At 43.4% G+C, this 57,671-nt stretch carries 39 protein-coding genes and 2 pseudogenes (1 of these 41 running past the window's edge); 30 read left to right on the plus strand and 11 right to left on the minus strand.

All coding sequences use genetic code 11. The features are described 5' to 3' along the window. The first annotated feature begins 23 nt into the window (after window positions 1-23). The 4 genes from MHI32_RS14605 to MHI32_RS14620 all read left to right on the plus strand — a co-directional run bounded on the left by MHI32_RS14605 (window position 24) and on the right by MHI32_RS14620 (window position 6,477). A complete protein-coding gene (locus MHI32_RS14605; protein WP_076125721.1) occupies window positions 24-536 on the plus strand; it encodes a DinB family protein in 513 nt (170 codons plus the stop codon). A 279-nt stretch (window positions 537-815) separates the two neighbouring features. Then, window positions 816-1,724 (plus strand): NAD(P)/FAD-dependent oxidoreductase, encoded by a 909-nt coding sequence (locus MHI32_RS14610; protein ID WP_076280663.1) that lies wholly within the window; start codon window positions 816-818, stop codon window positions 1,722-1,724. Window positions 1,725-2,025: 301 nt separating this feature from the next. Further along, window positions 2,026-3,507: an Lsa family ABC-F type ribosomal protection protein gene (locus MHI32_RS14615; RefSeq protein ID WP_076125716.1), complete on the plus strand. Its 1,482-nt coding sequence runs from the start codon at window positions 2,026-2,028 to the stop codon at window positions 3,505-3,507. A 180-nt stretch (window positions 3,508-3,687) separates the two neighbouring features. Next, window positions 3,688-6,477 (plus strand): glycoside hydrolase family 3 C-terminal domain-containing protein, encoded by a 2,790-nt coding sequence (locus MHI32_RS14620; RefSeq protein ID WP_340012603.1) that lies wholly within the window; start codon window positions 3,688-3,690, stop codon window positions 6,475-6,477. Between the two features lie 229 nt (window positions 6,478-6,706). On the opposite strand, the gene MHI32_RS14625 is transcribed toward MHI32_RS14620, so the two are convergent. From MHI32_RS14625 to MHI32_RS14645, 5 genes are all read right to left on the minus strand, one after another. Next, window positions 6,707-9,295, minus strand: a complete 2,589-nt coding sequence (locus tag MHI32_RS14625) for an FtsX-like permease family protein (protein ID WP_340012604.1) — start codon at window positions 9,293-9,295, stop codon at window positions 6,707-6,709. Further along, a complete protein-coding gene (locus MHI32_RS14630) occupies window positions 9,292-9,978 on the minus strand; it encodes an ABC transporter ATP-binding protein (RefSeq protein ID WP_076125710.1) in 687 nt (228 codons plus the stop codon). The genes MHI32_RS14625 and MHI32_RS14630 overlap by 4 nt, the downstream gene beginning before the upstream one ends. An 82-nt stretch (window positions 9,979-10,060) precedes the next feature. Continuing rightward, window positions 10,061-11,050: a HAMP domain-containing sensor histidine kinase gene (locus tag MHI32_RS14635; protein ID WP_340012606.1), complete on the minus strand. Its 990-nt coding sequence runs from the start codon at window positions 11,048-11,050 to the stop codon at window positions 10,061-10,063. Further along, on the minus strand, window positions 11,037-11,723 hold the full coding sequence (locus MHI32_RS14640; RefSeq protein WP_340012608.1) for a response regulator transcription factor: 687 nt from the start codon (window positions 11,721-11,723) through the stop codon (window positions 11,037-11,039). The genes MHI32_RS14635 and MHI32_RS14640 overlap by 14 nt, the downstream gene beginning before the upstream one ends. A gap of 493 nt (window positions 11,724-12,216) precedes the next feature. Next, window positions 12,217-15,696 carry a sugar-binding domain-containing protein gene (locus MHI32_RS14645; protein ID WP_340012610.1) on the minus strand — a complete coding sequence of 1,160 codons (3,480 nt, stop codon included), beginning with the start codon at window positions 15,694-15,696 and terminating at the stop codon, window positions 12,217-12,219. A 476-nt stretch (window positions 15,697-16,172) separates the two neighbouring features. Between MHI32_RS14645 and spoVB the strand changes: the two genes are divergently transcribed. After that, entirely contained in the window at window positions 16,173-17,729 is a 1,557-nt protein-coding gene (spoVB, locus tag MHI32_RS14650) for a stage V sporulation protein B (RefSeq protein ID WP_340012612.1), read from the plus strand. Window positions 17,730-19,026: 1,297 nt separating this feature from the next. Here spoVB and shc read toward each other — a convergent pair. Then, the gene (gene shc, locus MHI32_RS14655) at window positions 19,027-20,919 is read right to left on the minus strand and encodes a squalene--hopene cyclase (protein WP_340012613.1); all 1,893 of its coding nucleotides are present in this window, start codon (window positions 20,917-20,919) and stop codon (window positions 19,027-19,029) included. Between the two features lie 121 nt (window positions 20,920-21,040). Continuing rightward, window positions 21,041-21,487 (minus strand): OsmC family protein, encoded by a 447-nt coding sequence (locus tag MHI32_RS14660; RefSeq protein WP_340012615.1) that lies wholly within the window; start codon window positions 21,485-21,487, stop codon window positions 21,041-21,043. Window positions 21,488-21,678: 191 nt separating this feature from the next. Between MHI32_RS14660 and MHI32_RS14665 the strand changes: the two are divergent. The 11 genes and pseudogenes from MHI32_RS14665 to MHI32_RS14715 form a co-directional block, all read left to right on the plus strand. After that, window positions 21,679-21,846 (plus strand): annotated as a pseudogene (locus tag MHI32_RS14665) (formylglycine-generating enzyme family protein); the annotation flags it as partial. A 115-nt stretch (window positions 21,847-21,961) separates the two neighbouring features. After that, window positions 21,962-22,291 carry a hypothetical protein gene (locus MHI32_RS14670; protein WP_340012616.1) on the plus strand — a complete coding sequence of 110 codons (330 nt, stop codon included), beginning with the start codon at window positions 21,962-21,964 and terminating at the stop codon, window positions 22,289-22,291. Between the two features lie 226 nt (window positions 22,292-22,517). Continuing rightward, window positions 22,518-23,873: an extracellular solute-binding protein gene (locus MHI32_RS14675; RefSeq protein WP_340012617.1), complete on the plus strand. Its 1,356-nt coding sequence runs from the start codon at window positions 22,518-22,520 to the stop codon at window positions 23,871-23,873. A 57-nt stretch (window positions 23,874-23,930) separates the two neighbouring features. Then, window positions 23,931-24,830, plus strand: a complete 900-nt coding sequence (locus tag MHI32_RS14680) for a sugar ABC transporter permease (RefSeq protein ID WP_340012618.1) — start codon at window positions 23,931-23,933, stop codon at window positions 24,828-24,830. Beyond that, a complete protein-coding gene (locus MHI32_RS14685; protein ID WP_076125690.1) occupies window positions 24,830-25,669 on the plus strand; it encodes a carbohydrate ABC transporter permease in 840 nt (279 codons plus the stop codon). The genes MHI32_RS14680 and MHI32_RS14685 overlap by 1 nt, the downstream gene beginning before the upstream one ends. A gap of 103 nt (window positions 25,670-25,772) precedes the next feature. Beyond that, on the plus strand, window positions 25,773-27,539 hold the full coding sequence (locus MHI32_RS14690; protein WP_076125688.1) for a sensor histidine kinase: 1,767 nt from the start codon (window positions 25,773-25,775) through the stop codon (window positions 27,537-27,539). Further along, complete coding sequence (locus tag MHI32_RS14695; protein ID WP_340012620.1) at window positions 27,529-29,133, plus strand: response regulator; 1,605 nt, start codon at window positions 27,529-27,531, stop codon at window positions 29,131-29,133. The genes MHI32_RS14690 and MHI32_RS14695 overlap by 11 nt, the downstream gene beginning before the upstream one ends. Window positions 29,134-29,334: 201 nt before the next feature. Further along, complete coding sequence (locus MHI32_RS14700) at window positions 29,335-29,727, plus strand: hypothetical protein (protein ID WP_340012621.1); 393 nt, start codon at window positions 29,335-29,337, stop codon at window positions 29,725-29,727. Then, entirely contained in the window at window positions 29,714-30,199 is a 486-nt protein-coding gene (locus MHI32_RS14705; protein ID WP_076184571.1) for a nitroreductase, read from the plus strand. The genes MHI32_RS14700 and MHI32_RS14705 overlap by 14 nt, the downstream gene beginning before the upstream one ends. Window positions 30,200-30,217: 18 nt before the next feature. Beyond that, a complete protein-coding gene (locus tag MHI32_RS14710; protein WP_340012622.1) occupies window positions 30,218-31,957 on the plus strand; it encodes an ABC transporter ATP-binding protein in 1,740 nt (579 codons plus the stop codon). Then, entirely contained in the window at window positions 31,944-33,791 is a 1,848-nt protein-coding gene (locus MHI32_RS14715; RefSeq protein ID WP_340012623.1) for an ABC transporter ATP-binding protein, read from the plus strand. Before MHI32_RS14710 ends, MHI32_RS14715 begins: the two co-directional genes overlap by 14 nt. 316 nt (window positions 33,792-34,107) lie before the next feature. Here the strand turns inward: MHI32_RS14715 and MHI32_RS14720 are convergent. After that, window positions 34,108-34,329, minus strand: a pseudogene (locus MHI32_RS14720) (TetR-like C-terminal domain-containing protein); the annotation flags it as partial. A gap of 424 nt (window positions 34,330-34,753) precedes the next feature. Beyond that, a complete protein-coding gene (locus MHI32_RS14725; RefSeq protein WP_081383280.1) occupies window positions 34,754-35,884 on the minus strand; it encodes a glycosyltransferase family 61 protein in 1,131 nt (376 codons plus the stop codon). 352 nt (window positions 35,885-36,236) lie between these two features. Here MHI32_RS14725 and MHI32_RS14730 point away from each other — a divergent pair, with 352 nt between their 5' ends. Next, a complete protein-coding gene (locus MHI32_RS14730; protein WP_076125870.1) occupies window positions 36,237-37,217 on the plus strand; it encodes an aldo/keto reductase in 981 nt (326 codons plus the stop codon). 460 nt (window positions 37,218-37,677) lie between these two features. Here MHI32_RS14730 and MHI32_RS14735 read toward each other — a convergent pair whose 3' ends face one another. Next, window positions 37,678-38,541, minus strand: a complete 864-nt coding sequence (locus tag MHI32_RS14735; RefSeq protein WP_340012625.1) for an AraC family transcriptional regulator — start codon at window positions 38,539-38,541, stop codon at window positions 37,678-37,680. A 143-nt stretch (window positions 38,542-38,684) separates the two neighbouring features. Here MHI32_RS14735 and MHI32_RS14740 point away from each other — a divergent pair, with 143 nt between their 5' ends. Next, window positions 38,685-40,181 (plus strand): glycoside hydrolase family 43 protein, encoded by a 1,497-nt coding sequence (locus tag MHI32_RS14740; protein ID WP_340012627.1) that lies wholly within the window; start codon window positions 38,685-38,687, stop codon window positions 40,179-40,181. Window positions 40,182-40,729: 548 nt separating this feature from the next. On the opposite strand, the gene MHI32_RS14745 is transcribed toward MHI32_RS14740, so the two are convergent. Further along, window positions 40,730-41,638, minus strand: a complete 909-nt coding sequence (locus MHI32_RS14745) for an AraC family transcriptional regulator (RefSeq protein ID WP_076278454.1) — start codon at window positions 41,636-41,638, stop codon at window positions 40,730-40,732. A gap of 156 nt (window positions 41,639-41,794) precedes the next feature. Here MHI32_RS14745 and MHI32_RS14750 point away from each other — a divergent pair, with 156 nt between their 5' ends. From MHI32_RS14750 to MHI32_RS14805, 12 genes are all read left to right on the plus strand, one after another. Then, window positions 41,795-42,385, plus strand: a complete 591-nt coding sequence (locus MHI32_RS14750) for an SDR family oxidoreductase (RefSeq protein WP_076278455.1) — start codon at window positions 41,795-41,797, stop codon at window positions 42,383-42,385. Between the two features lie 15 nt (window positions 42,386-42,400). After that, window positions 42,401-43,384, plus strand: coding sequence for an aldo/keto reductase (locus MHI32_RS14755; protein WP_076184577.1), 984 nt, complete (start codon window positions 42,401-42,403; stop codon window positions 43,382-43,384). A gap of 289 nt (window positions 43,385-43,673) precedes the next feature. Next, on the plus strand, window positions 43,674-45,488 hold the full coding sequence (locus tag MHI32_RS14760) for a hypothetical protein (RefSeq protein WP_340012629.1): 1,815 nt from the start codon (window positions 43,674-43,676) through the stop codon (window positions 45,486-45,488). 170 nt (window positions 45,489-45,658) lie between these two features. Continuing rightward, window positions 45,659-48,019 (plus strand): glycoside hydrolase family 95 protein, encoded by a 2,361-nt coding sequence (locus MHI32_RS14765; RefSeq protein WP_340012631.1) that lies wholly within the window; start codon window positions 45,659-45,661, stop codon window positions 48,017-48,019. Between the two features lie 179 nt (window positions 48,020-48,198). Beyond that, window positions 48,199-49,092 (plus strand): ABC transporter permease subunit, encoded by an 894-nt coding sequence (locus tag MHI32_RS14770; RefSeq protein ID WP_076190487.1) that lies wholly within the window; start codon window positions 48,199-48,201, stop codon window positions 49,090-49,092. A gap of 18 nt (window positions 49,093-49,110) precedes the next feature. Next, window positions 49,111-49,974 carry a carbohydrate ABC transporter permease gene (locus MHI32_RS14775; protein ID WP_076184580.1) on the plus strand — a complete coding sequence of 288 codons (864 nt, stop codon included), beginning with the start codon at window positions 49,111-49,113 and terminating at the stop codon, window positions 49,972-49,974. 171 nt (window positions 49,975-50,145) lie between these two features. Continuing rightward, window positions 50,146-51,171: a response regulator gene (locus MHI32_RS14780; RefSeq protein ID WP_076276512.1), complete on the plus strand. Its 1,026-nt coding sequence runs from the start codon at window positions 50,146-50,148 to the stop codon at window positions 51,169-51,171. Beyond that, entirely contained in the window at window positions 51,171-52,997 is a 1,827-nt protein-coding gene (locus MHI32_RS14785) for a sensor histidine kinase (RefSeq protein WP_076125645.1), read from the plus strand. Before MHI32_RS14780 ends, MHI32_RS14785 begins: the two co-directional genes overlap by 1 nt. Before the next feature lie 209 nt (window positions 52,998-53,206). Next, on the plus strand, window positions 53,207-54,769 hold the full coding sequence (locus MHI32_RS14790; RefSeq protein ID WP_076278459.1) for an extracellular solute-binding protein: 1,563 nt from the start codon (window positions 53,207-53,209) through the stop codon (window positions 54,767-54,769). Between the two features lie 59 nt (window positions 54,770-54,828). Further along, window positions 54,829-56,028, plus strand: coding sequence for a glucuronate isomerase (locus MHI32_RS14795; protein WP_340012632.1), 1,200 nt, complete (start codon window positions 54,829-54,831; stop codon window positions 56,026-56,028). 16 nt (window positions 56,029-56,044) lie between these two features. Continuing rightward, window positions 56,045-57,076, plus strand: coding sequence for a glycoside hydrolase family protein (locus MHI32_RS14800; protein WP_312148503.1), 1,032 nt, complete (start codon window positions 56,045-56,047; stop codon window positions 57,074-57,076). 47 nt (window positions 57,077-57,123) lie between these two features. Further along, on the plus strand, window positions 57,124-57,671 hold the 5' portion of the coding sequence (locus tag MHI32_RS14805) for a glycoside hydrolase family 88 protein (RefSeq protein ID WP_076190378.1). It continues 619 nt past the right edge of the window; 548 of the gene's 1,167 nt are visible here — the first part of the coding sequence; the start codon lies at window positions 57,124-57,126; the stop codon falls past the right edge of the window.

Raw genomic sequence — 57,671 nt, forward strand, 5'->3', positions numbered from 1 at the left:
TACAGAAGAGAGGAGAGAGCTGAATGGTTAAAGAGCTGATCATTGGGGATGTTTTGCAAGAGCTGGCTGGTACACGTCGGATACTGGAGAAGCTGCCTCAAGAGAATATGACATGGAAACCACACTCTAAGTCAATGAGCCTGGGTGGGCTGGCCACACACCTCGTTAACCTTCTGAGCTGGCAATCTGCAATTCTACTTTACTCGGAGTTTGATTTGGCATCTGTGGCATATCGACGAGAAGCACTGGAGAGTCCCGACGCGGTTCTACAAGAGTTCGACCTGAAAGCTCGTGAGATTGAGGAATTAATTACTGCAAGCAATGTGGAGATGCTCGGCGCGGAGTGGACCTTGCGGAACGGGGAGCAGATCATCCGTCGTCAGACACGGGCAGCTGCGCTTCGTACCATCGGATTGAATCATATGGTTCACCACCGGGCGCAGCTTGGAGTTTATCTGCGGCTGCTTGACGTGCCGGTACCTGGTCTTTACGGACCCTCGGCTGATGATTTAGAATTAGCAAACGGTGAAGGTTGATAAGTGAGGAAGCCCTGCACTGCCAAGTAAGTTCAACATATAGCTCTTACCTGATATATTGGAGTATTAAGTTACCTCCAAACATACGGTAATGGGCTTATTTACTTTTTTCTAGTATTACACTAAATAAAACTCACGGAGGATCGGAAAGTTTGGGTTGACACTTTAGCTAATTTGGAGATATTATAGATTCATTAAGTCTATGATGGAACGAATATTTTTTTGGTTTAATAATAGATAAAAAGAGTCTTTAATATCTGCATATAGGAGATGATTCATATGATTTACGATTGCATTATTGTTGGTGGTGGACCCGCAGGCTTGAACGCAGCCCTTGTTCTTGGTAGGGCAAGAAGAAAAGTAGCTTTAATTGATAATAATCAGCCAAGGAATGCTGTTACCCATGCATCACATGGTTTTATTACAAGAGACGGGGTTACACCAGCCGAGTTTCGTCGCATTGCGTATGAAGAGGTACTACGTTATCCGTCTGTTAAGCATATCCAGACTGAGATTATTTTGATTAACAAAATTGATTCTGGATTTGCGGTACATGATTCGTTTGGTCGTCACATTGAAGCTCGCAGATTGATTTTGGCGACTGGGTTAAAAGAGGTCCTTCCTGAGATAGAGGGCTTACGACCATTATACGGAAAAAGTCTGTTTAATTGCCCGTATTGTGACGGCTGGGAACTACGAGATCAACCCCTTGTCGTTGTTTGCGAAAATCCACATGTTTTTCATATGGCTAAAATGCTGCTCAATTGGAGTAAAGATTTGGTTATCTGCACGAACGGCAAGACATTCCTTTCAGATGAACAGAAAAAAAGTCTTGAGGCTAAGGGAGTTGTAGTCAATGAACAAACAGTTTCCTCTTTTATGGGTCATGACGGGCAACTTCAGGCGGTTCGTTTTGCAGATGGTACTGAGATCTTAAGAACGGGAGGGTTTATTTCTCCGAATTTGATCCAAACGGCATCAATGGTAGATCATTTGACTGTAGAGCGGAATGATTCTGGTGGGTTTAGCACGGATGGGTCGGGGAGAACCTCGATTCCAGGATTATATTCGGCTGGAGATGTTTCTTATTTTATGCCTTCTCAGTTAGTGTTTGCCGCGGCTGACGGGAGTCGGACAGCTATGAGTGTAAATATGGATCTTACAGAAGAAGAATTTGAACTTTTTTAACGAATTATGGGTAGGAAGTTGAAAATAATAAGTATGCATGATAACATAATTACAAATTAATGATCGGAGTTGAAAAGTATAGTGTAGTAATTATTCTTGCGTCCCATGATGAATAAAACAACAACAATGGTTTATTTCGTTTGTTTTATTCTTTATATGCAAGAAAGTTACTACTTCTTTTCACTCGAAAATATATCCATATCTAACTCCATTTGGGGCTGGATTTGCTGTATTTATTTGAGTCACAAGAAAGTAACTTTCTTGTGGCTTTTATTTTGTTAAAATACAGGAGGATTATTTTATGTCATTAATAAATGTCACAAATCTAACCTTTGCCTATGAAGGCAGCTACGATAACATATTTGAGAACGTAAACTTTCAAATCGATACCGATTGGAAATTAGGTTTCACAGGGAGAAATGGTCGAGGAAAGACTACATTTCTTAGCTTATTGCTTGGAAAGCATGAATACAGCGGTAATATTTCTGCTCATGTCAGCTTTGAATATTTCCCCTTTCAGGTGAATAACAAGGAGCTTAACACCATAGATGTGATCAGCGAGATTTTTCCGGATTATATTCATTGGAAATTAATGCGAGAGCTTTCTTTGCTAAAGGTTTCTGAGGATGTGTTATATCGTCCCTTTGATTCATTGTCTAACGGAGAGCAAACGAAAGTGCTGTTAGCCACATTATTCATTAAGGAAAATAGCTTCCTGTTGATTGATGAACCTACAAATCATTTGGATATGACGGCAAGAAAGCTTGTCAGTGATTACCTCAATACGAAAAGTGGATATATTCTGGTCTCTCACGACAGATCCTTTCTTGATAATTGTGTGGACCACATCTTGTCAATTAACAAAACCAATATAGAGATTCAAAAGGGCAATTTTTCTAGCTGGTGGGAGAATAAAGTCAGACAAGATAACTTTGAGATAGCGGAAGACGAAAAACTTAGAAGAGATATCAAACGCTTGTCAGCCTCATCTAAACGAACAGGTAACTGGTCACATGAGGTGGAAAAAACTAAAAATGGAACTAGAAATTCTGGATCTAAGTTAGATAAAGGTTATGTTGGACACAAGGCCGCTAAAATGATGAAACGCTCTAAAGCCATCGAGCAGAGACAGCAATCTGCCATCAACGAAAAGTCTAAGCTTCTTAAAAACATCGAAAATTCTGAGAACTTAGAGATTACGCAGCTTGCTTATCATAAACGTCATCTTGCGGAGCTGGATAATGTTTCGGTTTTTTACGGAGAGAAAAGGGTATGTTCAGAAGTAAGCTTTACCATTGAGCAGGGGGAGAGAATTGCACTCTCGGGTAAAAATGGTTCCGGCAAATCAAGTATCATCAAATTGATCTGCGGTGAGGAGATAGATTATACCGGAACCTTTACTAAGGATAGCCAGCTTATCATTTCCTACGTATCACAAGACACTTCAGATCTACGGGGCGATTTAACAGATTATGCTAGAGAGAATGGGATAGATGAAAGTCTTTTTAAATCTATTCTGCGAAAGCTTGATTTCTCTAGAATTCAATTTGATAAGGATATATCCACTTACAGTGGCGGCCAAAAGAAAAAAGTCCTGATCGCCAAAAGTCTTAGTGAAAAAGCTCATTTGTATATTTGGGATGAACCGCTTAATTTTATTGATGTTATTTCACGTATGCAAATTGAGGAGCTATTGCTTGAATATACACCAACACTCGTTTTTGTGGAGCATGATCGCGAATTTTGCCATAATGTTGCCACGAAGATCATTGAACTTAGCTGATATTTTTAATATCGATTGAAAATTTCCAACTCTAACAGACCAATATTATTATATTAATAAAGATAATTATTATATATATTACAGTTATCCAATGTACTATAATGGTATAGTTAAACTTTATGATATGTAATTGATGCCTAAAGAAACAACCTATAGAATTGAACAACAGGAGGAAACAAGTTGAGTACACAGAGTGTGGGAATTCCATTAGAAGGTTTTGCAGAATTTAGCCGAACGGTAGCAGCAGAAGGTGCGGTACTGTTGAAGAATGATTATCAGGTGCTTCCGCTTGCTGAAAGTGATAATATTGCTGTTTTTGGCAGAACTCAAGTGAATTATTATCGCAGTGGTACTGGTTCGGGCGGTAGTGTTCATGTTACTTATACGACCAACCTGCTGGGCGGTCTTCGCAGTAAAAAGAACCTTACGGTCAACGAAGATTTGGCAGCAGTATATGAGAAGTGGATTGAGCAAAATCCGTTTGATAATGGTGGCGGCGTTTGGGCTGCAGAGCCATGGAACCAGAAGGAAATGCTTTTATCCGACGAATTGGTAGCTGAGGCTAGAAGTAAATCGAACAAAGCAATCATTGTAATCGGACGTACAGCAGGAGAAGATCAGGATAATGTCGATGGTTCAGGAAGCTACCAACTAACAGCTGATGAAAAGGCGATGCTGAAGCAGGTAACTACATATTTTGAGCAAACGATTGTTGTACTGAACGTCTCTAATATTATTGATATGAGCTGGCTGAACGATGAAAGCTATAAAAATCCGATTTCGTCTGTCATCTACTCTTGGCAGGGGGGAATGGAAGGTGGTAATGCAATTGCGGACGTGCTGGCTGGAGAAGTAACTCCAAGCGGAAAATTAACAGACACGATCGCATATTCCATCAACGATTACCCGTCAACACACAACTACGGTAATGAATTTACAAACCTTTATCAGGAAGATATCTATGTTGGTTATCGTTATTTCGAGACATTTTGCCCAGAAAAGGTTCAATATGAATTTGGTTATGGAATATCGTATACCACGTTTAAGCTCGAGCCAGAAGAAGCTAAACTTATTTACAAAGCTGGCGAACTTAATGTTGAAGTCGGCGTAACCGTAACTAATACAGGAACTACCTTTGCTGGAAAAGAGGTTGTTCAGGTCTATTATGAAGCTCCACAAGGAAAATTGGGACAGCCTGCTAAAGCTTTGGCAGCCTTCGTAAAAACAGAAGTCCTTCAGCCAGGCGAAGCTCAACGTCTTACCGTGAGTTTCCCAGTTCATTCAATGGCTTCCTATGATGATGCTGGTGTGTCAGGGCATGCTTCCGCTTATGTGCTAGAAGAAGGCACGTACCGCATATTTGTGGGAACGAGTGTTAAAAAAGTGGAGGAAGTCAAGGTTGAAGGGAATAGCGGCTATGTCGTGGAAACTCTTCAAGTTGTGGAACAGTTACAAGAAGCTCTTGCACCCACGCAAAGCTTTACAAGAATGCAACCTGGTGTTCAAAAAGCAGACGGTTCATATGAACTTGTTTATGCAGAGGTTCCAACACGCAAGATTTCGTTAGCAGAACGGATCGAGAGCAATCTACCAACAACGATCTCCCAGACAGGCAATCAAGGGCATAAATTAAGAGATGTATTTGAACAAAAAGTTAGTATGGAAGCTTTTATTGCCCAGCTTAGTGACGATGATTTGGCTGCCATTGTACGGGGTGAAGGCATGAGCAGCCCTTTAGTTACACCGGGTACAGCTTCTGCATTTGGAGGAGTAAGTGATAGTCTATATAACTTAGGAATCCCTGTTGCATGTACGGCAGATGGTCCTTCAGGAATTCGTATGGATAGTGGAGCGAAAGCGACTCAGGTTGCGATCGGAACGCTTCTTGCAGCTACTTGGAATGCCGCATTAGTCGAAGAGCTGTATGTGTTAGAAGGACAAGAGTTGGTAAGAAACAACATAGACACCTTGCTTGGACCAGGTCTAAATATTCGTCGCAGCCCGCTTAATGGCCGCAACTTTGAGTATTTTTCTGAAGATCCTTTGATCTCTGGGGTGTTTGCCGCTGCATGTACACGTGGGATTATGAAAGGTGGCTCTAATGCCACGCTGAAGCATTTTGCCTGCAATAATCAGGAGAAACATCGCAGTAAAGTGGACGCTGTTGTGTCGGAACGTGCGCTTCGCGAGATTTATTTGAAAGGTTTTGAAATTGCAGTGAAGCAGGGTGGAGCGAATTCAATTATGACCTCCTATAACCCTGTTAATGGACATTGGGCCGCTTCAAATTACGATTTGAACACTACAATTCTCCGCGGAGAATGGGGCTTCAAAGGTATTGTCATGACAGACTGGTGGGCCATCATGAATGATGTCGTTAATGGTGGAGCTGCAGACCGGAAATTTACAAATTGGATGGTCCGTGCACAAAATGACCTGTACATGGTTGTAGCTAACTATGGCGCCGAAATTAATGGATGGAATGACAACACCATTGAATCCTTGGAAAATGGATCTTTGACTAGAGGAGAGCTGCAACGTTCTGCAATGAATATTTGTGAGTTCATCATACATGCTCCAGTATTCTCGAGAAAACAGCAAATTGTTGAAACGGTTGAGTCCTTTAAGGCTAATCCTTCACTTACTGCAGAACAAGTACAATCCTTATCTCAAAATCCACAGGTTAAGCCAGCCGTTGAAGGATCGACTTTCTTTGAAGTTGGCCAAGCTGGACAATATCGGATCCTCGTGCATATCATGTCAACAGAGCCTGAGCTGGCTCAAAGTGCATGCAATGTTAATTTGAATGATCAATTGATGACAACCATTCAAACCAACGGGACAGAAGGTCAATGGATTAGACAAAAGCTTGTGAAAGTAGAACTCGAAGCAGGTCTTTATGAAATGAAACTGGAATTCATTAAACCAGGTTTACAGATCGACTGGATCGAATTTAATAAAGTTGACTAAGTAGCTCTAAATATAAGTTGAAGGAAAAACCCTGCGCTAATGCAAATCCTCCAATAAGGATGTTTACGATAAACATAATTGTTTAGGCACACAGCCGAACGATTACTGTTGAATTGTAAATAATCTATATTGGAGGATTTACTTTTTGGTGAAGTTTAAATTTGAATACATAGAAAGCCGTATGTCCACAATTTTGCAGTAAAACCTGATCTTAATATCGGTATTAAAATCAAGCCAAATTATCCCGAAGCGCGTCAATGATATTTTCTTTTTTTATCTTGCTGATGGCATACAACATTGTAATAAACACGATAAAGATTACGCCAAACACGCTAATTGCTATACTGCCCCACGGGAATACAAAATTAAAGTTATCTATCCTTTCTACGGCCACTAACCCTTCATAAATCAGCCATGAGATGATTCCCGCTATTGGAATTCCGAACAGCAACGTCCTCATCCCATAAAAGAAACACTCAAAACTCATCATCTTATTGAAATCGCGGTCGGACATCCCCAACGAGCGGAGCATGGCAAGTTCCCGCCTGCGCAGTCTGATATTTGTGGAAATAGTATTGAATACATTTGCAACCGCAATCAGGGAAATCATAATAACAAAAACATAGGTGAACACATCAATAACAAATATTAAACTGCGGTATTGTTCAACTATTGTATGGACATTGTAAAGGGTATAAGCAGACATCATTCCCGTGTCCTGAATGATCGCTTCCATTTCAGCCACCGATTGCGAGGGATTATTTGAAAGAAAGGCCAGGCCCATTTCCGCATGGGTATCCGGGCTTTTAAAGTTCTCTTTGAGTGAATAGGGAGCTACCACCATAAAAACGTATGGCCGCTGCTCTAAAGATTGCCTTGGAGGCGGATCCACCGGGTACGTATCGACAAACGTAATGTTTATGCTTTGCCCCTGTTCCATCATTTGCTTGTCATTTGTTTGGGGGGCGACACTAAATGTCATGGAATGATTTGCAAACATATTAAACACTTCGCTTAACCTTTCATTATTATCAATCCGCTTTTTGGCAACGGCAATCATCTTCGCGTCCTGCCCGGTATATTCATCTGCAGACAAACCCAATTCTTTGATAAAACTCAGATATTTGCTGTCCTCAATAAACTGGATGTCCATGGGTAGTTGAACCGTTTCGTCCGGCGTAGTATACCCCGCGTATTCCCGGTAACGGTCTGAAAAATCGCTTGCCTTAATTACGGATGTATACATATAAACGATTTGGTACGAGCTTTCATAAACCCCGTCAGAGGTTTTAAGTTTGTTGTAAAGCGGGATCATTTCGCTGTCGTCCGTCACCTGAGTGGTAAAAAGAATGTCATAGTCCATGTCCATTATCAACTGTTCTGAAAGTCGTTTTAGAGTTGTTCCAAAAGCACTTCCCGATACAAACAGCACGACGCTTAAAGTGAGCGATAACACAATGCTGCGATAACGTTTTTTGTTTCTTTTAAAGTTTTTTAACGCAAGTGTACCCTCCAAACCGTAAATACGCTGTGCAAATTTTGATGTTTTTACCGCTTTCGATTCGGTTTTGACCTCGTTGGTCTGACGAATATTCTCCATCACGGGAGTATTTGCAGCTTTTCTGGCCGGGATATAGGCTGAAATCAAAATGGTAACTAAACTGACTGCTGTAGCTGCGACAATTGCGGGGACAGACAACGATAGGGTTAAAGGCACGGTGCTGTGGAAAGTTTTCCCGAAATTCTCGGCAACCATAGGAATTACAAGTCCGATACTGCCTATGCCGACCATAATGCCAATAGGTATGCCGACTGCACCAATGCAAAGTCCCTCAAATAGCACAGAATTTCGCAGTTGCCTTGCCGTTGCACCCACCGATGCTAGAATCCCGAACTGGCGTGTGCGTTCGTTCAGCGAGATGTTGAACGAGTTATAAATCAGAAAAATCGAGCCTATCATTATTATAGCAACCAAAATGCCGCCAACTGAGTACAGAAGCGTGTTGAACAGTTTATTGTCCGAAGCGCCCATGAAGCGCAGTACATCATCGTTAAAGACATAAGCTCCTGCTCCGACTGTACTGCTTGCGTAAGCCGTTACACCGTGCGGATTTTTCAGTGTGACAAATATACTGAAGTTGTCCGCTTGGTCTTTAGGATCTGCTTTCGTTATCAAGGTGTATCCCGGTGCGGAATGTTCCTCAAAACTGGGTCTTTCGCAGATACCTACAACCTTGTAGGTTCTCTCTGATTTTGGAACAAGGGTTTCTTTGTCCTCTCCCGATTCACCCCCGTTCTGATAAGGGTCGTGTTGGCCGAGATTCTTGTTTCCATTCAATCGGCTTCCAACAGAAAGTGAAAGTGTGTCGCCCAACTTAAATCTAACACCGCCCTTTGCAGTAACGTGAGACGGGACGAGAATCTCCTTGCTATTTTCAGGAAGCCTGCCGGAAATCAGGCTTGTGGGTAAGGTATCAAAGGCTTCCTCACTGAATCCGGCGATGAAAAGATAGGGCTTTTCAGGGCTTTTCCCGCCTTCAAGCGTTGCATAACCGATATTTTCAAATGCTGCGCTGTTTGCAACTTTACTGTCATGGGTTCTCTCTTGCACGAAAGAGGAATCAACATCCAAAAACTCAACGTGCCAACCGCCGTATTTCGCAATAGAACCGTTTACCAGATAATTTAACAGGGAAGTGCCAAAGGTAGCGACAGCCGTAATCATGGCGGCGGACAGAACAACTCCGATCACCGTGACAATCGTTCGGGAACGGCTTTTTTTCATACTTTGCAGTGTGACTTTGTTAAAAATATTCATGGCCGAACCACCTGTTCATCCCGCGTTACTTTGCCGTCTGTTATACCGATAATACGGTCTGCTTGCAGGGCAATATTTTCGTCATGGGTGACGAGGATCAGGGTCTGCCCATATTTTTTATTGCTTTCTTTGAGCAGCTTGATGATTTCATGTCCATTTCGGCTATCTAAGCTGCCCGTGGGTTCGTCGGCAAGCATGACCGCCGGGGCATTCATCAAAGCGCGTCCTATGGAAACACGCTGTTGCTGACCACCTGAAAGCTGATTGGGTAAATGCGTTTTTCGATCTTGCAACCCAAGCATTTCGAGCAGGTCATTTAGCCTTTCCTCGTTGACCTTGCGCTTGTCCATAAGGATAGGCAAGGTGATGTTTTCCACTACATTCAGAGTGGGAATGAGGTTGTGAAATTGGTAAATCAGTCCAACTTGCCGTCTGCGGAAGATGGCGAGTTTTTCATTGCTTTGACTATATACATCTTGCCCGTTCAAATATACCTTTCCGCTTGTCGGTACGTCTACGCCCCCGACGCTGTGAAGCAATGTAGATTTGCCCGAGCCGGACGAACCGATGATTGCGGTGAATCCTCCCTTTTCAATTGTAAGTGAAACATGGTCAAGCGCAGTAACTTGATTATTTCCCTTACCGTAGACTTTGCATAAATTTTCAATTTTTAAAAACTCCATTATGTGAGTCTCCTTTCTGATGGGTTACCCATATAATAGAACCTTCAACTTACATCTCTGTGACTTTCAGGTGAGAGATCTGTCACTTTGAGAAACGAATGGTAAAGATTGCGCCGCCTTGCGGGTGGTTTTTTGCGGTAATCGTTCCTCCTTGCCGCGTTATAATCATCTTGCAGAGAGCCAATCCAATCCCGTATCCTGTAGCGTTTGGGTTTTTCCCGCGATAAAACCTGTCAAACAAGCAGTGCAAATCTTCTTGCTGAAAACCCGCACCGCTGTCGTGGATGGCAATCTCGGTAAATAACCGGTTATCCGTACAATCAATCTCAATCCTCCCGTGCTCGCCTGCACTTTCTATACAATTTTTGAGGATGTTTTGAATTGCTTGCGAAATCCAATCTGGATCGCCTTGAATAAGTACTACTTTCGGCACGTCTATTTGCAAATCAATATAGCGCAGTTCTATTGGGATTAGGAACGGGCGAAGGGCGGAGCGTATCAAGCTATTTACATCTATCTGCTCGTTTTGGAACACCACAATGCCTGCGTCCAAGCGAGATAATTTTAGTAGAGAAGTAATCAGCCAATCCATCCGCATAAGCAATTCTTCTGTTTCTCGTATAAATGCTTTCCGTTCGTTTTCATTAGGGCTATTCTCTAACAAAGACAGAATGAGGTTGGCTGATGTGAGTGGGGTTCGGAGTTGGTGGGCTATGTCGGCCAGCGAATCGGCAAGATGTTCTTTTTCTTTTTTCAGCGCATCGTTTTGCTCCCGAATGCGCAGTAGCATTTTTGTTATCTCGCTGTGCAGAATAGAAAGCTCGCCCTCGTCCGACTCTTCAATGTACAGAAGGTCAGCATTATGAAGCACAAGGTCGATTTGATGTGAAATCCGTGCAATGCTTATGTATCGGGCTTTGGTAAACACGAAAAACGCTATGCCAAAAGCGGCGGTAGAGGTAGTGGTAAGGATTCCCGCCGCCATATTGATTGCAAATCCCAGCGTCACAGCGGAGGTGGCAATTAAGGAGAACAAAATGACAAAATGTCGAAACTCTCTATTCCGAAGCATACTCGTTCCCCAATCTATATCCCGTCCCACGAACAGTCAGAATAATTTGCGGACTTGCTGGATCGTTCTCTATCTTCTCCCGCAAACGTTTGATGTACACGGTCAGTGTATTGTCATTGACAAACTCGCCTGCAGCGTCCCACAATTCGTCAAGCAGCCTGCCTCTCGTGATAATACTTTTCGAATTGCTAATAAACATCAGCAACAAGCGGTATTCTAATGCTGAAAGAAAGACCTCGCTACCGTTTTTCTCCACAATGCCACTTGCCATATCGACATGAAGCCCGTGAATTTTAAAATCAGATATGGAACGCCCACTTTTTCGCAAGGCGGCTCCAATTCGTGCAATCAATTCACGCGGACGAAAAGGCTTAGTGATATAGTCGTCCGCGCCCATGCTCAGCCCGGTAACAACACTTGACTCATCGCCAGAAGCCGTCAGAAAGATTATGGGAATATCTTGCGTTTTTTTGATTTCCGTGCAAACCGCAAAGCCATTTCCATCAGGCAAAGAAATATCAATCAACGCCAAGTCAAATTTATTTCCGGCAAGCGCGGTAAGGGCTTCACTCCGCGTAGGGACATGAGAGACTGTAAATCCCTCTGAGCGGAGCAGAAGCACAAGGTTTTTAGCGATTGTCTTATCGTCCTCAACCAAAAATATCTGGTTCATTTATTTGCACCGTCCTTTACTTTACTGCAACTATATCGTCCGTCAGCCGGGTTTTTAGCGTCAATTGGAACAAGGCAAGTATTTCCCATTTTTTCGCTGATTCCTTTGTCGTTATATAATCTATGCATAACACCTCCTTAGATCTATTATATTTCTTTTGACAGAAACATACAGTCCGAGGTATAAACAAAAAATATAGGGTGTGTAAACTTATATTAAAGGCAGAAATATGAACGCTAAAATGTAATAGGGTTAAATAGTATGAAGCTAAATGTAACAGGAAGAAATCTCTCGAAAGAAAAGAGTCTGCAAATTAAGGATGAATTTCAAAAGCAATGTCTGATAAAAGGTTTAAAACAAGAAAAAAGCCGTAGGACTTGATAATCCTACGGCAAATCTCAAAAGCCGAAAACATCCTTATTGAACCGTGACAAATGCGCAGGGGATTTGTTCTGTAATAAAGCTATCCATCTATTTTAAAGTTGAAAATACCTTACTCTGCTTGGAACTGGAACCACTTAAAATCAAACTGGCTCCCCGGTAGAAATATAAAGGTGACGGTTTGCGGACCGGTTATGCGCTCCAATACAAATTCTCTTTCGCAATAATCACTTGACTTTGTAAACTCCACAAGCTGTCTCTTTTCACCCTCTGGTCCGCTAAATAGAATATGCAGAGTATTTTTATCGATAGGCGAATGCCCGCATAAGGTTAGTTTAGTGCTTCCAGTATCACCGAAGTCCATATCTTTAAAGATGAGAGAGACGTTGTTACCAATATTTTTGATTTGTCCATCTGCCAGCCTAAAGGAATCCCCATAAATCTGATTGTATTCCAGAACGTTAAGTTGTTCGTACGCTTTTAAAGGCTTGTTGAACTGAAAGCCCTTGAGATGAATCTTTTTATGAAGAACAAAACAAAGGGTGGTGACACCTTTTATTCGCTCAGGTAATGAGTAGGTTTCCTCTTGATATACATTCCATCTGGATGATTTTTGATAGGTTACCTGTGTCAGCAGAGCTGCGTTTGGAGCATCCGGTGTACCTTTCCATATATCAATCGTATATTTATCGTTATCTAGCGCGAAGATAGGAAGGGTAAGTTCAGTAGCTCCATAATCACCGAAATCGATGTTGTCAAAACAGATCCAGCTTTCTCCTTCTCTTGCAGTAGCCACTCCGCGTTCATTCCCATTTGTTAAGTTCCGGCTCGTATTGCTATGATAACCAGCGGAAACAAACTCATAAGGATTCAAAAAGGCAGCTCCCATATCTCGAATATGGAATTCCATAAGCGAATACAGGCGCACTTGATCTGCACCGTTTTTCGTTGCACACCGTACATAGACGTCTCCGTCTCCCAAAGCCGAAATTACTGCTTCATGCCCATTTGCCTCAAGAACGGCTATATTAGCGTCAATACCGGCAGCATTCGTAACTCGCCATTCAATTTCCTGATAGGTTGCGTTCTCTGGATGAATTTGCACACGAACCGGAAGTGAACGGGTGTCCTTCGTTAGTTGATTTCCTTGCGGGCATATGATTTCCAGCTTGCGAACGGGAATTTCATCTGATAAATAGTTTTGGGATAACTCGCTCACATCCGATAGTGATTGTGACGAATGCTGATAAAGTATAAGCTCTTCGTCCTTAGAATGATCTAGCTCTCGTGCTTCGGAAGTCAGTGTAAGCTCAGCAGACTGTAAGCCATGGGAAGATGCACGTACAACGATTGTACCTGACTCCAATGAAGAGGCAATGACCGCAAGCAATTTGCCGCTGAACATCCGGCGACTTGTTCCTTTATATGAATCGTAGTCAGTGCTGTCACCATTATCCAAACCAACAAGACGCCCCGGCCCTTCTACAGAGATTTGAATACGATTATTGGCATTCTCCACGGGACGTCCTTCTTGATCGAGAGTCGAGATCTCAACAAATACCAAGTCCGATCCGTCAGCAGTCAACTGAGTTTTATCAGGATTCATGACCACAGTGGCCGAATCTCCGAAAGAAGTTACCGTATCTTCAGCGATCTGCACTCCGTGTTCATCATAAGCGACTGCTCGCAGAGTACCATCGCTATAGGGGAGCTGCCATTCCCCAAGCAGCTTTTTACCATGTTTATGGTCAATGTTAACCGTGCCCATGGATTGATCATTAAAGAACAATTCGATTTGTGGTGCGTTGGAGCATACTCGCACATCAATAAGCTGCCCTTTAGAGAAATCCCAGTACGGAAAAATATGAATCATCGGGGCGACCTTGTAATCCGTCCATTCTGCTTGATAAATATAATAGGAATCCTTTTTGAATCCCGCGGTATCCAGTTGACCGAAATACGAGTTTTTAGTGAAGTACGGGGTCGGCTCCCCAATATAGTCAAATCCAGTCCAAATAAATTGTCCAGGCGAGTAGGTCGCATCACGATCTGCGATAATGCAAGCTTCTGTGTTTTTGGCACCCCAGCTAGTAGAACTGTTCCCTAAGGCTGAGCATTGTTCATCATCGTCAGACAATACAGACTGAGCATAAGGGAAGTGGTAGATGCCTCTGCTCTGTACAGTAGACGAAGTTTCACTACCATAAATAATCCAGTCGGGATGTTCCTCATGATGCTGGTCATAGTATTTTTCGGCATAGTTATACCCTGCGAACTTCACTAGATCTGCGCATTTCTGTGCATTCTCCCATGGCATATAGTTGGAACCGATAGTAACCACTGCATTTCCTTTAGGGTCATGAACCTGCACCAGATCACGTAATTCTATGGTTAACTCTTGGCCGCGTTCATCGGCATGGGTGTCGTATATTTCATTTCCGATACTCCACATGAGCATGGAGGGGCGATTTCTATCCCGGCGTACCCAGCTGGCAATATCTTGTTTCCACCAATCCGGATAAAATCTGGCGTAGTCAAAAGGAGTTTTACTGCGTTCCCACATATCGAATGCTTCGGAAACTATGAGCACGCCCATCTCATCCGCTAATTCCATCAGTTCAACGGCTGGCATATTGTGGGCCGTACGAATAGCGTTTACACCCATCTCCTGCAGGAGGATAATCTGTCTTTTTAGAGCTGCCTTATTCACCGCAGCCCCCAAACATCCCAAATCATGATGTTGGCATACGCCATGAATCTTCACCTTTCGGCCATTCAAAAAGAAACCTTGTTGGCTGTCAAACTCCATCGTAAGGAATCCGAAGGTTTGGATTTCTTCTTCAATTACCTGATCATTCTCCAGCAGCTCCGTTTTTAGGGAATAGCAGTAAGGCTGGTTAATATCCCAGAGCATTGGATTATTGACGGATAAGAGGGCAGAGCTGGATACAGCAGACCCGACTTGTACTGGACTTTCATTTTCTGCATGAGAGATACAGATACCTGAAGCGTCCAGTATACTATGACGAATTATGTAGTGCTTTTCGCTTTGCAATAGATCATTGCACAAGACTTCGGTATCTACCTCAACATTCCAGGAATCCTCTTTTTTGTGAGTAGAGATATAAATACCATCAGGCACAATATGTGTCCCTGAATACGTCTTCAGCCATACACTGCGATAGATGCCCGCACCGGAATACCAGCGTGAATTAGGAGACTCATGAACCACTTGAACATAGATTTCGTTGATACCTTCAATAATGTATGGCGTGATATCTATTTCAAAAGTCGAGTATCCATTTTTCCAGACGCCTGCGATATGGCCGTTCACATAGAGAGTGGAGTCCATGTATACGCCTTCAAAACGAAGCGAGACACGACTATTTGGCACTTTCTCATCTATAACTATGCTTTTACGGTACCAGCCTTCTCCGCTTTCATATAGATTATGTGTATCAAAAATTAGCCAGTCATGGGGTAAGGTTACGTCGATCCACTCCGAATCAGCTGCTATCACCGATTCTAAAGTGGACTTAAGCGGCTGTTTGCTGAATAACCAGTCATTATTTAATCTTGTTTTCTGACTCATGAAAGAAGTTCTCCTTTATCTTTGGAAAATTTAGAAGTGGTTATTAACGATGTGAATGATTTCCGTAAAGACTTTTGTACTCTTTTTTATCATATCAAAGATTTTGCAAAAAGACATTCACGAAGAAGAGTAAAAAAACTGTTATAACAACGCTATTGAAATCGCATTCAAAATGATAACATGCTATTGGTAAATTATCTATTTATTTCTTAATATATCTTTTATTGCGGAGGATGAAATTTATACAAAAACAGTACTAATAAATGATGCAGAGAAGTATCTCTGGTCTATGAAAAATGATTTCGCTACAGAAGCTAATGAAAGTGAAGTGAGGGAAATTGCCTGGTACACCGGCTAAGATGTGTTGGGCTTATCGCTGATTTAATACTTTACAAATACTTGTCTGCATGTACTTGTGTTTGTTCGAATAAGTTAGAAAGAAGGACAGGACAAACCATAGGTGGAGATGCGTATAAATGGGGATGCGTAAACAAAGTTTTATTCGTGGCACGTTCATATTAACCGTGTCGTCATTTTTCACAAAAGGGCTTGGTTTTTTGAACGGAGTCTTGCTGGCACGTTTTTTGGGAGCAGAGGGAGTAGGGCTGCTTATGATTGCTCATCCACTGCTTCCCTTATTTATTACGCTGACAGAGCTGGGGCTTCCTGTTGCGATTTCAAAGCTTGTATCGGAAGCTGAGGTTAAGCAGGATGAAGCGCGAGTAAAGCGTATTCTCACAGTATCCTTAAGCATTACGGGTACGTTGAGTATTATATTAACTTTAGTGGCTCTATTTGGCTCCAAATGGATCGCATCGATTTTTTTGGCCGATCAGCGGGCGTATTATGCTATGGTTGCTATTACGCCGATCATTCCAATTATTGCGATGTCTGCTGTACTGAAAGGTTATTTTCGTGGAAAACAGAACATGAACCCACTTGCCTTTTCCGATATTATTGAGAATCTGGCGCAAATCATTGTCATTATCGGTGTTGTCAACGTTTTGTTGCCCTACGGTATTGCCTATGCGGCTGCTGGTGCAATGGCTGCCTCCGTTGTTGGGGAAGGTTTTGGTTTGCTCTATTTGTTTGCTGTTTTCAAATGGGCAAATCGAGGTAAGGTCAAAACCTCTCCACCACATACGTCAAGAATTTCACTTAAAGGAGACAGTACGTTGAGAGATTTGCTGCGCATCGGCTTACCGATGACAGGCAGCGGTTTTATTCATTCGCTCTATCATGCCTTTCTACCACTGCTGATTACGAAAAGTCTAGTACTGTTTGGTGTAGGTGTTGAGATGGCGACCAAGCAATTCGGACTTCTAGCGGGTTATGCTCTTCCCATGTTGTTTCTCCCCAGCTTCTTCACACAATCGTTGTCGACTGCATTAATTCCGGCGATCAGCGAAGCAAGTGTGAGCAACAATAGCAAGCTTATGCATAGTCGGATGGATATGGCTATGCGATCCGCGCTTATAGTAGGTTTCCCATGTACAATCATCCTGTACTTATGGGCTGTACCCTTAACAACCATGATCTATCATTCGCCAGAAGCGGGCGAGCTGTTAAAGTTAATAGCACCCTTATTTTTTCTTTATTATTTCGGAGCGCCACTGCAAGCAATTTTGCTTGGTTTGGGGAAAGCATCAACGGTTATGTGGAATCATATTCTTACGAATGTCTTTGAAGTGATTGCGATCTTTGTTCTAGGTTCTAATATTGGAATCGAAGGGGTGGCCATGGGATTCGGACTGGGGCTCTTGCTGCTGACACTGTTGAATTTTTTATCTGTGGCAGGAACGATCGGGTTTTATTTTGACTTTCGTATTGTATTCAAGGTTGGAGCAGGAGGAATTGTCATGGCGCTTAGCGGGTTGGCGGCTCACGGAATTCTGGAGCGATTGGACCTGGGGCAGATTATTCAACTGTTCGGAGCGTTGCTTGTTTCGTTAATCACCTATGCAGCAACATTGCAGGTAACCCATGCGTGGGAAAGGGCACCGAAACCACCAACGATTACACCTGTTTCTTGAAAAGGAATATTTCTGATATTCCGGTACCGTGCTCCAAAAAGTAAATTGAGTAATAATGCAACCCTCTGTGTACCAGTATGGGGGCGGATGAAGGTAACGGATGGGGAGCAGCGAGATGTTTAACTGTATTTTGTGCAGCTATAATCGTTCAAAACAGTTGTGTATTGAAAATAGCTGTATTTCTTACATCTATTCTCACGAGTTAAAGCCTATTAGGTGATTTCTCTTGATTTTAATTGTATAGAGTGCAGTTAAAGTCGGAGTTATTCCCTAGCAATATCGATTAAGTGTATAAAATGCAGTTATTTCATTAGATTACGTTAAAATCCTGAGCTACAAATATACGGAGTGTGGATATCAGAAGTTACAATCATAATTTGCTCAGGCAAAACGCCAGTGATCTAAAATATCAGGCAGCGATCCTTGATTATTGGAGATTGCTGCCTGATTGACTATGTGTGAACTACGCTCAATTGACTCCATGCAAAAATGGAGTCTATCTCATAAGTAATCTAAGTGATTTCTATAGGGCTGCTTCTAATAGCAAATTGGATTGATTAGGTAACATTTTGCGCACACGTATTTGCTATCGGACACAGCTGAGCTTAAGAGCAGATTTAGCTTACATTTGGAATTTTAACGGACCCAATCGCAGTTATTACCATGAAAAACACCCGAAATGACTCTCTTTTTAAGGAATAGTTTCACTGGAGTCCGTAACCTAACTCAAAAGCCTAAAAACAAGCAAATAGCGTCTTCTGAGTCCGAAAAGCTCTAAACTTGATCAAGACTGGGTGATTTAGAGGTAGGTACAACGGACAAAAGCATTCAACCCCCGGTTCATAACAGCAAAGCAACAATTCTCCTATAACGGATGATCGCTGCTCTGCTGTTTTTTACTAAAAGAAAAAGCAGGTGGTCTTAATGGAAAGAAAACATGTAGTTTAGTTTGAACAAAGGAATACGTACTGGAGCAAGTTATTGGAGTGGGTAGGGTAGCTGATATACCAATCTCTATGGCATTTAATGAATGATTTGGTTGCATTACTGGGTCGTACCCGTTTACGGACCGACTGAAATGGAGATGTAGACTATTAAGTAAGAACTGATAAGGAGAGTTTGTCAAAAAGGACGGCATAGGGCGCGATTCAAGCTTTTACGAGACAGTTAAAAAGTGGAGCAGGACAACGCTAGTTATTACCGAGTATTACTGAGTATTACTGAGTATTACTGAGTATTACAGAGTATTACAGAGTATTACAGAGTATTACAGAGTATTACAGAGTATTACCGAGTATTATCCTTGACCGTATTTTTTTCTGTAATGAGTCAGTGTGAGTAGTGGCCAGATATACTGATAACTATGATAATTGGAATAGAAATTACCGGGGAGACCAGCGCCAGTGGGATAAGAAGTTTTCCAATCCTCTTCATGAATAGACGTGATTAGTCTTTGAATTCCTTTTTCCACCGCAGCTGTTGGCTCTGGCTGAACGGCGATAATCGCATCAAGTGCCCAGGCGGTTTGTGAAGGTGTGCTTTCTCTTAAAGGAACATATTGTAGAAGACGGTCGCTGTGACAAGACTCCCCCCAACCGCCGTCCGAGTTCTGAATGCTTAGAAGCCACTTCACTCCTTTTTGCAATGTATCATGATTTATAGGCAGCCCAACAGCCTGCAGGCCTGTTAATGATGCCCAAGTGCCATAAATATAACAAACACCCCATCTTCCGTACCACGAACCATTCTTCTCCTGATGTTGAATCAGCCATTTTGTACCCCTTTTAATGAACTCGTGTTGTGTATTTAAACCAGCGAAGTTTCCGAGAAACTCCAAAGTTCGTCCGGTAAGATCTGCTTCCGAAGGATCAATGGCTGCAGATTTAGCACCATCGATAGCGAGCCATGTGAGCATTTCTTTATTGGTGTTTTTTTCGAATGCCGGCCAGCCGCCATCGTTATTTTGCATCGATAGGACCCAACTCAGTCCGCGATTCCATGATTCCAGATATGAAGGGTGAATGGTTGATAAGCTTCGGATGGCTCGCAAGGCTGCCGTTGTATCATCTACGTCCGGATTGATTGTATTAGACTCAGAGAATCCCCATCCACCGGGAACTATATCCGGATTATGGATGCTCCAATCAGCAGGTTTATGATGCTGTTTATCCAGAAGATAAGAAGCAGCGTGTTTTATTCCTTTGTGATCAACTGGAATTTGTGCCTCTTGTAAAGCATAGGAGATTAACGCTGTATCCCATATTGTAGATGGAGAGTTTTGAATTGTAGTATTATGATTTGATTGGCATTGCAGCGCGGTGAGACCTCGAATGGCCTGTGTAATTATCGGATGCTGCCGATCATAATCGAGAGCAAGCAGGGCAAAAACCATAAGAATTGTACTGCTGGCATAGCTGTAAAAGGTACCGTCGGATTCGATTCGCTGGAGCATATATTGTTCCGCTTTGTTTTTGGCAGCTTCATGTATGTAGTGTGGACTCCCGAGTAATCTGCTCAAACCCATTTGAATAACATCCTGCATCTCCTGATATCCACGGGTAGGCGATTCATCTCTATCCAATCGTGTCTCCATAAGATCTGACAGATCAGGAGCATGGGTTGTAGTGATCGAAAATCGTCGATCGGCCATAATGAGCATAGGAGTGAGGTGTACCCTAGAGTAGCCAGAAAATTCGAAATAGTTAATAGGGAAGTAAGAGGGAAACAAAAGCACCTCCAGTGGAATCGAAGAAATTGCTAAAGGCCACTTGCTTTGACCCGTTGCGGCGAGAATGACTCTAGTTAAGATACTTGTGACCTTGCCTAAACCACCTTTAGACAGTATATAACGTTTAGCCCGCAGTATTGGCTCGTCTGTTATCTTACTGTATCCAGAATAGAGCAGGGCATAATAAGCTTCGACTGATGTGGATAAGTTCCCAGCTTCTTCGTCCTTATATAACTGCCAGCAACCCTCTCGCTGTTGTGCATCAAGAATGCGATCATGTAGCTGCCGAATGAGCGTTTCATTCTGTAGGTTCAACACCCTAAAGAGAATGATCATATAAGCATCGATCACAATCCCGTTCTCAAAACAAAAATGCCATGAGCCGTCATCCTTCTGCTGTTGTAGCAAGAAAATTGACAAACGTTCGATTTCTTCATCTACTTTACTTAGTATATCCGTCATGTTTTGGGTTCCTCCGAAGGCATCATTTTTAACATTATATGAAGTCGGAGAACAGGACATGAAAAAGAGCTGCTTAGTCGCTTTTACGCAACTTTGCAGCTCTTTTAGCATTATTAAAAGGTTAATTTTCAATTACAATACGATTTAGCTTGAGATTAACCGGAGCAGCAATGGTGTCACCTACAGGGCATTTGCTCTCCAGAAATTGTACGAACTGTTCGACCTTCTCAGCAGGGGATGGAGTCTTTATGTAGAATGTATACCGAATATCGGAATAGCCAGGACGTACTTCAGAGCGGTTGAAGAATCCGTCGAGATCCAAGTCACCTTCCACATTTACTCTGAAATCTTCAAGCTCCACCTCAAATTTAGAGGCGTAGACCCGAGCTACAATGGATTGGCAGGCACCCAAAGAAGCGAGCAAAGCTTCAACAGGATTCATTCCTGTATCCGTGCCCCCTAGACTTGTCGGTTCATCGATGACCAGCTCGAATTGTCTTGCATTAGTAACGACCTTTACGCCGTCTTGCAAATGAGCAGTTGCTTTGAAAGTTTGAACATTTGGCATGTGTTTACACTCCTTCTTGTGGACAAACTAAGGATGATTTAATGTTTCTTATTTTTTTGTAATTCATAGTATGTTTCTAGGAATTGTATAGATTATAGTTCTATTCTGTATACCCGTCAATACATGATTAAAATTATAGTTAGGAGGCAGCTAGAGTGTCGACCGAAATTGAGGGCTATTTGGACTATCCTATGGTTGCAATTCCAGGGGGAGAAATAGAATTAAGAGACGATCGGATAAAGCGTAGATGGAAAGTACAATTCAAACCGTTTCTTCTTGCACCCTATCCTGTAACTATGGATCTATCCAATGCTATAATTAATAACTCATCTCAGGGAGATCTAAAGCCGTTTGTGAATATAAAGGTGAAGATGGTATACACATTACTTGGATAAGGAGTCAGACGGCTTCCATCTTGCCCGGTCTTATTAATGGGCTATGGTTTTGTAAGTGGAATTAGAGGAGGGAATAATTATGCGCGAAGGGCACATAGATAAGCACGGTTATAACGAGCATCGAGAATACGGAGAGCATGAAGAAATGAATATAAATGGAGTCAAGGAGGGTTCGGAGCATCCTCACAAAAGCGCTCAGACCTTTCGTCGTGCTAGGGCTATCGCATTTTTGGACAAGCTAATGATTAATCGTTCGGCGTTGCAGCAGCAGCTAAACGAGTCAAAGATTGAATCGGCAAAACAAGTCATTAGTGGTGAACTAAAAGCTACGGAAGCGATCATCGATGAGTTCATACATATGTTTCAGATTCATGAGATAACTTCTGATAAGAGAGAAGAGAGAAGATAGAACCTAAGCCACTCAGCTATATAGAGGTGTTCATTCCCTAAGTTTTGATATGAATGAAAAAAAGACTTCTGAAGGAATCAGAGGTCTTCTTTATGTGTAGCTAATAAAGAAAAATGTCTAATGTAAAGAGAATACATCATTAAGTAAAACGCTTTCATGTTCACTCGATAAATTGATTTATATAATTAGTCCTGTAAGCAATATAAAAATGGGGGGGCGAAAAAGAATGAAAAAGGTCAACAAAAAAAGGATTAACCTAACTCTAACAGTGTTGATGGCTATGTCCATGCTTATCACTGCTTGTGGTGGGAACAACGGGAATAAAGTGAATTCTGAGGCTAATGCAAACGCAGGCAAAACGGGAAAAACCCCTGCGGCGGAAGAGAAGCTCAAGATTACTATGTGGTCCCAATTCGCGGATCCAAATTCTAAAGACGGCGGGTTTGTTGGTTTTTATAAAGCACTTGAAGCAACCCAGGCTAAATTTCCTAATGTTGAAATCGAGCATGTGGGTGTTGGGGGCGAATCTTATAAAACAAAAGTGAAAGCGGCTTCAGCCGCCAATGAGCTGCCCGACATTTTTTACACCTGGGGTGGCGGATTCTCTGAGCCATTTATAGCGGGGAACCGGATTTTGTCCATTGATGATCTCGCAAAAGATGGAACGCTGGACCAAATTGTACCAGGTACGACAGACAATTTCATCTTCGATAGCAAGCTTTACGGTCTGCCGATCAATATAGCTACTGCTCAAATGTACGTCAATAAAGAACTATTTGAGCAAGCAGGAGCGAAAATTCCGGAAACATGGGATGAGCTTGTTGCTGCGATTGAAGCACTAAAAGCAAAAGGCATTCAGCCGATTGCACTTGGGGCTAAAGACAGATGGCCAGCAATGCAATGGAACGCGATTCTAGCCATCCGGATGGCAGGCGTGGATGCTGTAAATGCCGCTTTAACGAAAACAGGATCATTCGACACAGCTGAATTCACAGAAGCTGCTGCGAAATACAAACAATTGATTGATGCGGACTCCTTCGGCAAACATTTTGTTGGAACTTCTTATGATGACGCGACAAATATGTTCCTATCAGGCAAAGCAGCTATGATGTTCATGGGCGCTTGGGTCAACGGACAGATTGAAGATGATAACTCTCTGGTCAAAGGTAAAGTGGTACCGATTAAATTTCCAACCATTCCAGGGGGGAAAGGAAATGCTGACGAGTGGTTCGGAGGTTCGGGTGAAACATTCGTGCTCAATGCCGATCTGAAAAACAAGGAAAGAATATGGGAAGTATACAAGTTCTTTATTGAGACCATGTCTAAAGAAGTATTTCTGGCTGGTTCAGGCTCCTCAGCATGGAAAGTTGATGTAGGTGACACTTCTCAAATGAATCCACTGGCTCTGCAAATTGGTGAATTGTCCTCATCAGCAACTGGTTTCTCCTACTGGTGGGATCAAATGCTGAATGGTAATGACACTGAATCTATGTTCGGTTCGCTGATGAAATTCGTCGCCGGAAAAACAACAGCTGAAGACTACACGAAAGAACTACAGAGCAAGGTTAATCAAGGACAATAATCTGCGTCAGGCGGCGAGAATTGTTCGCCGCCTGATCGATTTAAGGTGGAGTGAAGCATGCATCAAGTATTCGGAAACAAAAAGGCTATCGCCGTATTTGTTGTTCCTGCTTTGATTTTATACATTCTTGTTGGTTTTTTCCCGATCCTTCAGTCTATGTATTACAGTCTGCTGGACTGGGATGGGATACAACCGGCTAAATTTATCGGTTTAGCTTCTTATAAGGATTTATTTTTTACAGATACGTACGGCATGGATTTTGATCATTCGATACTTAATACGTTGTATCTGGCAGTTCTTTCTGTTTTCATGCAACTTCCGATAGCTCTGGTGCTCGCTCTGGTTCTTGCCAGAGGGGTGTGGGGTGAAAAGCTGTATCGTACTTTGTATTTCATTCCAGTCTTGGTATCCTCCTCTGTCATCGGGGTTATGTTTCTGAAAATCTATCAGCCTGAATATGGCTTGCTGAATACGATACTCAATCAACTAGGCTTGTCCTCCTGGACACATGATTGGTTAACGGAAAGCGGAACTGCACTAATAAGTGTTATGATTCCAATCGTTTGGCAATATATCGGCTACCATATGCTTCTAATGTACGCTGCCATCAAAGGGATTCCTGAAGATTTGTACGAGGCTGCGAAAATTGACGGAGCATCAAGTATAAGAACCGCCTTCTCTATCACTATTCCACTTATTTCACCGATCCTGAAGGTATGCGTCATATTTGCTGTTTTGGGATCATTGAAGTTTTTCGATTTAGTCTTCATTATGACCAATGGCTACCCTACACCGGAAACTAGTGTTCCAAGTACATTGATGTATTCGTCGATTTTTAATCGCAATATGTATGGGTACGGCAGCGCGATGGCCGTGTTTATGGTTGTGGAATGTCTCTTTTTCTACTTAGTTCTACAAAAACTGATCAGAACCTACGATGATAAGGAGGAGAGCTAATGACGACAACACATAACCGCCGCTGGCCAAAGGTTGTTTTGCAGATTGCGTTTCTAATTTTCGCAGTTATTCAACTGTATCCGCTCGTGTGGCTTGTATTTTCCTCCTTTAAAACAAACATAGAAATTACAGGCTCAAATGTGATGGGCTTGCCTAATGAGTGGCGGTGGGCGAACTACGACTACGCACTTTTTAAGGCGAATATCGCACGTAACTTTTTGAACAGCCTTATGTATACAACGGTAACTGTCATTATTTCTGCTCTGTTATCGGCAATGGTTTCTTTTGCTGTCGCAAGAATGAAGTGGAAGCTTAATAATGTGGTGCTTACTTTCTTCATGCTGGGATTGATGATCCCCGTTCATGCTACGCTGCTACCTGTCTTTCAGATGTTAAAAATGACAAGCTTGCTGAATACGCCTTGGGCCTTAATCATTCCTTATACCGTTAGTGCACTTCCTACTACAATCTTTATCATGATTGGTTTCTTTAGAGCGCTGCCAGGGGAGTTGGAAGAAGCCAGCGTTGTAGACGGCTGCAATATTTATCAGGTTTTTTTCCGTATTATGCTTCCGCTTGTAAAGCCGGCTATCGTAACCACTTCCATCTTTACTTTTTTATCCGCTTGGAACGAACTGATGTTTGCCAATACATTCATTAATGATCCTGACTTAGCAACAATTACCGTCGCCATCAATTCGTTTAAAAGTGCCTATGCCACAGAATTTGGACCTATGTTCGCAGGAATGGTTGTGGCTACACTACCCATGATCATTATCTACTTGTTCCTAAGTAATCAAGTCCAAAAAAGCATTATTGCCGGGGCAGTTAAGGGTTAAAGCAATGGGATAGGAATCTTTCGAAAAATGCTATACTAGTGTCGTATTGAAGAAGCTATAAATAAAAGTCCGTATTCGCTTAATGTCGGCCAGGAGGTTACCGATGAGGTTTGCACGTATCCGATCACAAATCGTTTTTTACTACTTGGCCTTATTAGTGGTTTCCATGATTGCAAGCGGTATTATGTACCAACGAATCAATGAGAAATTCACCGAGGAAAAGGTAGGTGAGGTATCGCTTCAAACCTTGAACGCCATGAATTCCGGAATCGAATCACTTCTTGACAGCACGAATAATTATTCCAAGATGATCGTGTCGAACAATACGGTTCAGGAAATTTTGGGCAGTGATCTGGCGGGTAACGACATCGGAATTTTAACTTACAAGCTAGAGGTTGCTCTGTCAGATTTTATGCTCGCAGAGCCCTCTATCTCTTCTGTCTATCTATTCGATAATGCAGGACGTAAGTTTGCGATTGATTTGCAGTCAGCAAAACCGATCAGAACGGATGGGATCGAGTCAGCGGAATGGTACTCCGAGGCGGTCGCCTTAGACGGAAAAGCAATTTGGAGGAAAAATGCCGGAGGTATCTTCAATTTTGAGACGAAGGAACCCCAGCAGGATCCACAATATATTTCTCTGATTCGCATCGTAAACGACATGAACACTTCTAAGAAAATAGGAGTATTAGTCGTGAACATTACAGTTCAGGAGCTAAAAAAAAGCTATGAACGTTCGATCAACGATAATAAACCTGATTTAATGATCGAAACTGGATATGAGACACTCCTTGATTTTACACGGCCTGAATTATCGACTTATACAAACTCTTCTATGCTTGATGTGCCGCTCGGCAGTAGCAAAATCGTAAAGATCAAAGATCATAATTATCTGATCTCTTCTCTGGTTTCAATGGATCGTGGTTGGAGGTTTACTAGCGCTCAGCCTTTGGGGGAATGGGAAAGCCCCTATCGTCAATTTAATCTGATGCTGTTAATGATTATGTTGTTTAATTTCATTTCTATATTTTTAGGTTCCGTCTGGATTTCTAGATTCATTACTACACCTATTTTACATATGCTGCGATCCATGAAAAAAGTGGAGATTGGAGAGTTCAGTTTGGTTCGGTACGAGGCGAGAACGGATGAGCTGAACCAGTTGAAAGATAGGTATAACAATATGATTATGACCATTGAGCAAGCGCTTAAGCGGGAGAAAGAAGAACAGAAATTGATTCGGAAACTCGAATTGGATATTTTGCAGCAGCAAATTAAACCACATTTTTTATATAACACGTTAGAATCAGCTGGCTATTTAACTTTGTCAGGAAATAATAATGAGGCGTACCAGATTATTTCTGAGCTTGCAGCCTTCTATCGTCAGAGTCTTAGTAAGGGCAGTGATGTAGTAACGTTAAGAGAAGAAGTAGAGATCACTAAAAGTTATCTGAGTATACAAAATATTCGCTATCCAGAAATTTTCATCAGTGAAATTGAGGTGCCGGAAGAAGCTGAGTATGTTCGGATACCCAAATTGACGCTTCAGCCGCTTGTAGAAAATGCGCTTTATCATGGTATTCGCCCTTTAGGGGAGTGTGGTAAGATTCGCATCCTTGCCCGTATTCAGGGGAATCGACTGAAGCTAGTCGTGGAAGATGATGGTGTGGGGATGAATGAAGACAAACGTCGGGAAATGCAAGCTGAGCCCTATGGGCAAAATGAGTCCAGTTTTGGGTTGCGCGGTACTTTGATGCGTTTGAAGCTGTACTATGGGGCGGACATGAATTGTAGTTTGGTCAGTGCACCGGGAGAAGGAACTCGGATTGAATTGGAACTACCGCTTGAGGAGGGGAATAGTCATGGAGCTTGAACTGCTCAGAGCCATTATTGTGGATGATGAAATTAATGCGAGAAAAATTGTTCCCATCATTATAGATTGGCAAGCAGTTGGTTACAGATTCGTAGGTGAGGCCTCGAATGGAAGCGAAGCGTTAGATCTGATCGAAACCATGAAACCGGATGTAGTATTTACAGATATCAGTATGCCTTTTATGGATGGACTGGAATTAAGCCGGTTGATAAAAGAAAGGTATCCGCTAGTCAAAATTGTGATCATCACTGCACATCCCGAATTCGAATATGCAAAAAGAAGCCTGGACATTGGAGTGCAAAATTTTATCTTGAAGCCGCTCCAAGCCGAGGAGGTACGAAGAGTTGCGGTAGATCTTCATGGAAAAATCCGGGAAGAGACAGAGCGGTGGAACGAATATCAGGAGCTGAACCGACAGTTAAATGAAAACGCCGTTCAACTAAAAGAAAAATTTCTAAATGATTTGCTATCAGGCCTCTGGGACCCCGATCAGTTGGATAGCCGATTCCATTACTTTTTTCCTGAATCAGCGAACAGCTTGTTTTCAATCATGCTTATTGAACTTCAAATTCCCTTAGAAGAAGGGGAGGAACAACGAATCCTACAGTCTTTGCGTTGTAAGAGGTTTATTGATTACGCGCTTGAAGAGTATGAGGGAATCGAAGTTTTTTTTGATAACAGTCAACGGATTGTCCTTCTTAATAGAAAAGATAATCAGAATCTTACGAAGATTGGAGAGTGGCTGGCCCAATCGCTCCATGAAAAGCTAGGATGTAAAGCTTACATTGGCGTAGGTAGTACCTGTACGGATTTCAATAGGATCAAAGAATCCTATAAAGAGGCGCTGGAGGCAGTTAGATATGGTAAGTTAAAGGGCAGTAACGCTATCTATTTTTTTAATGATGAAATTCATTTCGGGGGCCGATCCTGGGAAGTTAAGACGATTGAAATTGAGGAAATTTTGTTTTTTGTAAAAGCTGGTGTCTTAGACAAGGCTGTGCAATCCATTGAGAAAATGTTTCAGGATTTGGAGAAGTCCAAGGCTTTTTCTGTGGAACGAGCTAGGCTGGTTTCGGCCCAATTTGTCTCCACATTAATCAATTCACTCGCTGAAATGGGAGTTATACTAGATAATAATCTTTCTTTCGATATTTCGCCATATAAAAGGATTTTTGAGCTCGATAGCCTGCCAGACATGCAACAGACATTACTTGAACTCACAGAGAAGGTAACCTCTCAAGTAACCCGGGCACGAAGCAAAAAAACTAATAATATTATCCATGAAGTTAAAGAATTTATTCAACAGGAGATGCACATTCCGGAGATGTCTTTATCCTATGTATCGAATAAATTCCACATGAATTCCAGTTACTTTAGCCGGATCTTTAAGCAGGACACAGGGATTAGCTTTACGGATTATCTACTCAAGTGCAGAATGGAAAAAGCGGTGAAGCTTCTGAATGAAACGGATTGGAAAGCTTATCAAATTGCTGAAAAGGTCGGCATTAAAGATCCATTTTACTTCAGTAACTGTTTTAAAAAAGTAATGGGAGTATCCGTTCAGGAGTATAAGAAAAATAGCTTTTCCCTATAAATCACTCCGTTGAATTTGATAATTTTCCTCTTTAAGCCCGCACTTTATGCGGGTTTTTTATTGTTTTTTTAGATATAAAGTAAGCAATAATGATGTTACAAAATGGAAAAATGATCTTGACAGAAATGGTTTCTATCGTATACATTTGTATACATGAAGAGCGCGTATACAAATGTATACACCGCAAAAGGAGGAAATAAAATGCGTGAAGGACATATCGGCAAACGTGGCGGTCATAGGGAACATGGAGAGCACAGAGATCGTGAGGGACGTGGCGAACACAGAGATCGTGGCTTTATGAAACATGGGATGACAGAATCAATGGATCCACATCCTAAAAGTGCTCAAACTTTTCGCCGTGGCAGAGCCATCGCTTTTTTAGATAAGCTTATGGTTAACCGGGCTACATTACAGCGGCAGTTAAATCAGCCTGAGCTTGAATCGATTAAACAAGTGGTTAGCGGTGAATTAAAAGCAACGGAAGCGATCATTGAAGAGTTTAAACAAATCTTTCAGATTCATGAGATCGCTCCAGAAGATACAACATCAAAAGTTAATAAAGAGGAGAGTAAAGAAAAAGATGAAAATAACTGAGCTCATTAAAACCCGTAGAAGTACAAAACAATTCAAACAGACTCCAATTCGTGAAGAGGAGTTACATTCATGGCTGGAGGCTGCAAGTTACGCTCCTAATCATCGTATGACCGAACCTTGGGAGCTTCTTTTCATCGGACCCAATACTAGAGCGAAATTAAAGCATAAGACGGATTTTGGCAACGCACCTGTTGTTTTTGCAGTTCTGTCTAAGCCTGCCGCAACTGCGTTTGAACGCGATGAGAATGTTATGGCTGCTGCTTGTTTCGTACAAAATTTCTTATTAGCTGCACATGAAGCAGGTGTAGGTACGTATTGGGCTTCGCTGGGGGCTTTGCCTCATAATCGTGAGATTCTTAGTGTTCAAGAAAATTACGATGTTATTGGGATATTTGGAATGGGGTATCCGGAGGAAGTGCCGAATGCGAAACCCAGAACACCGATTAGTTCTAAAATCACGTATTTATCTTAAACAATTGAAGGTGGCGGAATGTGGAAGCTTAAGCATTATTTGAGGCCATATTGGGTGTGGTGTGTGTTGGCACCATTGCTGATGCTGGTCGAAGTAACTATGGATTTACTGCAGCCCACGCTCATGGCGAGCATTGTGGATAAGGGTGTCATGACAAAAGACTTGTCTCATATTTTCTCGACCGGACTGATCATGCTTGGTGTAGCATTTATCGGTCTAATTGGTGGGGTGGGCTGCACTATTTTTTCGAGTATTGCTTCTCAAAACTTCGGAAATGATTTGCGGATTAGCTTGTTTGAACATATTCAGAAATTTTCTAATAAGAACCTGGATCAATTGAAGACGGGCTCACTGATTACACGATTAACAAATGATGTGGTACAGCTGCAAACCTTTGTGCAAATGATTTTGCGGAGTATTCGATCTCCCTTGCTATTAGTCGGAAGCTTGGTGATGGCGATTCGGATAAGTCCTATGCTGACCCTCATCCTAGCCGTTGCCGTGCCACTCTTGAGTTTAATTTTGTATGGGTTAATCCGACTTTCTTTTCCTTTGTTTCAGAAAATGCAGGTCAAATTAGACGGTGTGAACACAGTGTTGCAGGAAAATTTATCAGGCATTCGTGTAGTCAAAGCATTCGTCCGCGCTAACCATGAACAGAAACGCTTTAATACAGCTAACAAGGATTATACAGAAATTGCGATAAAAGCGGTACGGTTAATGTCATTAAATATGCCGCTAATGATGCTTGTACTAAATGCCAGTATTGTTGCTGTACTATGGTTTGGGGGAGTGCAAAGCTGGAACGGTGGGCTGCCAGTTGGTCAGCTGATCGCTTTTATTAACTATATAACCCAATTGTTGATGTCAATGCTGATGTTAAGCAATATGTTGACCTTCTTCTCACGAGCCAAGGTTTCTGCCGATCGGGAGAATGAAGTATTTTCCACCATTAGTGAGATTAAAGAAGTTGCCAACGCTAAAAAAGATGCCATACACAACGGTCGGATTGTATTTGACAATGTATCTTTTGCTTATGATCCTTCGGATGAAAATCTAGTGTTAGACGATATTAATTTCACTGCGGAGCCAGGAGAAACAGTGGCCATTCTTGGTGCCACCGGTACTGGTAAATCATCATTGGTCAGCCTCATTCCCCGGTTTTACGAAGTGTCCTCTGGATCCATTACAATTGATGGCTCCGACACTCGTATGATTGCTCTGGAAGATTTGCGCAGCAGAATCGGATTTGTTATGCAGCAGGCTATTCTGTTCAGCGGTACTATCCGCGATAATATCCGATACGGCAGACCGGATGCCACAGATGAGGAAGTGAAAGAAGCAGCAATAGCCGCTGAAGCTCACAATTTCATTTTAGAACTTCCACAGGGTTACGATACAGAGCTCGGCCAGCGTGGCATTAACCTGTCCGGTGGGCAAAAGCAGCGGCTTTCGATTGCACGGGCACTTTTAATTCAGCCAACAATCCTCATTATGGATGACAGCACTAGTGCGCTCGATGCAGCGACAGAGTCACGAATCCGGCAGATGTTAAAAACACGGCTGCGCAGCAGCACGAATATTTTGATAGCTCAGCGTGTCACCTCTGTAATTGATGCTGATCGTATTCTGGTATTAGAAAACGGCCGAATTGCTGTACAAGGTACACATGATGGACTTATGAACAGCAGTGAAATATACAGAGATATCTGGAGATCACAGATGAAGGGAGAGGAGGTGCCTTATGTCAAAGCTTAATAATGGCATGAACACCACTCCTTTTAATCGATCAGGCGGATTCGGACCTGGATCTGGCCCTGGACGCGGCGGAGCTGTGCCGATCGTACGCGCTAAGAATCAAGCGGGAACACTCAAACGCATCTGGATGTATTTGAACCGCCAGCGGTTCGGGTTAATCATTGTGTATGTATTTACTGTGTTAAATGCAATTCTTTCGTTGATTGGGCCTTATCTAATCGGTAAAGCGATTGATACTGCGGTAATTCCTCACGATTATCAGGGTCTTATTCGTTTTTGTCTACTCCTAATAGGTATTTATGGGCTAAGCAGTGTGGTTGCTTGGGTGCAAGCCTATGTTATGACATCCGTCTCACAGAATACCGTGTTTGAGCTGCGTCGTGATCTGTTCAGCAAATATCAACAGCTACCGATTAAGTTTTTTGACACGCAAGCTAACGGAGAACTAATGAGCCGGGCAACCAACGACATAGAGAGCGTATCCAGTACACTTAATCAGAGTGTGACTCAGTTATTAAACAGTTTGATCACCCTAAGCGGTTCACTAGTGATCATGTTAATGATGAACGTTCCGTTGACCGTAGTTTCACTGATAACGATCCCTCTTGTGTTATTGTCCAGCCGTAAAATCATAGGTTTAAGTCGAACTTATTTTAAAAATCAGCAACGCCATCTAGGTGAGTTGGGTGGATTTATCGAAGAAACCATCAGCGGACAAAAAGTAGTCAAACAATACAGCAGGGAAGAGACAGAAGTGAAACGGTTCCGCAAAATCAGCGGAGAGTTGAATAAAGTCGGCATTAAGGCACAAATTGTTTCCGGATTAGTGGGACCGGTCATGAACATGATTAATAACCTTGGATTTGCGATCATTGCCGGGGTGGGTGGCTGGATGGCTTTTCATAACATGGCTACGGTTGGCGTAATCGTTAGCTTCCTTACGTATTCCAAACAGTTCGGACGCCCGATCTCCGATCTTGCTAACCAGTACAATCTAATTCAGTCGGCAATTGCTGGTGCGGAGCGTGTGTTTGAAGTTATGGATATGCCATCCGAATATGGTGACGGTGATGAACAAAGTGACGATCTGCCACGGTTAAAAGGGAACGTTGTTTTCAAAGACGTTTCATTTGCTTACAAGCCGGATTCACCAATTCTGAGCGGGGTTACGTTTGAAGCAAAACCCGGAGAGAAAATTGCGCTTGTTGGCCCAACGGGAGCTGGAAAAACGACCATTGTCAACTTGCTGATCAGATTCTATGATTTAAGCGGCGGCTCCATATTCATTGATGGCCGCGATATTGGAGAGCTGGATAAAAATGCACTTCGTAGTCAATTGGGAATGGTATTGCAAGACGCGCATGTATTCTCGGGAACGATTCGGGAAAATATTCGCTTTGGACGTCTTGATGCGACAGACCAAGAGGTAGAGGAAGCGGCAAGATTGGCCAATGCAGATGCCTTTATCAATAGACTGCCGCATGGATATGAGACTATTCTCCATGCGGAAGGCAGTAATTTGAGCCACGGCCAGCGTCAGCTTTTAACGATTGCCCGCGCCATTCTAGCTGATCCAGCTATTTTGATCCTAGATGAGGCAACCAGCAGTGTGGATACGCGTACGGAAATGCATATTCAACAGGCGATGGAAAAGCTAATGAAGGGACGAACAAGCTTTGTGATCGCCCATAGGCTTAGTACCATCCAGGATGCTGATCGTATACTCGTTATTCAGGGTGGCGGAATTGCCGAGCAAGGCAGTCATAAAGAGCTTCTTGCGCTGCAAGGTGTTTATTACGAGCTGTACAATACCCAGTTCAAACGAGCGATTTAAAAGAATCTTTACTTGAACTGATAACATTTGTAAGTAGATGCTTTTATCGGACTCCTCTGACCTTAAAGGCAAGATTTTCTGATTTTCAGAAGATTAAAGGACCCCACTGCAGCTATTGGCATGAAAAACACAAAATATAAGTCACTTTCTAAGGAATAACGTCCTTGAGGTCCGAAGCCCTGTTTCAAGAGCTGAAAACTACCAAATAACGTCATCTGGGTCCGAAGTCCTTAAAAAGATGTGTAATCTATTGGCGTAATTAATGCCCGATAAAAAGAGCGGCGATTCACCTATTATAGGAGAATCGCCGCTCTTTTTATAAATTCCTCTCTAATAACGTTCCGAGTTGTTCAGCCAAGACTTGATAGGTCACAGGTCTTTCATTCTTGAACCACCATTCCACTACCCCTGCATAAGCCGATGCAACAAAACTAATAATAACCTCTTCATGTAACCCTTCGTTTATGCCTTCGGTGGTAGTTACTTCATGTCTAAACTCATCGAGAAGAAAGCTTAAGAAACGATTTCGGAAATAAGGAGCACCTTTACAATAACAGCCTTTTTAAGCGCATCTTGAGTTTTGAATTTCAGAAGGAAGTCACAATAGAACAGAGGATCATATCATTGAAGTAATCAATTATTCTCAATCGATGAATTGATGCTGGAGGGTGGGGGCATTTTAAACGGGTCTTTCCTGAATGAAGATTTAATTGATGAGTTGAGCCTGGTTATAGTTCCCATCGCAGATGGTGCCTCTAATTCTGTGACCTTATTTGAAATGGATGCATCTATGAAACAACAGCCCCCAGCAAATTTTAGCTTGAAGAGTGTAGAAAAACTTGCGGATGATGGGCTATGGTTGAAGTATGTAACACGGCGTGATTAAATCTATGTTTCTTAAAAAGCGCAAAGCAAAATATGCTTTGCGCTTTTTGAATTCGAGAAAGTAGTAAGCATTCTTCTCATTCCAAGCCTGCCAGATGCATCGTTTGTTTCAGACGATCTACGTTCACATAGATGTCCTCCAGTCCTGGAAAACGAATCGCAGGATCGGGTACACCTTGCCCGTACACCATATAATATTCGAGATTATTATGGTTGCTGATCATCCAATAGGTTGGAACAACATGCTGGGCATGGAAAATTTCAATGACCTGTGTTCCAGGCTGGCAAAAAGCCAGATTAGCGAGTCCAGCACCATGTGGACCTACGATTACTTTCGCTGAGGCGAATAATTGGATTTGCTGGGCAACCGTCCAGTCCTCTAGACAAATCGGTACGATATTAAAATTCTCAAGGCAGCGGATGACATCATCTTCATTAACCAACCGTCTTGAGCTTGCTTTTTTTCGTGAGATATAAAAACGTTCTGGAGTGACTAGTGTTGTTTCTCTATGCGGCAACAAAAATCTTCGCAGTGTATCCGTGGTCCAAGGAGGATAATGTGAATTCATCATTAAGGAAGGGACAAGTAGCCGGTCAGCCTGAACATATACTTCTGAATTCGTCCGGATCACCAATGACTCGGATATCCCAAGCATGGCCCACGTTTGTTCCACAAAGGGTCCATACGGATTTGGATTCATGATAATAGTGGAGTAAGTGATTCCGCTCGATTGAAGCATCGCTAATCTAGGAAGCACATCATACATCCAATGAAAATAGTTATGGGCTCCGCAAAAGGTTAACACCGCCGCGGTCCCGGCAAAATGTTGAAGCTGCGGATCATTCCACCGGTGAAACACTGGGTGCTCATCTGCTTCAAGCATCCTATATTGCTTGGCGTCATATTCTTGGGAAAGATCAAAGATCAATTTCCCTTCTGGTGTTAGAACAGCACCAGATTCTCCCCATACCTTCCCTCTGGAAATGGTGGCAACGTATCCGCCAAAGGGCTTTAAACAATAAGGTGTTAGTGCTGGAGCAATGCTCGTTTCAATGCTTTTAGGCGCTCTGAACTCAGCCGCCCGTCCGAAGTCAAAAGGAACGACATTCCCCGCTTCCTTTGTACTGTTTTCGTTGTGGGAAGTAAAGTCCCAGATGCTTTGGTAATATCCTTGGGGTGGTACCCCTTGTGCAGAAAATAACATCATGTCACCTCATATTCCCAAGTAGAAGCGCAGAAACCTTATTAAGCTATTTTATGAAATGAACAATCTTCGGACACAGACTTACACGGAAAGAGGCGGATGAACAAGATTTGATTCAAATGCTGTTATTACTTGATTAATAGGCTTGACATGGACCAGGATTGAATATAAATTCAGTTTATTCAAACGCCGTTTAAATCATCGATTAGGTGCAATGTACTGCCGGAAGTGTTAACTATTCCGCAGTTCCTTTTCATCGGTATGCGTTGGAGCTGTTTTATGAATTAATATGTAACCCTTTAAGACAGGGCAATAGGATATTACAATTTAATTGGAAAGTGTGGATTCGAGATAAATGAAGTATACAAAACTTGGAAAAACGGGGCTGGATGTATCCCAACTGTGTTTAGGTTGTATGAGCTTTGGCGTTGCCGAACGTTGGATCCATCAATGGGTGCTTGATGAGAAGCAGAGCCGTGTTATCATAAAAAAAGCGCTTGACCTGGGTATTAATTTTTTTGATACAGCGAATGTATACTCCGATGGAACGAGTGAAGAAATCGTTGGACGAGCGCTTAAGGATTATGCCAATCGAGACGAGATTGTTTTAGCAACTAAGGTCTTTAACCGTATGCATGAAGGTCCGAACGGAGCAGGATTATCCCGGAAAGCAATTATGAGTGAGATTGATAAGAGTCTCAAGAGATTGGGAACAGATTATGTAGATCTATATCAGATTCATCGCTGGGATTATCACACACCTATAGAAGAAACGATGGAAGCTCTTCATGATGTAGTGAAGGCTGGTAAGGCAAGATACATAGGTGCCTCAGCAATGTATGCTTGGCAGTTTCAAAAAGCGTTATATGTAGCGGAGAAAAACGGTTGGACCCGATTTGTATCTATGCAAAATCATCTCAATCTTATCTATCGTGAGGAAGAACGAGAGATGTTGCCGCTTTGTAAGGAAGAGAATATTGGTGTTATTCCCTATAGTCCCCTTGCATCAGGAAGACTTACGCGAGACTGGGCGGTATCAACTCATCGTTCAGAAACTGATCAGATTCAAAAATCTAAATATGATGGAACTGCCGATACCGATCAATTAGTCGTGGAGCGAGTTGCGACAATCGCCGAAAAACACGGTGTTCAACGGATTCATATCGCTCTTGCTTGGTTGCTTCAAAAAGAACCAGTTACAGCACCTATCATCGGGGCTACAAAAACATCGCATCTCGAAGATGCCGTAGGTGCGTTATCCATTACTTTAACCTCTGAAGAAATTGCGTTTTTAGAGGAGCCTTATGTACCACATTCCATCGTTGGTTTTAATTAATAAAAAATCAATGGGGGAGGATAATCCCGTAGAGCCGAAGTCAGCGTTGTTTACCAACGTTTAACTGTATTTTGTACAGCTATATTCCTTCAAATCACTCAGCTCGGGGATATAAGTGTACTTCGTACATCTATTTCCTTGATTTTCTACCCATTAGGTAGGTTTGGTTGTTTTTAGTTGTATAAAGTGCAGTTAAAGTATGAAGGTTCTTTCTGCGTACGGAATAAGTGTATAGAATGCAGTTATTTTCCAGATTCGATTAAGACGTAGAGCTAGAAGAATGCGGAGAGTAAATTCCGATCGCCTCAAGTTCAAGGTTTGCTATAAGCGATTAGCGACCATTAGTCTGTTTATATTCACTTGCCCATAATCTGATCAGGTAATGCGTATTAATTCAAAAACACCAGGGAGTAATTTTCCAATAATAGGAGAATCGCTGCCTGGTGTTCTTTTTTTACCCTCAAAGCTTGTTCCTATAGACCTTGGGTGACATCCCATAGATTTTAGTGAATTGGCGAGTAAAATAATTACTATCACTAAACCCGCATTCATTTGAGATTTGGGTGATACTGAGATTAGAATGCTTTAATAACCCGCAAGCCCGTTCCAGACGTAAACGATGAAGATAAGCGATCGGGGTTGTCTGATAGTAGGAGCGAAAGATCCGGTTTAAGTGTCTGACTGATATGTCCGAATGTTTGGCGATCTGATCCAGTGTTAACGGCTCAAGATAACGATCTTCCATAAATGAGAGTGCATTCGCCAAATGCATCAGATGGTTCCCCTGAATCCCTTTTTCCTGTGGGTCATAATGTCTGGACAAATAGACGACCAGTTCTATAAACTTGGAGCCCAGCATGGTCTGATAACCCTGTAGCTTGTTGTGATATTCTTCAGTCATACCTGCAATGAGAAAAGAGACATACTCCAGGTTAGGAATCGGCAAGCTGAGTTTGCTTGTGTAGGAATGTTTATGACGATACAGGGGTTCCAACACAAATAAGGCTTGAAAGCCGTTGGATGTCCGCAAATCCGCTCCGGCCGTCGATAGCAATTCAGGCTGAAACATAACATTGCAGATCTTGAAATCCTGAGGATCTTTAAAAGCATGCGGGGTCGAACCATTAATTACAAACACATTTCCCTTTTTGATAAAAGACTCCTCAGTATTAACAATATGTGTAGCTGTGCCACTCAATACAATTACGAGCTCTGAAAAGTCCGCATGTCTATGTAGATCGGTGTCTTCGTCGTGATAGCCGTATTGAATAAAAAATGGAAATTGACGATCAGATGTAAACCATTTTAAATAAAATTCACTCAACTCGTTACCCTCCAAAAGCTTGTCTAGATGAATGTCTATATCATGCTATTTTAGGACCGAATAATCAAGGCTTTCTATCCAGTTGAAGCAGTATAATCCTTGACATAGGTTTCATTGATTAAGATAGAGAAGGAGAATACTACATGAAATATAACAATCCGATTATCCCGGGGTTTTATCCAGATCCAAGCATTTGCAGAGTAGACGAGGATTATTATCTGGTAAACAGTTCATTTGCCTATTCTCCGGGAATACCCATTTGGCACAGCAAGGATTTGGTGCATTGGAAGCAGCTTGGGTACTGTTTGACTCGTGAGAATCAGCTTCAATTTGATGAATCCGTGGTGTCCGGAGGTGTTTGGGCGCCGACTCTTCGTTATTATAACGGTCGTTTTTATATGGTTACGACAAATCAGGATAGCGGAGGTCATTTCTACGTTTGGGCGGATGACCCGGCAGGCGAATGGTCGAATCCACTTTATGTGGAGCAAGAAGGCATTGATCCCTCCTTGTTTTTTGACGATGGAAAGGTTTATTTCACAAGCACAGGCTCCGAGCAAGGGAGGGGGATCTACCAATGTGAGATTGATATTGAAACGGGTCAAAAGCTTAGCGATACACGCTTGATCTGGACTGGCAGCGGAGGGAAATTCCCTGAGGGTCCACATCTTTACAAAATAAACGATTACTACTATTTGATGTGTGCGGAAGGTGGGACAGAATATGGACATATGGAGACTATTGCAAGAAGTAGATCGCCATATGGGCCTTATGAATCGTCTCCTCACAATCCCATTTTGACACATCGAAGTTCAGATTACCCCATTCAAGCTACAGGGCATGCCGATTTAGTTGAAGCACAGGATGGTAGCTGGTGGGCGGTATTTCTGGGGATTCGACCAGTAGGTTATCCTTACCATCATCATCTTGGCAGAGAGACATATTTGGCTCCTGTTCAGTGGACGGAAGAGGGGTGGCCAATGATTGGTGATAACGGAGTGGTTGGTTTAGAAATGGAAGCTGACCTGCCTTCACCAATGCCGTGGGAAGAAGAGCCTGAAACCGACGATTTTGATCAATCTGACCTAAGAATGAGCTGGAATTTCATACGTAATGCTAATAAGGTGGATTGGTCATTGCAGGAACGGGGAGGGTGGCTAGCTTTACGTGGATCAGATGTGAGATTAAATGAGAAGGGTACGCCTGCTTTTATTGGCTGTAGACAGCGGCATTTGAATTGTGAAATTACCACCAAAATGGAATTTAGCCCTCTTGAGGGTGACGAAGCTGGTCTTGTAGTTTTTATGGATCAGAAGTATCACTACGCAATTGGACTAACGCAGATGGAAGGTGAAAATGTTATTACGCTGCGCAGACAGGTAGGGAGCATTAGTGATGTGGCATATTCTTCGGCTTTCGAAGGAACAGGGGTAGAATTGAGAATCCAGGTATTACCTGAAAAATATATATTTTACTATCGAGGTGTGGATCAAATATGGCATCTGCTTGGCGAAGCCGAGACACACTTGATATCTACTGAAGTCGCAGGCGGATTTACTGGAGTATTCTTCGGCATGTATAACTACTCTCCTTATGGAACAACTGCTTATTATGATTGGTTTAGCTATCAAAAGAAATAAAAGGCGGTCGGCTACGTGATCGTCAGAAAAAGCAGTGTTAGCTTGTGAAAAATACAAAGCAGCGATTCTCCAAGTATGGATGAATCGCTGCTTTGTGGTTTTTGGTTGTTGGATTTAGTTGTTTATTGGTTGTTGTTGATGTTGTTTTTTGGTTGTTGTTGTTGTTGTTGTTTGGATATCGTTGTTTTTTTGTCGTCGTTGGTTGTCTGCCTCAGCTTGTATTTATCAACCTCTTAGGCTTAAGGACTCAGAGGACGTTATTTGCGTATTTATCACTTTTTAAGCATAGTTTCGGACCCCAATGCAGCTATTACTTCGAAATAGATTCTTATTGAGTGTTTTTTGAGCCAATAGCGGCTATGCGGTCCTTTAGCATCCCAAATGTGAGATAATACTGCGTTTAAGGTCCCCTGGGTCCGATAGTGATCAGCAGATAGGATAAGCCTGATAGGACCAGCCCGATAGAATCAGCGTGTGCGCAAAGGTTACCCATACAAGTTGGTGTTAAGCTGATAGTTCCATATTGTGAATGAAGAACACGTTCGCTTTTATCCAATGAGCATATCTTCCTTCAAACGCTTGATGTCTGCTCTAGGGGGTGAACCAAACATCCGAGAATATTCGCGGCTGAATTGTGATGCACTTTCATAGCCAACACGGAACGCGACATCCGCTGCATCCGCTGATTCAGATAATAAAAGGCGGCGAGCTTCCTGTAAGCGCAGATGCTTTTGAAACTGAATAGGACTCATGGCAGTTACCTCTTTGAAGTGTCTATGGAACGAAGAAATACTCATATTGGCTGTTTCAGCAAGCTCTTCAATCCGCAAAGGTTTATCACAGTTCTCGATAATCTGTTCGATGGCCTCCCGAATGCGGTAGGTGCTGCTACCTTCCATCGCAATTTGAGCGAGTGTAACTCCATAGGGTCCCTGCAGAAGCCGGTATAGAATTTCATCAGTATAAATCGGAGCCAAAAACGGAATGTCCTTGGGATCATCCAGCAAACGTACCAATCTCAGGATCGCATCCAATAGTGATAACTCTATCTGCCCGACATACATAGCTCGCTTAGCATTTTCTTTCGGAGCGAGTTTAAATTCGGAATCATTTAGTACTTTCAAAATCTGACTCTGCGTGAATTCTAGCTTAAAGCTTAAATAGGGTGCGTTGGGAGAAGCTTTTATAATCTGACCGATAACGGGTAAATTCATTGATGATATTAGATAATTTGCGGGACCATACTCAAAACGCTCCTTGGCCAATAAGATCTCCTTTGTTCCCTGCGCAATGAAACATAAAGAAGGTTTGTATACTCTATATACTGGCTCGGTCACATTGGAGTTACGAATCACAAACAATGAGGGGATAGCGGTCTCATATACTCCATCCTGGCTCGAATGATGTTCAATCAATCTGGCGAGTTCTTCTTTCCGCTCTAGTAATTCTTTAGACATGTGCTCCTCCTAATGTTTTGTTCTTATTCAATTATAAAGTAAAAACATCTTTTGTGTTAGTGATAGTGAGAGGAATAGGCAATCATTTAAGATAATTGAGATAACGGCGTTCACTTCATTTATCGCATAATTAGAACTAAGAAAGGGGTTTTGAAATTGAGCAATGTTTTGATCATAGGAGCTAATGGCGGAATTGCACGACATGCGATTGATTTGTTTTTGAACGAAACCGATGCCCGCTTAACACTTTATCTCCGTAACTCGGACAGATTAAGCCATATAACATCCAGCCGTGCTCGAGTAGTTGAAGGAGATGTGTTGGATAGTGAGCAATTAAAAGAAGCGATGATCGGGCAAGATGTTGTTTATGCTAATCTGGCAGGTAATTTGGAGAAAATGTCTAAGACCATCGTTGAAGCAATGAACACCACTGGTCTTAAACGTTTGATTTTTATCAGCTCAATGGGCATTTACGATGAAGTTCCAGGAGAGAAGTACAGCAGTATATTGGATCCATATCGTAAATCTGCAGAAATTATTGAAGCTTCAAATCTTAACTATACAATTCTGAGACCTGGATGGTTTACCTATAAAGACGAGATAGACTACGAAATAACTCAGAAAGGTGAACCTTTTAAAGGGAGAGAAGTGTCGCGAAAAAGTGTGGCTGCATTAGTTGTTAAATTGGCCGAGTCACCAGATATGGAAATTCGCCGCAGTTTAGGAGTAAACAAACCCAAAATCTAAAGGAGACACAAACTAATGGAATATACAAAACTTGGTCGTACTGGTTTGGATGTATCTAGAATTTGTCTTGGTTGTATGAGTTACGGAGTACCTGAACGTGGAATGGCTCCGTGGTCGCTAAATGAGGAGCAGAGCAGACCCTTTATTAAAAGAGCACTGGAGCTTGGCATCAACTTCTTTGATACGGCTAATGTATACTCTGACGGAACAAGCGAAGAAATTGTCGGACGTGCCTTAAAAGAATTCGCTCGCCGCGATGAGGTAGTCATTGCTACAAAGGTGTTTTTCCGGATGCATCAGGGACCAAATGGAGCAGGACTTTCACGCAAAGCGATTATGACCGAAATAGACAACAGTCTAAAACGGCTGGGCACAGATTATGTGGACCTATACCAGATCCATCGTTGGGATAATGACACTCCTATCGAAGAGACCATGGAGGCCCTTCATGACGTAGTAAAGGCAGGTAAAGTTAGATATATTGGAGCGTCCTCTATGTATGCTTGGCAGTTCTTGCAGGCACAGCATGTTGCTGAGCGTAACGGTTGGACTAAATTTGTCTCTATGCAAAATTACTTGAATCTACTCTACAGGGAAGAAGAACGGGAAATGTTGCCTCTTTGCCGGGAAGAAGGAATCGGTGTGATCCCATGGAGTCCGCTTGCTAAAGGTCGACTAACCCGTGATTGGAATGAACAAACAGCTCGTTCAGAGATAGACGAAGTCGGAAAGGCATTTTATGCAAAAATGGCTGAGGCTGACCGCAAGGTTGTTGAGGTAGTTGCCGAAATTGCGGCAAAGCGCGGGATTCCACGTGCCCAAGTAGCGCTTGCTTGGGTTCTGCAAAAAGAGCAAGTAACATCGCCTATCATTGGTGCAACCAAAGCAAATCATCTGGAGGACGCCGTTGCAGCGGTATCAGTGAAGCTGGAGCCAAGTGAAATAGCGAGTCTGGAAGAGCCTTATGTGCCACACCCAGTTATAGGAAATCTAAGCTAGATAAAAAGCGTGATACCCTTGGGGATCGCGCCTTTTTTTTACCTAAGCTAAACTTTCATCTACCATTTAGTGCCTTTAGAAACTTGTCTTTAGTTTGGCTTAATCGTTGCTCAGCACCATGCGGGTGCAAGGGTTTGCATAAATAGGTGAATAAGAAAACACATTCCAATCGATAAAAATGACATGTTAATTCTTCTTAAGCCAAGGTAATATGTATCCGATATGTGAGAGTGAATATAGAAAAGGAGATGAACTCTTTATTATTAATTCCACATTGAAGCATACGCACATGAATACTGAAATTGGCCAACCAGCCATCCTCAATCCAAGTCAGGTGTACCCGACGGTTTCCTTCACACCGTGTGTTAACGGAAGGGTTGCCTGTGAATTGATTTTTGATAGAACGAAACTGGTGACTGAGTTGCCTGAGACTCCTATGGTTAAAGACTCGTTAATGGAATGGACACCGTTAGGCACGGCTGATCTACTGGGTACTTATGAACTGCGAATGACCCTCAAGCAGGACGGAAAAGCTCCTCAGTATGACTCATATTATTTTACCGTGCTGGATCCAAAGAGCATCCCCGCGGGACAGAGCACAATCGCTTTCCTTGGTAACGATGGAATGATGATGTATATCGGTGATTATCGAGGTAATCGGATCTTGGACTTTTCTAATGCGGGTTATAGGGGTGGTGGTGTTGAGATCCCGAATATTCCCGTTAAGTCGACCGTTCTACCCTTGGACGGAGACGCGACGGACCGTATTCAGGTGGCAATTGACCAGTTGGCTATGCTCCCGCTCGATAAGAACGGATTCCGCGGGGCAGTCCTTTTGAAAAAAGGCAGATATGAAGTCGGAGGCACGTTGTTCATTAAAGCAAGCGGGATCGTCCTTCGCGGTGAAGGTCAGGACAAAGAGGGCACTATTCTCTATGGTACCGGAGCGAAACTGCGAAATCTAATTGAAATTGGTGAAAATGCAGATCTTATGCTGGACAGCAACTCGAAGCAGATGATTTCAGATTTGTATGTGCCCTCAGGCTCGCGTTCTTTCCATGTAGAAGACGGGGGTACTTACAATGTAGGCGATCAGATCATAGTCCGCAGAATAGGTAATAAAAACTGGATTCACGAAATTGGTATGGATAACATCTATAAGCGCCCGGGTGGAACCGTAACCCAATGGTCACCGTTCAATCTGGATTTTGACCGAGTCATCACTGCTATTGTAGGTAATACGATTACGGTCGATGCCCCATTGGCGAATGCTATCGAACGTCAGTGGGGCGGCGGAGAGATCTATAAATATACAGACCATGCCCGCATTCAGCAGGTGGGGGTAGAGAAAATGAGGGTAGAGTCCGATTTTGACCCAAGCATTATAGATATTAAGATGGATAACGATACAACAGATCCTTATTATGCGGACGAAAAACATGCTGAACGTTTCGTCGTGTTCAACAGTGTGAAGAATGGCTGGGTTCGAGAGGTGAGAGGTTACCATCTGTCCTATTCTCTCGTTCAAATGAAGCGTTATTCCAAATGGGTTACGGTTCAGGACTGTCAAATGTACGATATGATCAGTGTGGTTACTGGGGGTCGCCGTTATGTCATACATCAGATGGGCCAGCTAAATCTCGCTCAACGTATTTATACAGAGACGGCGCGGCATGCGTTCACCGTCGATAGCTGGGTACCGGGGCCGAATGTATTTCTGGATGGAGAAGCTGTTAAAAATTATAACACCAGTGAACCTCATCATCGCTGGTCAGTCGGAGGCCTGTTCGATAATATCAAAGCTCCCATCTCTATTCGGGATAGGGCGTGGTTAGGCAGCGGACATGGCTGGGCAGGTGCGAATTATGTGACTTGGAATACACAAGGAGAGCTCACTTTACAGCGGCCACCAACCGCTCAAAACTACGCCATTGGCCATGTTGGTAGCAAGATACCCGGACTGCTTCCTAACGATTATGATTCCCGGCCCCGTGAAGATGGATATTGGTGCAGTTGCGGTCAACATAACGTCATTAATAGTCTCTACAAGCAGCAGCTGATGGAACGTTTAGGTCGAAATGCGCTCAGTAATATAAAAAAATAATTTACAGTAGGGTGCGGAATTTTCCGCATCCTTTTTAGTTTGGATCATAAAAAAACACAACCCCTAACAATCTATGCCATGGAGAGACATCAGGATCAAGAGTAGCATAGGAAGTGGAGTTACTGACGAATGATATGACCTGAAAATAGGAAAGGCCAGGTGAACAAGAGTTGAGTGAAAGAAGACGAGCGAAACAAGAGGTAGCATTACCGGCAACCAAGCAGGAATCAGAACGTCTTCGATTATGGTATACAAGCCCGGCGTCAAATTGGAATGAGGCTCTTCCCATAGGAAATGGGCGCCTCGGGGCAATGGTGTCCGGTATGATCGGCCAAGATAAAATCCAGCTTAACGAAGATTCAATTTGGTACGGCGGCCCTGGACGTGCAGCTAATCCTGCAGCTCAGCCATATTTAACAGAGATTCGGCAAATGCTGAAAGACGGCAGGCAGGCGGAGGCAGAACATTTGGCACGAATGGCTATGACTGCTTCACCAAAATATGAGCAGCCGTACCAGCCACTTGGAGATTTGATTTTAAAGTTTCTGGATTCCAGTGAGGTTATAGAAAAATACGAGCGGGAGCTCGACTTGGAGCAAGCGGTCGTTACGGTATCGTACCGTTGTGGCGGGGTTCGCTATTACAGGCAATATTTTATAAGTGAACCGGACGGTGTATTGGTAGTCCGATTGACAGCTGACAGACTTGGCAAGATCACGTTGGCTGCGAATCTTATGCGTCGTCCGTTCGATACCGGCTGTAGCACTGGTCCTGCAAACACAGTTTTAATGAATGGGGAATGCGGAGCGGATGGCGTTCGCTTTTGCACAGCACTAAGGGCAGTTCAACAAGGAGGCCGCCAGAGGCTCATCGGGGATTTCATCTCTATTGAGGGGGCAGACTCCGTCACCCTTATGCTGGCAGCGCAGAGTACCTTCCGCGTAGATCAACCTGAAAAAGCCTGTCTAGAGCAATTGGATCAAGCTACGGCTCAGTCTTTTGCAACTCTAATAAAGCAGCATAAGGAGGAATACAAGTCCCGGTTTGCTCGATTTTCAATCGATTTAACTAGGGGTGGAGACCTGTACGCTGAGCTTCCTACCGATAAGCGATTACAGCGGTTACAGCAAGCAAAAGATGAAAGAAGCAATCCCAATGAGTCTGGTGATCCGGGACTAGTTGCACTATATGTACAGTATGGGCGCTACTTACTGCTTTCCAGTTCTCGACCAGGTACGTTGCCTGCTAATCTGCAAGGCATATGGAATGATAGCTTTACCCCGCCATGGGAATCAAAATATACAATTAATATTAACCTCCAGATGAATTACTGGCCTGCCGAAGTCCTAAATATGGCTGAATGCCATGAACCGCTGTTTGATCTGATCGAACGGATGCAGTTGAACGGTCAAGAAACGGCAAAAGAAATGTATGGCTGTCGCGGTTTTGTTGCTCATCATAACACTAACTTATGGGCGGAAACCCGACCAGAAGGCATCCTAATTACCTGCACGGTCTGGCCAATGGGTGCTGCTTGGTTATGCCTTCATTTGTGGGAACACTACCGGTTTGGACTGAACCTTTCTTTTCTCAAGGAAAGGGCCTATCCAGTGATGAAGGAAGCAGCGATTTTTCTGCTTGATTACATGGTAGAGGAAGGTGGCTTACGAATTACTGGGCCTTCTGTCTCCCCGGAAAACCGCTTCCTACTTTCGGACGGAAGCAACGGCAGCCTCTGTATGGGACCATCCATGGATTTGCAAATCGCATATACATTGCTATCCGCCTGTTCAGAAGCGGCATTAATTATCGGAGAAGAAGATACAATGTTTCTCTCTGAACTACATGAGACGCTTGAACACATTCCACAGCCGAGTGTGGGCAGTCATGGACAGATTAAGGAATGGCTGTTTGACTACGAAGAGCAAGACGCAGGTCACCGGCATATTTCTCAGTTGTTCGCATTACATCCGGGGGAACAGATTGACATGAGGCACACCCCTGAGCTTGCCGCAGCAGCCCGGCGAACGCTTGAACGCCGCCTTGACGGAGGTGGAGGTCATACCGGCTGGAGCAGGGCATGGATCGTCAACTTTTATGCCCGTCTCGGTATGGGTGCGGAAGCCTATGAGCATTTAATTAAACTGTTAGCCTCCTCCACGTATTCGAATCTTTTAGACTGCCATCCACCCTTTCAAATAGACGGCAATTTTGGTGGAGCAGCAGGGGTAGCAGAAATGCTGCTGCAATCCCACCGAGGAGAACTTCGACTATTACCTGCCCTTCCTAAGGAGTGGTCTTCAGGCAGCATAAGGGGGATGAGAGCAAGAGGTGGTTTTACCGTTGATCTTTCTTGGAGCCAAGGAAAGCTGGATGAAGCGACGATTCACTCTACGGTTACCGCTGAATATCGAATTTGGTCTGCCGTTCCGCTCGATCTGCCAGAACAATCTCTTATTAGCGATGGTCAGGGATTTGGATATACTTTTTCTTCAGTTGCAGGGAAGTCCCGCAAGATTCGTGCACAATAGTCAATCGTAATAAAACACAGGCAAGCCGAAAAATCTCCATTTTGAAGACCTGGATATTGGATTAACATTAGCCATACAACAAAATCCAAACTGCAACCAAAGGAGCGATATTTATGCCACAACAAGTGCCAGCCGCATTGCCAGCGAGCAGGCCAGATCTTTCCCCATTCCAAAGACGAATGACCAATTTGCGCAAATATAAGGCGCTATATCTCATTTCACTTCCAGGCATTATTTTTTTTATCGTATTTAAATACTTACCCTTGGCGGGTTCCATCATGGCCTTTCAAAACTACAACATATTCAAAGGTTTTACAGGCAGTCCGTGGGTTGGCCTTGATCAGTTCCGGCGGATGTTCACCTATCCAGAGTTTTTGAGAATTCTTGAAAATACTATCCTGATCGGCCTATATGATATGGTCTTTGCGTTTCCGGTTCCCATAATATTCGCCCTCCTTCTTAATGAAGTGAGAAAAGCTTTCTATAAACGGATTTTGCAGACCGTCGTTTATTTGCCCCATTTTCTCTCATGGGTCATTATTGGGGGGATTATGATTGGCATTTTGTCCCCAACGACAGGTATCGTGAACCAGATCTTAAATACTTTTGGGCTCGACTCCGTTTATTTTCTGGGCGAGGACTCGTATATTCGTACCATCCTGGTTGGAACAGGCATATGGAAAGACAGTGGATGGGGAACTATTGTTTATTTAGCCGCACTCGCTGCTGTGAATCCTGAGCTGTACGAAGCGGCTCGGATTGACGGAGCAAATCGTTGGAAACAAACCTTATCTATAACGATCCCGACGATCTTGCCTACTATCATGATTATGTTCCTGCTTCATATCGGTAACTTCCTTGATTTTGGCTTTGAGCGAGTGTTTGTATTTATCAATTCGCTTAATGAGACCAATGGAGATATTCTCGATACTTATATATACCGAGTGGGTCTTATTGATCAGCAATACAGCTATACAACAGCTATAGGCCTCTTTAAATCGGTCGTCGGACTGTTGCTAGTCATGATCGGGAATACGCTTAGTAAAAAAGCATCAGGGGATGGACTTTACTAGAAAGGAGTCGAAGAGTAAATGAAAAATAAAGGTCGCCTATTTGACGTTTTCAACTATATGTTTCTGATGCTGGTCGGGTGCTTGATGGTCTTCCCTCTGCTGCATGTGCTCGCCAAATCATTTAGCAGCACTCATGCCATTAATGCAGGCGAGGTTAAGCTATTCCCTGTAGATTGGACGCTCATGAATTATCAAGTTATTCTTGGGGATACCTCCATCTGGAGAGCTTTCATGGTAAGTATATTTATTACAGTTGTCGGAACGCTTATTAATCTGATTTTAACTGCATCACTGGCCTATCCTTTATCCAGATCCGAATATTCGATGCGCAAAGGAGTTCTGATTTTAATCCTAATTACGATGATATTTCACGCTCCGCTCATACCGAACTATATGGTCATCAAAAACTTGCACTTGATCGACTCTTTATGGGTATTAATCATCCCATCGGCCATCAGTGCATATAACCTGTTCATCATGCGTTCTTTTTTCTCAGCCCTGCCTACTGAGCTGATAGATAGCGCGCGAATGGATGGAGCGGGAGAGCTGCGCACGATGTGGAGCGTCATCCTTCCTTTGTCCAAACCAGTTATGGCAACTATGGGCTTGTTTTACGCGGTATCCCATTGGAATTCTTATTCATCGGCGTTGTATTTTATCAATACACGAGCGCTTTATCCACTTCAGCTGCGGCTTCGGGAAATCGTACTGAGTAACGACCTTGGGCAAGCGGGCAGCTTATTAGAAAACGTAAATGAAGTATCTCCGGCAGGTGTGCAAATGGCAGTTATTGTCGTCTCCGTCATACCGATTATTATCGTGTATCCGTTTCTGCAAAAGTATTTTATCAAAGGGATGTTAATCGGATCTATTAAGTCTTAAATCAATCAGCTTGCATCATCCTTTAAAAGAAACAGACATCTGCTTATCAAAATATGGTAAGATATAATCCAAACTCAAAAATGGAAGCGTTGCCAATAATCGCAACTTCAAATCAATTTCATACCACAAGACAACTGATTCTGATTCCATTCCGGAAGGGATTTGATACAAGTGCGAGTATTGATTGTAGAAGATGAGCCTGTCATTCAAAAAGGATTGGTGAAGATGGTCCAGCGTTATCCGGTCTCATTCACCGCGATTTATACAGCCGACGACGGCGAAGCAGCCTTAGAAACGATCCAAAAGCTAGAACCGCATTTAGTGCTGACAGATTTGCGCATGAAGCGGATGGATGGCCTTGATTTATGTGAACGAATTCACCGTGATTACAGTCATGTCCAGGTGGCAGTCATTTCCGGGTACAATGACTTTCAATATGCACAACGAGCAATGGCCTATGGCGTTAAACGGTATTTACTGAAGCCGGTTCTCCAGCAGGATGTGCATGATATGCTGAGAGAACTGATATCCGGCATGACAGGCAGCATTATTCCTGTTCATAAATACGTGGATTGGGCCGAACAGCTGGAACAACACATCTGGCTGCTGCAACGTGATGAGACAAACCGTCTGCTTGATGAAAGAGAAACGTCGGGTTTATTTGAAGGATTGAACGTCTTTAGCATGGATGCAGTGCTGAATGATTGTCTGCAAATGATCGTAGATCGCTTGGAACGCCGAGGCTGGAAGCCTCCGTCCCGGTGCTGTGGAGATGTGAAAGCCGCCAATACGAAAAAAGAAACGATGTTAGCATTTGTCGCGATAATAAACGGTATACTTGCGGAGCTGCAGCTTACTCGAAAAGGCAACTATAAGGACCCGGTTGAAGAAGCAAAAGCTTTCATTGATAAACATCTGGCTGAGGATGTGTCGTTAGAAGAAGTAGCCAAACGGGTGGGACTTGCCCGCACCTACTTCAGCGCATTATTCAAAAAAATGACGGGGGAAACCTTCGTACACTATCGGATCCGGAGACGAATGGAGGAAGCGCGCAGACTTCTTGCCGTACCCACCATGACAATCAGTGACATCTCGATTCATGTAGGTTACGAGGATTATCCTCATTTTACGAAGACATTTAAAAATCTCGTGGGTGTGTCACCTTCGGAATACCGTGCTTCGTTTGGCATTGAATAATGAGAGCAACCCTCAGCCGGAAGCTGCTATTTTATTTTACCATTGTCATCTTACTTTCCCTGTCAGCGCTGGGGATTTCCTTTTACAGCATTTCTGCCAAGCAATTGCAGTCAAGCACTGAAAACCAAATGATTCAGATCGTAAATAATGCAGTTCATCATACCAATCTCTATATTTCATCCTATCAACGGTCGACCGTGGCGCTACTAACGGATTTGAGAGTTAAAAGATATATTGATCTATCAGCAGATCGTGAGGAATATGAAAATTACCGCTACACGACCGATATTCGCGATGCTATTGTTGAACCTGTATGGATTCGCAATCCCGAGATTGAAGCCCTATATATTATCGGGTATTCCGGGAATGCGCTTTATTATTATAATGGCGGTTCAGCGCCATCTTTTACACAGGAAGACACCGCTAGACAGATCCGGTATTTCAAAGAACATACAGATGTCAGTGGACAGTTGAATGTAATCAATTACAGTATCCGTGGGGATCAAACGCCGATGTTGACCTTAATCCGCAGCATTCGCGGTCTTCAGTCACCAGAGATGAAAGGATTCGTAGGCATCGAAGTCAAAGCGGAGGAACTCTCTACGTTATGGAAAGGAATCGATCTTGGTCCCGAAAGCTATTTTTTTATCGTAGATGGCGAAGGCAGGATTCAATATCATAACGATCAAAACAAAGTAGGGACGTTGATTCCCGATAGTCTTGGCAAGCAAATTGAGCAAGCAGGAGAGGCGATGTTCCGCAGTTCGGCAGAGGGCGTGGAAAAATCTTATATCAGCCGTAATGCGGAATATTCCGGTTGGCATCTGGTTGTATCCATCCCAGACACTCAGCTGCAAAAGCCGCTAATTACCATCCGGAATTATATTATTGTTGTCGCGATTTTGACATTTATGATAGCGCTGTTTCTGGCAAGCCGATTTGGTAAGTCCGTTACTACACCCATCCGTATACTGATGAAAGGAATGAGCCAGACCGAAAAAGGAAATTGGGAATTAATCTCCCTTCCGAAAAGCCAGGATGAGGTCACTGGGCTTATCGTTCGTTACAATCTGATGGTAACCCGCCTGTCAGAGCTTGTGGACACCGTGTATCAGTCAGAACTGAAGAACAAGGAAATGGAAGCTGAGCGGCAGAAGGCCGAATTCCAATCCTTACAGCTGCAAATCAACCCTCATTTTTTATACAATACGCTCGAAACGGTGGTCTGCTATGCAGTAATTCAGGATTCAGATGAAATATCAGAAATCGTCGGAGCCCTGTCCTACATGCTGCATTATTCGGTGCGCACCAATCTTGAAGAGATAACCGTAGCAAATGAGCTGAAGCATGTCATCCATTATATGGTCATTATCAATCACCGGATCGGAAGGCCGTTTGAAATCGATGTGCGGATAAAGCCTGAAATGCTTCTGCGCAAAATGGTTCGCTTGACCTTACAGCCACTTGTGGAAAATGTGTTCCAGCACGCCTTTCGTTATGGTGTTGAAGATTATCACACAATTACGATTGATGCTGGAGAGGATGGCGATATCTTCTGGGTCAGCATTACGGATAATGGCAGCGGGATGACCCCGGAGCGGCTTGAAGAACTTCGCCTCAAACTGAGCGAAAATCGACTCGCCGATGTGGAGGAAGGGAAAGGAAGCCCAGGCGGCATCGGTGTGCAAAATGTTCATCGCCGGATTCAGCTTGTCTTCGGAGAAGAATTCGGCGTTGACGTAGAAAGCAGTCCAGAATGCGGAACACGCATGATCATGAGAATGCCGATTTCCGGAAGGAAGGAACATCAAGTGCTTAACGCATAGGCGTTACTCGCCGAAGAGAACGAGGATCAAAAGGCTGTCCTGAGGTCCGAGCCGCGGACTTTTGGGGATGGCCTTTTTTTAAAACGATAACCGATCACAAAAAAACACATCCCACAATAATCCACCCCATGGGAGTGCTGTTGATACAGCTTTATGATGGGTACAGGTAAACCAAATACCTTTTTATACTAATAAGGGGGATTATCCAGATGAAAAAATGGGTTAGTCTGATCCTATCCACGGCGCTTGTCTCAAGTCTCGTCGCAGGATGCGGAAGCAATGAAACATCGGACGGTAATGTCGATGCAGCAGGCGAATCAAAACCGCTTAAATTTAGTATTTCGTTAAACACAAGCGGAAACGCTTACACGGAAAGTTCTAAAGACATTAACACCGATAAGTGGGTCAAGGAGTTAGAGAAACGGGCGAATGTCGATTTAGACATTAAGTTAATTCCTTTGAAGGACTTTGATTCCAAAATGGCTGTTATGTTCGCCGGCGGTGATATTCCGGATGTCGTACAAAATGTCGGAGGGGCTACGGATAAATCGATGGCTGGGTCGGTTCAGGCTGGTGTTTTTATGCCGCTGGATGATCTGCTGAAGGAGAATGCGCCCAACCTGATGAAGGTTGTCCCGCAGGAAGCATGGGATGAAGTCAGCTACGATGGAAAAATATATGGCATTCCGACTTGGCTCAGCAATCCGTCTCGACGTGCCACTTTTATCCGAACTGATTTATTGGAGAAAACAGGCCTTCCGGTACCTGTGACGATTGAGGATTTCTTGAATGTGCTGCGCGCTTTTAAGAAACTCGGTGTGAGCGCTCCTTATCAGATGCGTGAGAACTTCAAGTATGCTGATATCGCATTTGGTGCATATGACGCGCTTGGCTATCAGTTTACAGAGGATAATGGAGAGATCGTACCCAAATTTTATAATTCCGAGAATATGGAAAAAGCACTGAACGTATACAAGACGATGTATGACGAAGGCCTCATTCAGAAGGATTTTGCGACAATTCAAACGGCACAGTATGGTGAAAATATTGCTGCAGGCAATGCAGGGATTTGGACAGCTAATGCGCAGAATCTCCTGGATTTCCGGACCCAGATCGCCGCGTCCAATCCGGGAGCGAAAGTGGATATTATCTCGTCGCCAACCGGTGACCATGGACAAAAAGGATACGGTTTGTATAGTTCGGTCAATACCTCACTGTATATCAACAATAAGGTCAGTAAAGAAAAGGCTGCCCGGATTGTCCAAATGTTTGAATGGATGCAGACCCCGGAAGCCAGTAATTTCTATAGCTTTGGGATTGAAGGCGAGAATTACACGGTAAAAGACGGAAAAGTTGATTATAAGCTGCCAGAGAACAAGGCTGCCCAAGATGAAGAGAAATTCCGCACACAGCTGCGCTGGGTAGGGGACGGAACAATCAACCGCGAACGAACTGAGCTGCTTACGGGTGGTAAAGATGTTTTGAAAGCATTGGATGAAACTCTGAGTAAAGAAGGCTTAGGGGGCATCGGATTTGTACCTGATCTGGAGTCTTTCAGCAAATTCCCTGATCTAGCCTCCAAACGTCCCGATCAGGCACCAAAACTGATCATAGACCATATGGTCAAAATGATTTATGGCAAAGAACCGATTAGTGATTTCCCAAAAGTCATCGAGGAATATAAGCAAAAGGGCGGCGAAGAAATCTTAAAAGAAGCAACAGAACGCTACAAAAATAATGAGGGAATCCTTAATCAGCAAAGCCGGAAATAGAAAGATTCTCAGGAAGCCTCTTCATTCGAAGGGCTTCCTGCCAGTTAGGAGGGAGTATGATGAGTCAAACTGCTTTGTGTGATGAAATCATGCGTATGCCTGTAATCGATACACATACCCATCTCGTCGGCGATAAGCTAAACGCGGCTGACTTCTGGGAAATAGCCGATTATTTCTGGTTGAACCAAGAGCTTCAGTCAGCAGGATATCCGGCGGATGCGGACCAACTTTCGAAAGAGAAACGGACTGACTCTTTTGTTAGAGCTTACCACGCTTCCCGTAATACGATGATGAATCGTGCTTTTACAGCAATCATGAAAGATTTGTACGGTATCTCCATCACTGATTCAGAGTCGGTGTTCAAAGCGGATATAACGGTTAAACAGCAAAGTAACGATCCCGGCTGGGCGCAAAACGTAGCTGACCGTCTGCATGTGCAGCGGTTTATTGTAAACCGTCCGGAGCATGCCAACTTTGCACACATGAGAGAAAATGCTCTACTGATTCCTCGAATTGACTCCTGGCTGCCTGAGCTGGCAAAGAATATTGCAGATGCCTCTGATCCCAGCCGGGAAGCGGCTTATACTCAAGCGAAAAAGTTTATTAGCGAGCAGTTGCACTCATATCAGACGATGGGCTGTCCGGGAATCATGACTACGTTGCCAGCCTTTGAAGCCAATGCTCATGATGTTTACAATCTTAGCAGCGTAACTGGTCCGGATGAAATCATGATGCTGCTCCTTCATCATATCTGTTCAGAACTGCGAGTAAGAGGAATGTTCTTGCAGCTGTTTCTCGGCGTCGAACGCAGATGGTGTAATACATCGGCTGCGCCAGTTAACGATCCGCTACGGATTGTTAAACTGTATGGTTTGTTTGAACGGTATTCCATTCCGTTTGAGCTGGTGGTGGCTTCAGAATTAAATAACCTGGATATTGTGCAGGCTGGATGGAATTTCCCTAACGTTCATGTAGGTGGGATGTGGTGGTATAACTTCAGACCCAGTACCTATTTGCAGAGCATGCAGTATCGGTTAGAGGCACTCGCCCCGCTCAAGTGTTCGCTCATTGTCTCGGATGCGCGCTGTATCGAATGGACATATGGCAAGCTGCTGATCGTTAAAAAAATACTTGCGCGCTTTTTGGAAAGTCAAATAGCGGAAGGCTGGATCAGCCGGGAGGAGGCGCTGAATATTGCGGCGGAATGGCTACATGGCAGTGCTGCTAAACGTTATGGACTAACAGATGTAAAGCAATAAGCCGTGGAGGGAGAAAATGACTTTTTCATTGATGGACCGAATGTTGCCTGCTCCTTTGAACGGAGGGTTCCGCATGGAGGATTGGTGGGTGTGGTGCGGATCAGCTGTGCGTGGCGAGGATGGGCGTTTTCATTTATTTGCATCCCGTTGGCCGAAGTGGCTGCCGATGCATCCGGGATGGTTACTCCGCTCAGAAATTGTCCGCGCATCTGCCGATAACGCGGAAGGACCTTATACGTACGAAGAAACCGTACTACCCGCAAGGGGAGCGGAATACTGGGACGGACGAAGCACCCATAATCCGCATATCCTTCGTTATGGTGATAAGTATCTGTTGTATTATATGGGTTCCACTCATCCATTCGCTGAGCCGCAGCCTAATGAAACAGTGGAATTTGACGACTATCGGGTGATTGCCGCTCGTGCCAACAAACGTGTTGGCTTAGCTATAGCCGACAGTGTATTCGGACCATGGATAAGGATGGACGCACCTATTCTGCCTACACGTCCGGGCAGGTTCGACAGCTTTCTCACATCCAATCCGGCTCCTTGTATCCGCGAAGATGGCTCCTTGCTATTGGTATATAAAGCCCGCAAATATGAGGGCAATTCCTATGGACAGATGACGCTTGGCATTGCCGGTTCATCTAAGGACGAAGGGCCATATAAAGTAATTAACAACGCACCGCTGTTTCCAGCAGAGCGGTCTCATATTGAAGATCCATTTATCTGGCGGACCACGGACAGGTACCAAATGATCGCCAAGGATATGGATGGCCGGATATGTGGAGAAAAGCACGGTGGGATATTTGCATCATCTACGGATGGAACCGACTGGCAGCTGGCTGATTCAACCCAATCGTATTCCCGGCGGGTACTCTGGGAGGACGGCACAGAGCAGTGGATGGGCAGCTTTGAACGTCCGTTCCTATTATTTCAGGAAGGGGTCCCTACCCATTTATTCGCTGCAGTAGCAGATGGACCGGGAGGGTTTCGAAATGCGAAGCACACTTGGAATATGGTCATTCCACTACGGACAACGCTTTAAGAAATTAAATTTCATAAATATCATCAGTGTTTACAGGAGGAACTAAAATGAGTGAAGTAATACCAACTCAACAAACTCGCGGACTGGTAATTTCGGAGTCTACTCTGGAATGGGCGGATGGCGCTTGGCAACAAATTGTAAATAAAGTGGAAAAGACTAGTAAGCGAATTGGTGTTAGTTTTCCGCATGCTTCCGTGAGCGGAGTATACGACAACATGCGTCCATCGTGGTGGACAGCAGGGTTCTGGCCGGGTATTTTGTGGCAAATTGCCGCAGAAGGTAATCATCCGGCGCTGCAAGAAATCGCCGAGCAAATTGAAGAGAAATTGGATGAACCTCTTTATGCCCTTACCGTACATCATGATGCTGGTTTTATATGGACACTCTCAGCTTTGGCCAATTACCGAGTGACTGGTAATGAACGCTCCAAGCAGCGCGGGTTGATGGCTGCTGCTCAACTGGCCAGCCGCTTTAACCTGAAAGGGTCATTTATCAGAGCCTGGCATGACACGGAGAAGATAAACCGGGCGGGATGGTCCATCATTGATACTGTAATGAATCTGCCCTTACTATACTGGGCATCGGAAGTTACAGA

The sequence above is a fragment of the Paenibacillus sp. FSL H7-0690 genome (assembly GCF_037980415.1).
In the GTDB taxonomy this organism is placed as follows: Bacteria; Bacillota; Bacilli; order Paenibacillales; family Paenibacillaceae; genus Paenibacillus_AQ; species Paenibacillus_AQ odorifer.

What these genes read in the sequence shown, in the direction of transcription:
- MHI32_RS14615 (WP_076125716.1), top strand. Translation starts at nt 2,026, where the DNA reads ATGTCATTAATAAATGTCACAAATCTAACCTTTGCCTATGAAGGCAGC.
- MHI32_RS14705 (WP_076184571.1), top strand. Translation starts at nt 29,714, where the DNA reads ATGAAAATAACTGAGCTCATTAAAACCCGTAGAAGTACAAAACAATTC.
- MHI32_RS14745 (WP_076278454.1), bottom strand. Translation starts at nt 41,638, where the DNA reads ATGTCTAAAGAATTACTAGAGCGGAAAGAAGAACTCGCCAGATTGATT.
- MHI32_RS14690 (WP_076125688.1), top strand. Translation starts at nt 25,773, where the DNA reads ATGAGGTTTGCACGTATCCGATCACAAATCGTTTTTTACTACTTGGCC.
- MHI32_RS14730 (WP_076125870.1), top strand. Translation starts at nt 36,237, where the DNA reads ATGAAGTATACAAAACTTGGAAAAACGGGGCTGGATGTATCCCAACTG.
- MHI32_RS14695 (WP_340012620.1), top strand. Translation starts at nt 27,529, where the DNA reads ATGGAGCTTGAACTGCTCAGAGCCATTATTGTGGATGATGAAATTAAT.
- MHI32_RS14630 (WP_076125710.1), bottom strand. Translation starts at nt 9,978, where the DNA reads ATGGAGTTTTTAAAAATTGAAAATTTATGCAAAGTCTACGGTAAGGGA.
- MHI32_RS14605 (WP_076125721.1), top strand. Translation starts at nt 24, where the DNA reads ATGGTTAAAGAGCTGATCATTGGGGATGTTTTGCAAGAGCTGGCTGGT.
- MHI32_RS14770 (WP_076190487.1), top strand. Translation starts at nt 48,199, where the DNA reads ATGACCAATTTGCGCAAATATAAGGCGCTATATCTCATTTCACTTCCA.
- MHI32_RS14610 (WP_076280663.1), top strand. Translation starts at nt 816, where the DNA reads ATGATTTACGATTGCATTATTGTTGGTGGTGGACCCGCAGGCTTGAAC.
- MHI32_RS14660 (WP_340012615.1), bottom strand. Translation starts at nt 21,487, where the DNA reads ATGCCAAATGTTCAAACTTTCAAAGCAACTGCTCATTTGCAAGACGGC.
- MHI32_RS14635 (WP_340012606.1), bottom strand. Translation starts at nt 11,050, where the DNA reads ATGCTTCGGAATAGAGAGTTTCGACATTTTGTCATTTTGTTCTCCTTA.
- MHI32_RS14790 (WP_076278459.1), top strand. Translation starts at nt 53,207, where the DNA reads ATGAAAAAATGGGTTAGTCTGATCCTATCCACGGCGCTTGTCTCAAGT.
- MHI32_RS14675 (WP_340012617.1), top strand. Translation starts at nt 22,518, where the DNA reads ATGAAAAAGGTCAACAAAAAAAGGATTAACCTAACTCTAACAGTGTTG.
- shc (WP_340012613.1), bottom strand. Translation starts at nt 20,919, where the DNA reads ATGACGGATATACTAAGTAAAGTAGATGAAGAAATCGAACGTTTGTCA.
- MHI32_RS14680 (WP_340012618.1), top strand. Translation starts at nt 23,931, where the DNA reads ATGCATCAAGTATTCGGAAACAAAAAGGCTATCGCCGTATTTGTTGTT.
- MHI32_RS14760 (WP_340012629.1), top strand. Translation starts at nt 43,674, where the DNA reads ATGAATACTGAAATTGGCCAACCAGCCATCCTCAATCCAAGTCAGGTG.
- MHI32_RS14710 (WP_340012622.1), top strand. Translation starts at nt 30,218, where the DNA reads ATGTGGAAGCTTAAGCATTATTTGAGGCCATATTGGGTGTGGTGTGTG.
- MHI32_RS14685 (WP_076125690.1), top strand. Translation starts at nt 24,830, where the DNA reads ATGACGACAACACATAACCGCCGCTGGCCAAAGGTTGTTTTGCAGATT.
- MHI32_RS14740 (WP_340012627.1), top strand. Translation starts at nt 38,685, where the DNA reads ATGAAATATAACAATCCGATTATCCCGGGGTTTTATCCAGATCCAAGC.
- MHI32_RS14625 (WP_340012604.1), bottom strand. Translation starts at nt 9,295, where the DNA reads ATGAATATTTTTAACAAAGTCACACTGCAAAGTATGAAAAAAAGCCGT.
- MHI32_RS14795 (WP_340012632.1), top strand. Translation starts at nt 54,829, where the DNA reads ATGAGTCAAACTGCTTTGTGTGATGAAATCATGCGTATGCCTGTAATC.
- MHI32_RS14775 (WP_076184580.1), top strand. Translation starts at nt 49,111, where the DNA reads ATGAAAAATAAAGGTCGCCTATTTGACGTTTTCAACTATATGTTTCTG.
- MHI32_RS14715 (WP_340012623.1), top strand. Translation starts at nt 31,944, where the DNA reads ATGTCAAAGCTTAATAATGGCATGAACACCACTCCTTTTAATCGATCA.
- MHI32_RS14640 (WP_340012608.1), bottom strand. Translation starts at nt 11,723, where the DNA reads ATGAACCAGATATTTTTGGTTGAGGACGATAAGACAATCGCTAAAAAC.
- MHI32_RS14800 (WP_312148503.1), top strand. Translation starts at nt 56,045, where the DNA reads ATGACTTTTTCATTGATGGACCGAATGTTGCCTGCTCCTTTGAACGGA.
- spoVB (WP_340012612.1), top strand. Translation starts at nt 16,173, where the DNA reads ATGGGGATGCGTAAACAAAGTTTTATTCGTGGCACGTTCATATTAACC.
- MHI32_RS14670 (WP_340012616.1), top strand. Translation starts at nt 21,962, where the DNA reads ATGCGCGAAGGGCACATAGATAAGCACGGTTATAACGAGCATCGAGAA.
- MHI32_RS14725 (WP_081383280.1), bottom strand. Translation starts at nt 35,884, where the DNA reads ATGATGTTATTTTCTGCACAAGGGGTACCACCCCAAGGATATTACCAA.
- MHI32_RS14645 (WP_340012610.1), bottom strand. Translation starts at nt 15,696, where the DNA reads ATGAGTCAGAAAACAAGATTAAATAATGACTGGTTATTCAGCAAACAG.
- MHI32_RS14785 (WP_076125645.1), top strand. Translation starts at nt 51,171, where the DNA reads ATGAGAGCAACCCTCAGCCGGAAGCTGCTATTTTATTTTACCATTGTC.
- MHI32_RS14700 (WP_340012621.1), top strand. Translation starts at nt 29,335, where the DNA reads ATGCGTGAAGGACATATCGGCAAACGTGGCGGTCATAGGGAACATGGA.
- MHI32_RS14755 (WP_076184577.1), top strand. Translation starts at nt 42,401, where the DNA reads ATGGAATATACAAAACTTGGTCGTACTGGTTTGGATGTATCTAGAATT.